Raw genomic sequence first — 53375 nt, forward strand, 5'->3', positions numbered from 1 at the left:
GAGCTCGATTCCATGCCTACGGAGATCGACGTCATCGAACGTCAGGTCATGCAGGGCGAGATGGAGCGTCAGGCTTTGAAGAAGGAAAAAGACGCCGCCTCCAAAGCCCGCCTCGAAAAACTCGACAAGGAGATCGCCGATCTCAAAGAAACCTCCTCCGCCCTCAAAGCCCAGTGGATGAAGGAGAAGGAATCCGTCGATGCCGGCCGAAAGGTGAAGGAAGAAATCGACCGCCTGCGCACCGAGCAGGAGCAGGCCCAGCGCCGTGGCGACTTCGGCCGTGCCGGTGAGATTCAATACGGCCTCATCCCCGATCTCGAAAAGAAGCTCAGCGCCGCCCCCGTCGAAGCCTCCCAGCCTCGCTCCGCCCACTCGTTGCTGCGCGAGGAAGTCACCGAGGACGACATCGCCCGCGTTGTCGCCAACTGGACCGGCATCCCCGTCTCACGCCTTCAGGAGGGCGAGCGCTCCAAGCTCGTCAAAATGGAGGAGCGCCTCAGCCAGCGCGTCATCGGCCAGAAAGACGCCATCACCGCCGTCAGCAATGCCGTGCGCCGTGCGCGTGCCGGCATTCAGGATGAGAACCGCCCCATCGGCAGCTTCCTCTTCCTCGGCCCCACCGGCGTCGGCAAGACTGAGCTCTGCAAGGCCCTCGCCGAATTCCTCTTCGACGACGACAGCGCCATGACCCGCATCGACATGAGCGAATACATGGAGAAGCACAGCGTCAGCCGCCTCATCGGCGCGCCTCCCGGCTACGTCGGCTATGAAGAAGGCGGCCAGCTCAGCGAAACCGTCCGCCGCCGCCCCTACAGCGTCGTGCTCTTCGACGAAGTCGAAAAAGCCCACCCCGATGTCTTCAATGTGCTGCTGCAGGTCCTCGATGACGGCCGCATCACCGACGGCCAGGGCCGCACGGTCGATTTCAAAAACACGGTCCTCATCATGACCAGCAACATCGGCAGCAACGCCATCCAGGACGTCAGCAATCCTGAGCAGCGCGATGCCCTTGTGCGCGACAGCTTGAAGCAGTTCTTCCGCCCCGAGTTCCTCAACCGCATCGACGAGATCGTCATCTTCGACCGCCTCGACGCCGGGCAGCTTGATAAGATCGTCAAGATCCAGCTCCAGCGCGTCATCGACCGCCTGGCGAAACAAAACATCCACCTCACCGTCACCGACGAAACCACCCGCTATCTCGCCGACGCTGGCTTCGACCCCGTCTTCGGCGCCCGCCCCCTCAAACGCGCCATCCAAAAACACCTTCTCGATCCGCTTTCACTGGCGGTTCTTGAAGGTGGCTTCAAGGAAGGCGACCACATCACCGCCGAGATGAAGAGCGGCAAGGTGCAGTTTGTGAAGAATTAAGGAGGCAACCACTCCGTCTCGGCGGGGAGAGATGAAACGCGATGCAACTCCGATGAAGTTTCAAAGCGTTTCAGCGCGAATCCCCTCTCCCCGCCCGAATCTTCTTAGCTGCGGGATTACTTCGGGGAGAGGCAGGGTGAGGGGAGCACGACAAAGCCCGCATGAGCTGCCGCGCCTCATCTCATTCCCCGAGGCCCTGACAATGCCAGCGATTCATCAGCCTTGTCGTTTGCAGCAGACACGCTCCGCAACCGCCCCGAAGACGATTCCGATCACATATGCCAGCAGGTCCGGGGCATTAAAGGTTGAACCAAGAATCAGCCGCCCAAGCAGGCTGCTTCGAACTTCGTCGATCCAGGGAGCATGATACAATTGGGAAAATTCAATTCCCCACGCGAAGCCAAGCGCGACCAGCATGATCCGCCATGTGGATGCACGGGGAAAGCACAGCCCGACTGCCAGAAAAACGGCCAGCGCCCACAGCGCATCACCTCCGTATTTGGATAGAAAAGGAGAGAGAGGCAGATAATGGGATCTCCATAACAAGCCTGCGCCAAGAACCAGCACGAGCGCCACCGTTTGTAACAGCCGGTTACGGTGCATGTTTCTATAACGCCCTTTTCTGTCTCACCCTCTTCGGCTTCTCCGGCACCAGCGTCATCTGCGGCGTCACCTTGATGCCCATGCGCTTGTAGTAGTCCAGCATCTTCTCCGTCGCCACTCGGCTCGCTTCGAGCACGATCTTCGACATCTCCGACATTTCACACGGCGGAGCTTCCTGAACCGATTGGGCGGCGAGCATGGCTTTGAGTTCTTCGAGCGAATGAATGGCGCTGTCCGCCATCTGACGATGCGGTGGTGAGGCATTGTCCCACCGCACCCACTCATCGGCAAGCGGCACATAATCCTCCGAGAAATGCTTCCGGCTCCTCTCAAACCGCCGACGCACATCCTCCTCCGGCACATGATGCCCGCCGATCTTCACCCGCAGCGCCACGCGCTCAACCGCCTGATCGGCAGAGCCAATGAGGATGTAATGCAGCAAAAAACGATAGCCCTGCGCCTTCGCTTCCCGGATCATCGCCACATACGTTTTGCCGCTCAGCGTCGATTCAATCGCAAAGCTCGCCTTCGCCGCGATCAATCCTCGGGCCTCCTCAATCAGCAGCCGTCCCGCCTTGAAAGCCGTGAGGCTCGGATCCAGCGGCGAGAGCCCGCGCGCGATCTCATCTGCGTTCAGAAAACGCATGATGCCAAGACGCGGCAACAGCTCACGAGCCAGCGTGGTTTTGCCCGCGCCATTGCAACCACCAAGAATGCACAACGTCGGTGTCATGACGGTTGCGCATTCTCTTCCACAAAATCCCCCGGGCACAGCCGCTTCACTCCCTTCGTCAGCGGATTCTGATCCTTGCGCCCGTGCACATACAGCGCCGTCCATTCGGCCAGCCGCCTTCCTAAAATCCGACACGCCTCCTGCGTCTCCTCCTCACGCGGCTCCTTCGAGGCCACCGCCCCATAATGCAGCGTCATCTTCCGGCCCGAGTAGTCCGTCACACCAAAGACCAGAAACCCAAAATTCATGAGCACCGTCAGGATCGACTGGCAGGCCATTTCCATGCCGCCGCCCCAGCCGCCTGCACTGCTGAAGGCGCAGGCGATCTTGCCATCCACCTCCAACCACTTGTCCGCCATCGTCTCGTCCCAGAAGCGCTTCATCTTCCACGACAGAATCCCCATGTTCGTCGGGCTCCCCACCGCGAGCCCATCGCACCACACCACATCCTCCGCAGTGGCCTCATCCACATGCCGCAGGCGCACTTCCGTATCGGGCACTTGCTTCGCCCCTTCCTCCACCAGCGCGGCCATCTTCGCGACATTGCCGCTGCGGGAATCATAGAGAACAAGAATTTGGTTCATGATGGGAGTTGGATGCCTGCACCCCGCAAGTGTCAAAGAGTTCCCCCTGCGCAATGGCTCAAATCTTCAAGAATACGTTCTCTCCGATCGGAAGAAAAACGGTCACCCAAGCTGATAATGCCATTGGCCATCCATAGCAGCCCCCATCCCCCCAGCGGAATGATGATGGTCCAGACCATCACGATGGAGAACAGAATGATGCAACCGCACCAAGCAGCCATGAACGCCTGCACAAATCGGTTATGTGACATGCACCCAATGATCCGACTGCCACCCTCGGCGTCTTCAATCCGTCCACGAAACAAGGGTTCAAAGCTGTCGCTCACGAATGCTGAGCCCCAGCGAATTCGAAGGGTGAATCCAATCACACTGCCGCGTGAAGCACCGGTATTCCATGAGACAACCTTGTTTAGAGAATCCCGGAGGCAGCACAGAAGCTGCTCTGGAGAAAGTCTGGACTCAATAATTGTCTCAGGTCCATCCTGAAAAAAACTCCCGATCTTCGGAGGCAGCTTCTGCCAAAGCCATTGTTTGAATTTCATGCTGATTCGTGATTCAACAGCCCCGCGCCAGCTTCCGCAAGTATTCCAACTGCCTCTCCGGCGGCGTCCTATCCGCATGGCATGGCAGCACTCCATCAAGCGGCAGCTCCAGCGCACGATAAATACTCCGCCGGGCCTCCGCATTATCCTGATTCAAATACGCCGGAGCGATCTGCGGCCCCAAGCCAAAGCTGGCAAACAGATCGCCGCTAAAAAGCAGCCGATGCCTGGCGGAATAATAGCCGCAGTGTCCATGCGTATGCCCAGGCAGCGCCACCACACGAAGACCGCCCCACACCGGAATTTCATCCCCCTCATTCAGCAAACGCTCAGGTTTAAACGAAGGCTGTCTCAGAAGCCGACGGCCCAACCATTCAGCCACACCCGCGACACGCCCAAGCCCGCTGTAACACGCACGATTCTCATAGTGCTCCTGATCACCCTCCGGTCCGGCAATCCACGCTCCGTGGTGTGCAGCAAGTGCAGGCGCATTCCTCACATGGTCCAGATGCCCGTGCGTGAGCAGAATACCGCGAATCGGCAGCGCATCCCAACCCCGCTTCACCAGCGCCGCATGCAATGCCCGCTGCCCGCCAATAAAGCCGGTGTCGATGAGATACAGCCCCTCACCATCCCGCAGGACGAAAAACTGCACGATGAACGTGCGGACGATGAGCAGATCAGGCGGCATGCAGATTCATACAGGCTAGACAGCAGCTTTTCATGAAGCAACCCGCGAGTTCCTGCGTTTGATGGGGACTCATGAAGTCGCTTTTCATCCTCACCTTGCTTCTCCTCGGCACCTTCGCCCACGCAGCGGACAAGCCGAACATCATCTTCATCCTCGCCGATGACATGGGCTACGGCGACGCCGGTTGCTTCGGGCAGAAAACCCTCACCACGCCCAACCTCGACAAGATGGCCGCCGAGGGCATGAAGTTCACCCGCATGTACGCCGGCTGCACTGTTTGCGCCCCATCCCGCTGCGTGCTGATGACCGGTCTGCACACTGGCCACTGCCGTGTGCGTGGCAATGGCGTCGGCTCCGTCCCCGATGGAGACCTCACACTCCCAAAGGTCCTCAAATCCGCCGGCTACCACACCGCGTGCATCGGCAAATACGGCCTCGGCAAGCCCATCCCCCTCGACGACCCGCAGCGCAAAGGCTTCGATGAATTCTTCGGCTACGTCGGCACCAGCCACGCTCACAATTTCTTCACCAAGGCCCTCGTGCGAAACGGCAAGATCGTGGAGCTTCCCAACACCGTCATCCCCGGCTCCGCCAAGGATGCCAAAGACTACTCAGACAGCGACCTCGTCGGCACCGGCGTCGCACCTTTGGATGGTCGCAAAGCCTGGGTCCCTCAGCTCCTCGCAGACGACGTCCAGCGCTACCTCGGCGAGCGCGCCAAAGAAAAAGATCCCTTCTTCCTCTACTACGCCTTCAACATTCCCCACGCCAACAACGAGGCCGGCAAGACCTCTCCGCTAGGCCACGGCATGGAATCCCCCGACTACGGCGAATTCAAAGACAAGAACTGGCCCGATGCCGAAAAGGGCTTCGCCCAGTTCATGCGCTTCCTCGACAACGAAGTCGGCAAAGTCCTCTCCCGCCTCAAAGAACTCGGCCTCGCTGAAAACACCCTCGTCATGTTTTCCAGCGACAACGGCCCCCATCAGGAAGGCGGCCACCAGAGCGACTTCTTCAACAGCAACGGCGACTTCAAAGGCATCAAGCGCGACATGACCGATGGCGGCATCCGCGAACCCTTCATCGCCTGGTGGCCCGGCAAGATCAAAGCAGGCACCAGCAGCGAGCACGTTAGCGCCTTCCAGGACATGCTGCCCACCCTCGCTGAAATCAGCGGCACAAAAGTCACCAGTGAAACCGACGGCATCTCCTTCGCGCCCACCCTCCTCGGCAAACCGGGCCAGCAGAAGCACTCCCACCTCTTCTGGGCATTCGACGAACAAGGCGGCAAGCTCGCCGTGCTCAAATGGCCTTGGAAACTGATCCACCTCAACACCGGCGCTGCACCCAAAGGCCCAAAAGCCAAAGGCAAACCCAAGCCTCTCGAAAAACTCCTCTACAACCTCGACACCGACATCGGCGAAGAAAAAAATCTCGCCTCCGAAAATCCCGAGATCGTTGCCGAGCTGGAAAAGCTCATGCAGTCCTCATGGCGTGCTCCAGATTGAGCCTGCTCTCGGGGAGAAATACCCTCTCCTTCGACCTCGCTTCAGCTCGTGCCCCCGCTCATGAAGGCCAACGGCCTTCCGTCTTTCTGCCCAGGGATGCCAGCTTGTCCTCCGAAGCTCGCAGAGCGAAGGAGGAAGCTCTAGCGAGTGCTTCCCTGGGTATGGCAGAAACACGAAGGCAAGCGAACCCATGACTTTCTACATGCGCCGCATGCACCAGAAGCGTCTGCCCCGACACTCCGCTGCGGGCACAGGGCTGTCTTTCACATGCACGCCATGCATTTCCGCCTATGAAACAGGCTTCTTCAAGGCCCCGCCCACCATCCCCACCCCGCCCGCCACAAACAGCAGCGGAAACCAGATGGAATACAGCGCCGCACGCGAGCCATGCTGCAGCACCGCCTCATCCGGCGCTGCCGGGTTCACAAAGCAGGTCTGACTCGATCCCGTCGGATACTGCTGCTGCCTCTGCACCGCGTCATCGAAATGCAGCGTCGGCGCGGCCTCCACCTGGCGAATGCGCATGCTGCTGTGCTTGACACCCTTCACCTCATATTCATAGCGCACCTCCACCCGGTGTGCAGGATCTGAGTGCGGCGTCGGCCGCTCACTCACCACACGTGAGGACAGGATGCGGCATGGAATCTGCGACCACCGCCGCGTGATCTGCGCCTTCTCATACGACAGCCACATCCGCCACGCAAAGAACGATCCTGCCACGATGAGGAACACTCCCATCGTGCAAAGCCACAAGCGGCCTGATTGAGATGCAAATTGATTCTGAGACATGCGTTCGGGAAGCAGGCTTTGACTACGCTTCACGCATGTTCCATACAGAGATGTATTCATCTCGCAAATAATCCACATGTCTGAACCCGCTCCCATTTCGATACGTCCGCCACGCTGGCTGCTGAAGCCCGCCGTGGAGGGTGCTGCCGAGCTGGCGGCAGACATGGGTCTGTCTCCGCTCATGGCGCAGCTTCTCGTTCAGCGCGGCCTCACCTCCGTGGAATTGGCACGCGATTTCCTCGTGCCAAAACTCGCCACCCTCGGCGATCCCACCGTTCTGCCCGAAATGAGTCTCGCCGTGGAGCGCATCCTGCGTGCCGTCGATGAACAGCAGAGCGTCGTCCTTTACGGCGACTACGATGTGGATGGCGTCACGTCGATGGCGCTCATGCATCTCATCTTGAAGGCCTATGGCCTGGAAACGCACCTCTTCTTGCCCACACGCATGGAGGAAGGTTACGGCCTGAGCCTGGATGGCATCGCCAAATGCTACGAGCAGTTTGGCAAGCCGGATCTGTTCATCGCGCTCGACTGCGGCACCACCTCCTTAAAAGAAGTCGCAAAGCTGCGCGCGGACGGCGTGGATTGCGTCATCATCGACCACCACGAGCTTTCCCCGCAGGGCCGCCCCGAATGCCTCGCCCTGGTGAATCCCAAGCTCGGCAAGGACTACCACTACTTCTGCACCGCCGGACTCGTGTTCAAAGTCTCGCACGCCCTGCTCAAGGCGCGCATGATCGCAAGCTACGATCTGAAGGAGACGCTCGATCTCGTGGCGCTCGGTACCGTGGCAGATCTCGTGCCGCTCATTGATGAAAACCGCCTGCTGGTCCGGCGCGGTCTCGAAGCCCTGGCACAAACCACACGCCATGGCTTGAAAGCCCTCAAGCAGATCGCCGGTGTGGAGGGCCTCGTCCAGACCCATCACGTCGGCTTCCGCCTCGGCCCCCGCTTGAATGCAGCGGGCCGGCTCGACACCGCCGCCACCGCCCTGCAGCTCCTCCTTGCCACAGACGCCACCACTGGCGCCGCACTGGCCGAGCTCCTCGAAGCACACAACAAGGATCGTCAAAACGTGGAGCAGCAGGTCCACCTCGAAGCCGAGGCGATGCTCGCCAACATCGGCGAAATCGACAAGGTTTCCGCCATCGTGCTGGCCTCGCGCAAGTGGCATCCGGGAGTGATCGGCATTGTCGCCTCCCGCATCTCACGCCTGTGCCACCGCCCCACGATTCTCGTGTCCATCAATGAAGATGGCATCGGCAAAGGCAGCGGACGCAGCATTCCAGGATTTTCGCTCGTGGAAGCCATCGACATCTGCCGTGATCACCTGCTCGGCGGCGGCGGCCACGCGATGGCCGCCGGCATCTCCGTCCATGAAGACAAGATCGACTCCTTCCGTGAGGCGTTTCAGGTGGCCGCACGCGACGCCCTGAGCAAGGAAGCCATGACCGCCGTGCTGGAACTCGATGCCGAGGTCAAGCTGCGCGACCTCTCGCTGAGCTTCTTCGAAAGCTACAAGCTCCTCGAACCCTTCGGCCAGAAAAACCCCGAGCCGCTGTTTCTCTGCCGCAATGTAAAGCCCAAGCTGCCGGGCCGCACGATGAAAGAAAAGCATCTGCGCATCATCCTCACTCAGGAAGGCGCCTCCATGGAGGCACGCTGGTTCAATGCCCCCATCGGCCATCTCCCACCCGCCCCGTGGGACGTCGCCATGCGCATCCAGCGCGGCTGGTTCCGTGGCACGGAGCAGTGGCAGCTCACGCTTGAGGCCGTGCGCACCGCCGAATCCGTTCAGCGTGGATGAAACCGGTAGTGCCCGGTGATCGGAAACTCAAACAGACGGCTCTCATGCTTGGGTCCCTGGCCGATGTTATGCACGATCCAGGGCGACGCACTGCCATCCGCCGCCGGCACCACGATGGCGATGTGCGGCAGCCTGCCCGCCACCGTGCAGGTGATGAGATCCCCCGGCAGGTAATCCTCCGCCTTCTGCGTCACCGGCAGCGCCGCGCCACGCCGTTTGAAAAAAGTCTGCAAATTCGGCACACGCCGGTGATCGATGTTTTTATCCGTTGAGCTCAGCCCCCAGTCCTTCGGATAGGCGGCAAAGGCGCGCCGCATGTCCTCATGCACCAGCTTTTGCAGGTCGATCCCCAGCGCGCGGTAGCTGCGGATGACTTCATCCGTGCACACCCCCGTATCAGCAGGCACATCGCCATTGGGATAAGCCAGCACCACATAGGCGGGATCATAGCGCACCGTGTGCTGCACACGCTCCAGCGCCGCCTTCACCAGCCGCTCCGCAAAGCTCGGTGCGCTCGTCTGCCCCCTGCATGCCAGGGCACAGGCGAAAAACAAGAAGCTGCGGCGCAAAAGCTCAGTCATGCGACACTTCGACACCGCCGATGAAAGTCCGTTGAACTTCCAGCCGACGATTCAGCACCAGCACATCCGCCCGCTTCCCCTTCTCCAGACTCCCGCAGGTTTTGGCCATGCCCGTGCGCTCAGCAGGAGTCAGGCTCGCCATGCGCACCGCATCCGGCAGCGTGGCAGAGGTGCTCTTCTTCATGTGCCGCACCATGTGGTCCAGCCCCATCACCGAGCTGGCCAGCCCCTCCCCCGGTACAAATCCCACCCGGCCATCGCTCTCAAAGAACGCACCATCATCCTCCGATCCAAACCGGTAGCGCCCCGGCGGCATGTCCATCGCACGGTTGCAGTCAGTCACCAGGCACAGCCGCTGCGCACCTTTCATGCGAAAGGCGAAATCCAGCAGCTCCGGCGAAAGGTGCATGCCGTCAGCAATGACCTCCGTGCTCATGTCCGCCGTGGCCAGGACAAACTGCTCCATGCTCGCCTGCATCGGCGTGCCAAATCGAGTGCGCAGGGAGGCCACCGAACTCATCGCACACCAAAAATGATCCACATGCCGCATCCCCGCCTTGAAGGCGCCCGCCATCTCCGCCCAGTTCGCATTCGAATGCCCGCAGGTGATCAGGCATCTCTTCTTGCGCGCCATTCGGTAAAACGCCTCCGCCCCCGGCAGTTCCGCCGCACATGTGGCGATCCGCACCAGATCATCCCGAAACCACCGCGCATACTCCTCCGCATCGGGCGCACGCCGTCCCTCACGCGAGTGGCACCCCACCTTGTCCGGCGCAAAATACGGGCCATACAAATGCACCCCCGCAATGCGTGAGCCATGCCCCGGCTCCCAGCTTCGCTGCACCTCACGGCACGCTCCTAGCATCGCCATGATCTGCACCGGCGCACCCGTCGTGGTCGTGGGAAAGATCGAGGTGGTGCCATGCCGCGCATGCGCCTTCAGGGCCGTGCGCACCGCAGGCACCGTACCGTCCATGAAGTCAGCCCCAGCCCCGCCGTGCACATGAATGTCGATGAACCCCGGACTGATGTAGCCGCCTTTAGCATTGATCACCACAGCCCCCTTCGGCGTAGCGATTCCCCTGCCCACGGCCTTGATCCTGCCGCCTTCACACAGCACATCCCCACCTTGAATCAACTGGTCCGGCAGGATGAGCGTGCCATTTTGAATGAGCAGCGGTGGGGCAGGCGGCGTTTTCATAGCAGCGTGAGCGGATTGACGCGTGTCTTCAGCGGAAACGTCACCCGCTGACCATTCAGCCGGTGCGACTCAAAGATGGCGCTCACCATCTCGATCGTCTCCCGCCCCTGCTGCGCATCGATCAGCGGTGCCCGATTTTCCCGAATGGCGGCGATCAAATCCAGCCCGGCCGTTTCATGGCTGGCAACCTGCGCCCCAAGATTGGCGATGGGCTCCGGCTTGTTAACTCCAGCCGTGGTGATCGGCTGCCATTGCCGCGCCTCCTTGATGGCCGGATTGAACGGACTGCCGAGACAAATGTGAGCCACCGGCTCCTTGTCGATGCGGAAATCGATGATGCCCTTCGTCCCAATGATCTGCAGCCCGAAACCCGCCTCCTTGACGCCCGCATTCTGCACCGAGTCAAAGAACATGGGCACACCATTCGCCAGCTCAAACCTCGCATGCACCTCGTTGCCCGCCAGCGCACCGATGCCTTCATCCCCCTCCTTCACATCCGCCTTCGTGATCGGCTTGCCATCCTGTAGTACCTCTGCGCTGCACGCCTTCGGTGCTCCGCCAAAGTAGGTGCCGAGGTTGAAAAGATGCGTGCCCAGCACCCACAGATCCAGCGAGCCACCCCGCGTGTCCTCCTTGCCCCGCCCCCGCATTTCCAGCACACGGCCAATCACCCCCTCCTGGATTAGTTTCGCAATCACCGGCAGCACCGGGTGGTACCGGTTCCGATGCGCGATGGCGATCTTCGTCCCCGCCTTCTCCGCAGCGGCGATGATTTCATCCGCTTCCGCCAGGCTGCGGCAAAAAGGTTTCTCAATGTAGATGCCACGCGCCCCCGCCTGAATCGCCGCCAGCAGCATGTCGCGGTGCTGGTCGATGTGACGCGGGCCGATGGCGACGATGTCCGGCTTCACCTCGGCCAGCATGGCGTGGTAGTCGGCATAGCCCTTTTCGACGGCCAGCTTCTTCAGTTCAGCCTTGAGCCCCTTTTCGTCTGCATCCGCCACCGCCACGATTTCGACGGCGGGGATTTTGAGCCACAGGGTGTCGAGGCCGTGGCCATAGTTGCCACGCCCGGTGTGACCGATGACGGCAACACGGAGTTTGGAATCAGCCGCAGCAGCAAAGCTGGAAGCAGCGAAAACAGCGGGCAGAGAGGCGAGAAGATGGCGGCGGTTCATGCGAAATCATGAACGTTACCAGCATCTCCAAACACGCAATCAGATCCATTTGGAAGCATTTCAACCCCCGGCGGGTCATACTTTGCGATTCTGAAGCCACCTTTTGAGTTTGTTTGTGGCAAATTGTGTCTATTCATCCCACCGCGTCCGCTCCCCAACCGCGCAGAGGACATTCCCACCCCCATGTCAGAGACCCAAGTGCATGCCGCTGGCGACTCCGTGCCGGAGTTGAAGCAGCGTATTCGCGAGCTGGCAGGCATGCTGCATGCCTGCCGCCTGCGCCTGCCCGATGCCCCCGCAGAAGCCGTGCGCGAAATGGCGGAAAGCGAGGAGCGCTTTGCCCTGGCGGTGCGTGGCACCAATGACGGCATCTGGGACTGGGACATCCGCACCGGCAAAGTGTTTTTCTCCCCGCCGTGGAAAAGCATGATCGGCTATGAGGACGACGAGCTCGAAAACGTCTTCACCACCTTCGAAACTCATCTGCATCCCGAAGATCACGACCGCGTGATGGCCACCTTGAATGATTACCTGGCAGGCCGCATTCCGCGTTACTCCGTGGAGTTCCGCTTCCGCCACAAGGACGGCAGCTGGCGCTGGATCCTCGCGCGTGGCCGCGCCTTGCGTGATGAAAACGGCACCGCCTACCGCATGGCCGGATCACACACGGATGTGACCGAGCGCAAGCATGCCGAGGAGGAGCTGCGTCAGGCACGTCGGGCCGCCGAGTCCGCCAGCAGTGCCAAAAGCGCCTTTCTGGCGAACATGAGCCATGAAATCCGCACCCCCATGAATGGGGTCATTGGCATGAGCGAACTGCTCCTCGGCACGGACCTCAGCGAAACCCAGCGCGAATACCTGGAAATGCTCAAGCTTTCCGCCGACTCCCTGCTGGAACTGCTCAACGACATCCTCGACTTCTCCAAAATCGAGGCCGGCCGAATGGAGCTGGACGCCCACGAGTTTGATCTGAACGAGGTCGTCACCGAAATCTCGCAGGCCATGGGCATCCGCGCGTTTCAAAAGCGGCTGGTGTTCCTGCATCATATCAGCCCGGAGGTCCCCCTGCGTCTGATTGGCGATGACGGCCGCCTGCGGCAGATCCTGGTCAATCTGATCGGCAATGCCATCAAGTTCACCCACAAGGGCGGCGTCACCATCGAGGTCAGCCTGGAATCTGAAACTGCCGACATGGTCACGCTGCATTTCAAGATCAACGACACCGGCATCGGCATCGCCGCAGACATGCGCGAAAGCATCTTTGAGGCCTTCACCCAGGCGGAGCAGTCCACCTCACGGCGCTACGGCGGCACCGGCCTCGGGCTCGCCATCTGTCATGATCTCGTCGCCCTCATGCACGGCCGCATCTGGGTGGAAAGCCAGCCCGGCACCGGCAGCACCTTCCACTTCACCGCCGCCTTTGGCCGTACCAGCGGCATTTCGATCAAGCCCAAGTCCCCACGCTTCAAACCTGTGGTCACAGCCCAGTCCTCCATGAAGGTGCTCATCGTCGAAGACGGCCACGTCAGCCAGCTCGTCGGGGCTCGCATGCTGGAGAAACGCGGCCACGTCGTCACCCTCGCTTCCAACGGCAGGGAGGCCATTGAACGCTCTGGCAAGGAGGCCTTCGATGCCATTTTGATGGATGTCCACATGCCCGGCATCAATGGCTACGAAGCCACCGCCAAAATCCGTCAGTCCGAGCAGGCCACCGGCAGGCATGTCCCCATCATCGCCATGACGGCCAATGCCATGAAAGGCGACCGTGAAAAATGCCTTGCCGCAGGCATGGATGATTACATCGCCAAACCCCTGCGTTCCGCTGAGTTGTTCCAGGTAGTGGAGCAGTTCGCGCCGCGCTCCGCCGCCCCGGCAGCCCCAGCATCTGCGCCACCCGCGCCCCGCCCGCAGATCGAGACGCCCACCTTCGACCTCGCGGAGTTCCGTGAGTCCACTGGCGATGAAAAACTCATGCGCAAACTCGTCGCCATCTTCTCGGAAGATGCGCAAAAATACCTGCGCAAAGCCGAAAAGGCGCTCACAGCTGGCAAAGCCGAGAAAGCCTATGAAGCCGCGCACTCGCTCAAGGGCATGCTTGGCGTTTATGCCGCCAAAAAGGCGCTCACCCTCTCCTCCGAACTCTGTGAATACGCTCACGCGGGCGATTTGAAGGGCGCTCAGCTCATGCTGGATCAGTTGAAAAAGGAATGCGCTCTACTCGGCGATGCCCTGCTCTCCGCTTTCGAGCCCGGCATCTGATCAACGATACTCCGTCATCCCATCGTAGCCATGCACCAGATGGATCGGATGCCCGACTTCCTTTAATATCTGGCGCGTCAGATTCAGTTTCGCCTGCAGCGCAGCATCATCGTGGTCCGGATCATGATGCACCACGATCCACTTTTTAGCCCCCACCAGTTTGGTCAGCGCACAGGCCGTGGCCAGATTGGAATGCCCCCAGCCGATCCGTTTCGGATAGTCCGCCGGCAGGTACTGCGCCTCATGCACCAGCAGGTCCACTCCGTCGAGGAAGGCCAGCATCGGCTCATAGGGTACCACCAGATTTGAATCACGCGTCAGCAGCACCGGAGAGCCCGTGTAGCCTTGGAGAAATTCATTGTCGGGAACAAACGCCACGCTCCAGCCATCATGCGTCACTTTAAAGCCCACCGTCGCCCCGGGATGCTGCGTGAATTCACGCGTCACCGTCACGTCACCGATTTTCACCGGTGCATCATCGAGAAACACAAAGTTGATTTTTGCCCGCAGATCTTCGCGCTGAATCGGGAAATAATCACGGTCCATCTGGCCGCACAGCAGCGACTCGATGTTTTTGCCAAAACCACGCTCGCCGTAAACAGTGATTTCAAAGCCCGGCACATAGATGGGCGTGAAAAACGGGAACCCTTGAATGTGATCCCAGTGCGTGTGCGTAATGAACAGGTGGATGTGACACGGCCCTCCAGCCAGGAACGACTGCCCCGCATCCCGCAGTCCGGAGCCCGCATCAAACAGGATGCGCTCCTTCCCGGTGTTGTATTCAAAGCACGTGGTGTTGCCCCCATGCTGCGCATAGCGCGCTCCGCACACAGGGATCGAACCCCGCGTGCCCCAGAGCTTCACATGCGGCCGCTTGGTGTCCAGCACCGGTGCATACTGCTCCGCAGACACAGGCAGGTGATCACGGTGCGTGATCCCCTTCGTCGTCGCGGCCTCATGAAAGTACTGCCTCAGTTTCTCCAGCAGCAGTTCGGGATCGAACGGCTTGATGAGCACGTCCACCGGCCCGGTCTGCTGGATGTGTTTGAGTTCGGTCGAGTAGTCCTTCGCCGTGCAGACAATCACCGGCAGGTGCTGCGTGGATTGCTGCGCCCGCAGATGCCGCAGCACCTCCAGCCCGTTCATTTTCGGCATGATCAGGTCCAGCACCAGCAGGTCCGGCTTGAATGCCTCCATCTGCTCCAGGCACTCCTCCCCGTCCTCCGCCACGCACACCTCATAGCCATGCGTTTCCAAGGCATGAGACAGCCGCATGGAAAGCGCACGCACATCTTCTGCGAGCAGGATTTTTTTGGGTGGGGTTGGGATCGCCATGTCTTGCCTCTATCTCTCAAATACGCACAGGAACAATGGTCGGGCTGGCGGGATTCGAACCCACGACCTCTTCGTCCCGAACGAAGCGCGCTACCAGACTGCGCTACAGCCCGAATCATTGGCCACCAACGATTTAGAACAGATTCGAAAAGCTCTAAATATTCGGTTGGATACTGGTTTTGTATACTCCGTATTCCCAGAGGATGAGCAAGCGTGCATAGCAGCCCGGAAAATTTGAGAAGGTTGGAGAATGCCTCAGCCGGTATTCATCGAACGGGGTTTATTATGCTGTCGTCCGCCGTGAGGGCAAGTTGATTCGTCGGTCTCTGGAGGTCAACGACCCCAAGCTCGCCAAGAGGAAGCTGGACGACTTTAAAAAAGCTTGAGCCAGATCGACTCCAGCCTAGTCATGATCACAGCGGCTGAATGGCTGAGGGAATTCGAAGCGAAACCAAAGACCATTTCCAGATAATCGCCACGGAGTTGAAGTTGATTTCACGCCGGGCCAATCAATGGAGGGTATGGAAAGAGCAAGGAACGATGAAGAGAACCACGGTGGAGCGCGTATTTTCATGGTCGTCATCCACCGCATGTCTCTCTGTTCTCACCAAAAAATCGAACACCTTGCCAGACCGTTGCGATGCATTGCTGGAATGCGGTCGTTTCTGGCATTCCTTCTCGGGGTTTGGATGGTCGCAGGAGCACTGCCTGGGCAGGATTCCAGTGATGGGACGAAGCCAGTCCAGCCCAAGGCTTCTCCTGCCCCGGCCTCAAAGCCTCATCCGCCGTCTGTGGCAGCAGTTGCCGCCGCCCGGGAACAGGCAAAGCTGCTCCAGGAAGTTTACACCACCACGCTGGAGGTGATGCACCAGCACTACTTCCGCAGGGATGGCTCGGTGCTTCCCGCCCGTGCACTGGAAGATGTGTTTGCGGGCATGGCCAGACTGTCTGGAAGCAACGCCAACTGGATTGCCGTCAACACGAAGGCGATGAACATCGACCATGAGCCCACCACTTCGTTTGAGAAAAAAGCGGCCGCCGAACTTGGTGCCGGCAAGGAGGTTTACGAAGTGGTCACCGAACGAATGTACCGGCGGGCTACGGCGATTCCACTGCACGCCAACTGTGTCGGCTGTCATACCAAAATGTTTTCCGATCCTCCCAAAACACCACGTTTTGCAGGACTGGTGATCAGCATCTCCCTGGCCACGATAGACAGACCAGCCCCCGTCCTCAATGATGCGCCACCGGCTAGGTAGGCGTTGGTGAGTGAATGACGAAGCTCCTCACCTCTTCACGGTCGCAGTTCCTTGAATCCGGCCTGACGAGTCCCGGAAAGTGATCGTGCTTCCGGAAATAGAACTGGTTAAATGAAGCGGTTTCCACGAATTTAAATTTGAGATGGGCGCCTCAGGCGTTGGGTCAATCGTCCGCCATTGAGCGAAGCTAGAAGCAGTTCCAATTGCCCAAATTTGTTGCCTCCGAAGGTGAGATCAATTCGGATCCCATGAGAAAATCGGGAAATTTTCACCAAACTCCGTCCCGAACGAAGCGCTCTAACAGGCTGGGCCACAGCTCGCTTTTGTCATTGCTGACTCTTGCGGCATCACCTTCGGCATTGCCGCCATCCAGTGGGCGGGAACAGACTGGCAGCCTCACAAGAAGGACACGCAAGCTGGAAAACATCCCCTCTTCCCACGCACGGACGGACTGCGCCATGAGGAAAATCGAATTCAAAAACGGGCGCTCGGCGGAGTCCGGATAGGCAATGCACTCAGGGAATGCTTAAAATAAGATGATGCGAAAAGGCTTTGCAGCGGCCACAGCCGCGCTATCTTAAGGACTGAACGGCTCACGTACTCTGCACCGAAACAACATGTTTTGATGCAATCCATGCGAGTGTCCGACCTCAACCCAACCAACCTAATACCAAACTAATCAGACTATGAAATTGAACGCATTGCTGAAAACGCTGGGGTTCTTGGCACTGGCCGCCACTCCCGTTGTGGCCGGAACCTCCGCTCCTGCTAAAAACCCTAAAAACCCCATCGCTCCCGCTCCGGTGAACGATGATCTGGGCATCAACGCCTCCATCGGCTATGACTCCAACTACGTGTGGCGTGGCATCAACTACGGCCAGCATTGGGTCCGTGCCGGCCTCAACGGCGAGCTTCTCCTTGTGGGCGGCGCTTCCGAAGACGGCGCTGGCAGCACCTCCCTCCTCTGGGACGTGAACTACGGCTCCCTCGCAGGTGACCAGGACAGCTTCTCCCCCAACATTGGCACTGCCACCGGCGGCGCCATCAAGAACACCAACTCCTTCCAGCGCCTTCAGCTGGGTGCAGCCATCTCGCATGACTTCGGTCCTGCCGCGGTGAGCTTCGGCTACAGCTACATCCACAACATGGGTTCCCTCGCCAATGGCAGTGGTATGAACGGCGTTTTCGGCCAGGGCTTCGGCATGAACGACATCCAGCAGCTCACTTTGGGCGTCAACACCAACCTCGGCCCGATCAATCTGGCTTCGAGCGCGAACTATGACCTCGTCAACGGTGGCTGGTACTTCGACCTCACCGCCAAGTCCACCATCGCTGTGACCGATGCCATCAGCATCGTCCCACACGCTGGTCTTGGCTATGGTCTGCACTACAACGCTGGCTTCACCCAGGCTTCCCGCAACCTCATCGGTGGCGGCGGCATCGTCACCAACAGCGCTGCTCAATACGGCGTCAGTGGCTGGACCGCACTCAACGTTGGCATTGATTTCCCAATCAAGCTCAACAGCCGTGCGACCCTCACCCCTTACGTTGCAGCCAACCTGCCAATGGGCCCGATCAAGAATCTGGCTCGCTCCACCACGAGCTACAACGCAGCCATCCCTGTCGGTGGTCCTGCCACTCCGTTCCACAGCATTGTGTACTACGGCGTGACCCTCAGCGTCCGCTTCTAATTCAAGTCGTTCTCTGAACGATTCAACCCTTCAAGGTTTTCAAACCTCCCGGCGCAAGCCGGGAGGTTTTTTTGTGTTAAGTGAGTGCTGCTGAGCAGCCCTATATGCGAAATCCGAGCCTAGCGGAGTTAAGAATCGCAGTGAATTACCGCCTCCAGCACAGCCCCCTTCACCTGAGGGCATGATAGCTGCATGCAGCTTCCAGCCTCCCGCCATCTGGCATCTCCTCAGGTTAATCTCAGGCAGGAAAAAAATTCGCTCCAACCGATGGCACCAGGGATAGATGGTGAGCCTTTAGGTCATCCGACAGCTCAGAGCTCCATGCCACCTCCTCTTTGAGCATGTAATGCCCTGATGTTCATGCCGCGCAACCTCAGCTGGCGAAGGGGGCCGCGCCCCACCACATACCTTCGACCCAGTCAAGCATGCTCACTGATTTTCGCCCCCCCCGCGAGGCCGTCCATACGCCTGCTAATACCGGCAGGAAATTTTGGGCGCTCTCAGCCCGCTCTGTCTTTGGCACCTCTGCCACACAACTTTTAAGGCGGTCTTGTGGAACCATGCCTGCGGCGTTTTTTTATTTTCTGCCGAAGCAGAGGGTGCATCTCCAAAATAAGCTTTTTTTGCCGACGCTCTCTTGAGCGCCATTAAAAACCAAGGGCTTGTTGATGAAAATAAACAAAAAGTGACCGCCCCGATAACATGGCACGGCACATGCTACCTCATGTTACAGCTGCTTGCCCCCGGCTGGTCAGCGCCTCAACACCAACAATAACTAAACTCGACCCATACATGAAGCCCAAAAGCATGACATCATTCATTGCCAAGTCGGTGACCGTTCTTGCTGCCTGTGCAGCGCTGAACGCATCTGCCGGCACCTCAGCCCCTGTTAAAAACCCCGTCCCTGTGGAAGAAAAAACAGGAGCTCTCTTCGAATCGATCGGAGCCACTTTCGACGCCGGTTACGACAGCCGCTACTACTTCCGCGGTCTTTGGTTCGCTGACAACATCATGTGGACGGCGCTCAACATCAGCGTGCCGATCACTGACAAGCTGACCTGGGGCATCGGTGGTGCCTACATCAACACCGCTGGCACCCCCTTCCCGAACAACGGAAGCACCGGCGCTGTCGGCCAGTATTCCAAGCAGGGCTTCCAATACACCGAAGTCGATGCCATCACCAATCTGTCCTATGACGCGGGTTGGGCCAAGTTCGGAATGCAGTACCAGTACTACTTCTATCCAGATAACTACGGTGGCGCTTTCAACGGCACCCCCAATGCACTGGCCGACCCAGAATTCGCGCTCAAAGGTGCGGGTGAACTTGGCTGGACCGTTGCAGTGCCGATCAAAGGCTTCAACATCTATGCAGGCTACTACTATGACTTCCGAATCAATGGTCAGTACATCGCCCTCGGTGCTGATTACACCTTCGCAGTCACCGATTGGCTGAGCATCGTGCCTTCCGTCAACACCGGCTTCGGCATCGACTACTACACCGGCAACGGTTCCGGCTCGATCGCAGGCGGCGGCGTGGTTGGCAACAAAGGTCAGAGCATGCAGAATGCTCCGACCTCTGGCTTCACCCACGTTCTCTACACGCTCGCCGTCCCAGTCAAGCTGACCAAGTCGGTTACCTGGACGAGCTATGTCGCATTGAACCACGGCGAAAAGCTTCGCACGCAGCTCAACGCCACCCAGAACGAGCTCTACTGGGGCACTAAGCTTAGCTTCGCGTTCTAATTCGTCGGGGGCTCGAAGCCCCGAACACCCTTGTCAGATTATTAGGTTGGGGCTCCCGGTCAGTTCGTTCACTGACCGGGAGCTTTTTTTTGGCGCGGAACGTCTTCCTGCCTAGCATCCGTGCTGCATGACTGAACATCCGCTCAACTGGAACTCGAACAACCTCACCCATGGCTGGCAACGCGGCGTCAACGCCTTCTTCTGGGGCCTGGGTTTTAAACCGGAAGATTTCGACAAGGCTCAGATCGGCATCGGCACGCCCCTGCTGGACGGCAACATCTGCAACGTCCACGCGCACGAGTTGGCCCAGCTCATCGCCCAGGGCTGCAAAGAGGCAGGCCTCATCGGCTTCCCCTTCGGCGTCTCGCCAGTGAGTGACAACATCACGCAGGGAAATGTCGGCGGCGCCGCCTCCCTCTGCTCACGCAATCTCATGGCGAATGGCGCGGAGATGATCTGCACCTCGCACTGCTACGATGCGCTGATCGGCCTGCATCATTGTGACAAAAACGGGCCGGCCTTCGCCATGGCCCTGGCGCGCACCAATTACCCCGGCCTCATCGTCAATGGCGGCAGCATCATGCCCGGCTGCCACAAGGGGCACTCCACCTCCATCCTCGACGTCTATGACGCCGCTGCGAAGGAAAAACAGGGCACCATGAGCTATGAGGAGTCTGAGCAGATCATCCGTACCGCCTGCCCTGGTGCAGGTGGTTGCGGCATCGCCGCCTCCTTTAACACCTGGGGCATCGCGCTCGAAGCCATGGGGCTCAGCCTGCCGGACACGTCCTCCATGCCCGCCATTGAAGCCGGCAAACGTGAGGAATGCCTGCGCGTCGGCAAAGCCGTGCGCCGCCTGCTGGAAATGAACCTGCGCCCCCGGGACATCATCACCAAGGCGTCCATCACCAACGCCATGACTGCCATCTGCGCCATCGGTGGCTCCACCAATGGTGTGCTGCACATCCTCGCTGTCGCACGTGAAGCAGGAGTCGATTTCACCTTGCGTGACGTGCAGGCCATTGCCCGCCGCACGCCTGTCCTGTGCAATTTTGCGCCACGTGGCCGGGGCACCATGGTGGATCTCCATCGCCTCGGCGGCACCACCATGCTGCTGAAGCACCTGATGAAAACCGGGCTGCTGGATGGCTCCTGCATCACAGTCACCGGTCAAACGCTGGCGGAGAACCTCGCCAATGCCGCTGAGGTGCCCTTCCCCAATGAACTTATCGCGCCCATTGAGGCGCCGTTCAAAGAATTTGCCGACATCCAGATCTGCTTTGGCAACCTCGCCCCTGATGGTGTCGTCTTCAAAGTCTCCTCCTTGGACGAACCCCGCTTCCGTGGCAAAGCCATCTGTTTCACGGATTCCAAAGGCGTCTCCGATGCCGCTGCCGCCGGCCGCATCCAGCCCGGCCATATTGTCGTCATTCGTGGCTGTGGCCCCGTGGCCCTCGGCATGCCGGAGATGCACGTGGCCAGCGCCGCCCTCGCAGTGCCAGAGCTTTACGGCAAAGTCGCCCTGCTCTCAGACACCCGTGTCTCCGGCGTCTCCGGGGGGGCGGTGGGCGTGCACTGCAGCCCTGAAGCGGCCGTTGGCGGCCCGATTTCCTTGGTGGAAGACGGCGATGAAATCGAATTCGACCTGCTCGCCGGCACCATTCACGTCAATGCGGACCTGGATGCCCGCCCACGCGCGAACTTCCCCGTCAGCCATCCTTTCGGCTATCTCGCGGACTTCGCCGCCACGGTGACCCAGGCCCACCAGGGCTGCGTGCCCCGCTGGGTGGCGGAGCGCAAATAAAGCTCATCACCCCGCCATCTTCGCCGCCAGCAGCACAGCCTCCACGAGGCTGCGCCCGTTGGCCTTGCCCTGCCAGGCGATGTCGCACGCAGTGCCGTGATCCACACTCGTGCGCGGCACCGGCAGCCCCAGCGTCGTGTTCACAGCGGTGTCAAACGCCAGCGCCTTCAGCGGAATGAGAGCCTGATCGTGATACAGGCAGATGTAGGCATCCACCGCACGGCGTTTCGGTGCGATGAAGGCGGTGTCCGGTGGCAGGGGTCCTTCGATCGTGTGGCCTTTCGCGCGCGCCGCCTCGATGGCAGGCACGATGATGGATTCCTCCTCACCACGGCCAAACAGGCCATGCTCGCCGGCGTGAGGATTGAGTCCACACACGGCGATGCGAGGTTTTTTTCCGCGCACGCGCTGCACCGCCTCGGCAGTCAGTTCAATCACATCCAAAATTCGCGCAGTCGTCAAAGCAGGCACCACGTCCTGATAACCAATGTGCACCGTCACCAGACTGCAGATCATTTCCTCGGAGAAAAAGGTCATGCAGGAGCGCTCTGCCTGCATCTTCTCGGCAAACATCTCCGTGTGTCCGGGATACTTGATGCCTGCGGCATGCAGCGCCTCCTTGTTCAGCGGTGCCGTGGCCACCGCAGCAACTTGTTTAGCCAGGGCGACCTCAATGCTCTTCTCCACGTAGCGGTAACCCGCCGCACCCGTCCTGGCGCTGACAGTCCCCGGCGTGAAATCCCCCGCATCAAATCCAAACACATCCAGCACTGCCGGCCCGTCGATGCTTCCACACTTCTCCGCCCATTCGATCTCGCTGATGATGCGTTTCGGCGCTGGGAGTCCGGTCTGCCGCGCACAGCGCGAAAGCAGCCGTGCATCGCCAAACACCACAGGGGTGGCATGCTGCCTCACTTCTTCGTTGGCGAGCAGTTGCAGGCAGATTTCAGGACCGACCCCCGCAGGGTCGCCCATCGTGATGGCAATGAGTGGTTTCGACATGAACCTTCACTCTGGCTCAACGCAGCACCTTGTCGAGAAACTTGGCAACGAGGGCCGTGCGTTCCTCATCATAAAACTCCGCGCCCCCATGCAGGCTGCCGGGCAGCAGGATCAAAGTCACCGGCAGGCCCAGAGACTCATAGGCTTTGGCCAGTTCCTGCGACTGCTGCGGCGGCATCTGCGGATCTGCATCACCATGGATCAGCAGCAGCGGCGGATCACTCTTGTCCAGATGCGCCACCGGGCTCGCCAGTTTCGCCAGTGCGGGCTTTTTGTCAGGCGTATCACCCAGCAGCAGCTTCAGCGCAGGAATGCGGAAATCACGCCCCTTCGGAGTGCTCTGGGAGAGAATCGTTTCCAGATTCGAAGCGCCGTAATAACTCACGATGGTCTGCACATCGCTGCTTTGATCCAGATGCTCCCCCACCTTGCCTTCGAGTTCCTGGCTCCCGTTGCTCACTCCCACCAGCGCAGCCAGATGTCCGCCGGCCGAAGAACCGATGATGGCGATCTTGGTGGTGTTGAGGTGAAACACGCCTGCATTGGCCCGCAGAAACCGAATCGCCGCCTTGATGTCATGCACCTGTGCTGGAAACACCGCCTGCGTGGACAACCGGTAGTCCACACTCGCAATGGCGAAGCCCCGGTCATACAGGTCGGCAATCGGCACATCCTCCTTGGAGCCCGCCCGCCACCCACCGCCATGCACATACACGATCAGCGGCGGATTATCCCCCTGCGGACGATGCAGATCCAGCTTCAGCGAAGTCTCGCCCACCCTGGCATATTCAATATCCGCCAGCGTGTCCGCCAGCGCCGCCGAAGTGAGTAAAAATAGGAACCAGACGAGCTTCTTCATGCTTCGATGATCATCTGCTCCACAGGGACTTCCAGTGTGATTTTTGTCCCATAGCTCAGCCCTTCTGTCCACGGCAGCAGCAGTTCCAGCACGTCCGGCTTTTGAAAATGCACGGGCTTCGTGTCCGGATGCGGGTGATAAATCCAACCACGAACCGGTGCAGCACCATCGCGATGAACGGTTACATCAAAGAACGAAAAATCCTCCGCCGGATCTTCGGGGTGCCACTTCAGCGCCCGAAACGTGTGCCGTGGCTGCACCACACGATAACTCAGCGGCGCTATGCTCACATTCAATGTGCCGGGATAAAACGCACTCAGATCAAGCCCCAGCTTCGCAAAGAACGGCAGTTGCATGCGCAGCGTGCCACCTGGAAACTTCGGATTCCCATTCAAGCCCGAGGCCACGCGATGCCCCTGAACGATGGTGGCGGGGATCATGCCAAAATCTGTTTGATCAAATGGCATGGCTCCACGCCTGTCAGTTTGAAATCGAGCCCCGCTTTGCTGAAGGTGAGACGCTCGTGGTCGATGCCCAGACAGTGCAATATCGTCGCCTGCAGGTCGGCCACGTGGGTTTCATCCTCGATGATGTTGAAGCCCATCTCATCCGTCGCACCCACAGTGACGCCCCCTTTGATGCCACCGCCGGCCATCCACATGGTAAAGGCCTGCGGATGATGATCACGCCCAAGACTGCGTCCCAATGACACACTGGCCTCCACCATCGGCGTGCGTCCAAATTCACCGCCCCAGACCACCAGCGTGCTGTCGAGCAGGCCGCGTTGCTTGAGGTCCTTGATCAGCGCCGCACTGGCCTGGTCCGTGATACCGCAGTTCTTCTTCACATTGCCCGCCACATCGCTGTGAGCATCCCAGCCTTCGTTGTAGATGTTGATGAAGCGTACACCTCGCTCGACCATGCGCCGCGCCAGCAGGCAGGCCCGGGCAAATGAAGGCACCTTGGGATCACACCCATACATTTTCAGCGTGGCCTCGTCCTCCTTGGTCAGATCCATCAGTTCCGGTGCGGAGCTTTGCAGGCGGTAGGCCATTTCGTAATTCGCAATGCGCGTGCCCGTTTCGCTGTCGCCATCCAGCTTGAGACGGCGCTGGTTCATCGCGTTGATGAGTTCAATGGTGTCGCGCTGTGTGCCCGCCTCGATGCCCTGCGGCGTGCTCACATTCAGGATGGGATCGCCCGTGTTGCGGAAGCGCGTGCCGGAATACACGCTGGGTAAAAAGCCGCTGCTCCAGCAGGCCGCACCACCGCTGATGCCGCTGCCGGTGCTCATCACCACAAACGACGGCAGATCGCGCGTCTCCGCCCCGAGACCATAGGTGATCCACGAGCCCATGCTGGGTCTGCCCGGCTGGGAGAAGCCGGTATTCATGTAAATCTGCGCCGGTGCGTGGTTGAACTGCGTCGTGCGGCAGGATTTCACGATGGCGATGTCGTCCACCACCGTCGCCAAATGCGGCAGCATCTCGGAGAGCTCCGCACCACACTGCCCATGCTTGGCAAACTTGTAGCGCGGCCCCAACACCGCCGCGTCCGGCCGGATGAACGCATAACGCTGGCCGCCGATGATCGAAGGCGGCAGCGGCTTGCCTTCATACTTCGTCAGCATGGGTTTGTTGTCGAACAGCTCAAGCTGCGACGGCGCACCCGCCATGAACATATGGATGACCGCTTTGGCCTTCGGCGGAAAATGCGTGGGCGCGGTGACATTTGGACTCTGCGTCACTCCATAGGCCGACTCGGCCAGCAGCGATGCCAGCGCGATCTTGCCCGTGCCGATGGCGCAGTCCTGGAAGAAGTGACGGCGGGTGATGTTGGAAGTGTTCATGGATGCGTAATGGCTTCGTCAAGGTTAAGGGCGGCGCGGCTCACATCAGTCCAGAGAGCCTCGCCTTCGATTGTCCGTTCGCGCTGCTTTTGCAGGAAGGTCTTTAGCAGCGCCAGTTCGTCCGGAGCCGCAGGCCGTGTCGCGGCTCGGCGGAAGATGTTTTGCAGACGCTCATCGTCGCTCTCTGATTCTGCCATCACCTGCTTCGCCATCGCCTGCGCGGCTTCCACAAACATCTGGTCGTTGAGCAGCGTGAGGGCCTGCAGCGGGCTGTTTGAAACTTCGCGTTTAGCCAGGCACGATTCACCCGTGGGAGCATCAAAGGTGGTGGCCATCGCAAACGGTGCGGTGCGCTTGGTAAAGGTATACAGGCTGCGGCGATAGTGGTCCTCCCCCTCGCTCACCTTCCACTCCACTTTGCCATACGTGCCTTCAGAGGTGACACTCGCAGGCTGCGGCGGATAGACGCCCGGACCGCCCATCTTCAGTGACAGCACCCCTGCCGCCTTGAGCGCGGAATCACGAATCACTTCCGCATCCAGCCGGAAGCGAGCACCGCGTGCCAGCAGGATGTTCTCCGGATCTTTTTGCACATGCTCAGGGGTGTTGCGGCTGCTCTGTTTATAGGTAGCGCTCGTCACAATCAGCCGGTGCAGTTTCTTCATCGACCAGCCCTGCTTCACAAACTCCACCGCCAGCCAGTCGAGCAACTCGGGGTGCGACGGCGGATCACTCTGATAGCCAAAATCTTCCAGCGATTTCACGATGCCGCGGCCAAAAAACGCCTGCCACTGGCGGTTCACCGTCACACGTGCCGTCAGCGGATTATCCGGCGCAAAGAGCCACGTGGCAAACGTGAGCCGGTTTGCAGGCGCATCCTTGGGAAGTGCAGGCAGGAACGCCGGCACGCCCGGCGTCACCTCCTCCTTCGGCTGCAGATACTCACCCCGATGATAGCGGTGCGTGATGCGCGGGTTGTTCGCAGGACGTTCCTCCATCACCAGCGTGGCCTGGCCGCGTGGCGGTGTTTTGCGAGCGATAAGCAAGGGCTTGGCGGTCTTCTCCATTTCAGGCGCGGTCTCAAGAAAGCTCCGCAGCAACATTTCGTGTTTTGATTTGTCTCCGGTGGCCAGCGCCTCCTCGACTTCCGCCGGCAGCCCCGTTGCTTCAGCATGATCGCTGGTCGTCACCGAAATCCGGAAGTGCCCCAGCGGGCAGGCAAAGTGTTTTTCAAACAGCATCTTCAAATCAAGGCCGTTCGTGAGATCCACCGGCTGTTCAAAATGAAACACCGCCGCATGCTGCACACCATACCCGCCCAGCACCTGCCAGCCGCTGGACATCTCGCCATCCAGTGTAGCGGTCGCATTGTTCTTTTTCTTCGGCTTGGCTGCCGCTTTGGCCTTCGCCTTAGATGCGCCGGCGGCTGAGTCACTGATGCGGTCATCCTCATCATCATTGGTGTCCTCGGCCCGTGCAATCTTGACGCGCTGACCATTTTGCAAAGCCTGAAATTCACTCATGAAGAAACCGCCGAGAGGCCCCTCGTAGTTGGTGAGCCCCGGACCATCGTTCGGGAGGCTTGTATGGGAAGCCACCTCAATGCGCAGCGCACGCACTCCCTTGATCGGTGCCTTGAAGCTCAGATCATAGACATCGCTTTTCGTGATGTCACCGCTGCCGAGGATAAATCCGTCCGCCTGCTGCTCCAGATGCGGCATCGTCGTCGCCATCTTCGTCGGGCGAATCACCTCCCACTTCGAAGCCCGGTGCGATGCACCTTCAACCCATCCCGCGAAGCGACTTTCCATCGCCGCCTTGCCACCGGGAAACTTGCCCGGCAGTTCAGCCTGAAGTTTGGCAATCTTTGCCGCCTGCGCTTTTTGCTGGGCCACCACTTCCGGCGTCGGAATGAAGTAGGTCGGTTCGTTGGCGTTGTTCAGCAGCGCCAGAGTGCGGTAATAGTCCGTATGAAGGATGGGGTCGTACTTGTGCGTGTGGCACTGGCAGCAGTTCATCGTCAGCCCCATCCATGCCGTGCCAGTGACTCCCACGCGGTCCACCATTGCGTAAAAACGGTACTCGTTTGGATCAATGCCACCCTCCTCGTTCAGCATCGTGTTGCGATGAAACCCCGTGGCAATGAGATCCTCCGGCGTCGCGTTCGGCAGCATGTCGCCTGCAAGCTGCTTGATGCTGAACTGATCAAACGGCATGTCCGCATTCAGCGACCGCACCACCCAGTCCCGGTAGGGCCAGATCTGGCGCGGTCTGTCCTTTTCAAATCCGTTCGTGTCCGCGTAGCGGGCGAGGTCCAGCCAGCGCCGTGCCCAGCGCTCGCCATACTGTTTGGAGGCCAGCAGGTGGTCCACCAGCTTGTCATAGGCATCAGGTGCCTTGTCATTCACAAACGCATCCGCCTCCGCAGGTGTCGGCGGCAGGCCGGTGAGATCCAAATAAACACGCCGCACCAACGTGAAGCGATCCGCCTCCGCCGAAGGCTGCAAACCTTCCTTCTGCAGCCGATCCAGAATGAAGGAATCAATCGGATGCACGCCAGCAACAGGCAGCGCTGCCTGCTTAGGCGGCACATACGCCCAATGCGCCTCATACGGCGCGCCTTCCGCAATCCACAGCTTCAGAATGTTCTTCGCACTCTCCGGCAATACAGACTTCGTGTGCGGCGGTGGCATCACCTCATCCTCATCTTTGGAAAAGACGCGCTTGATCACCTCGCTCGCGTCCGGTTTCCCGGGCACAACCGCCAGCTCTCCAGACTTGCCTTTGCCTATGGCCGCATCCCGCAGATCCAGCCGCAGCTTGCCTTTGCGCCCCTGATCATCCATGCCGTGGCATTTGAAACAATGCTGCGCCAGCACCGGACGCACGTCGCGATTGAAATCGACGGCGAATCCGGAGGCTGGCAGGGCAAGGCAGAAAAGGAGGGCGGGGCGTGTCATTGCGGTCGGTTGAGAACGCCACAAAAAGGGGTTTCTGACCACAAGATAGCCGCGAGCAGGATCAGCCAATAGAAAGGCAGGCCAGATCAATACCCGCCGGAGCCGATCTTGCCACCCTCACCTTCCAGCGTGCCCACAGCTTCACGCTTGCGGTAGTCATCCATCATGGCCGCCGTCGCTGTGGCGCCGCAGCGTGATCCGCCGAGGTCGCGCACCTTGATAAGCCCGTCCAGATCGCGCACTCCGCCCGCCGCTTTCACCTGCACCTTGGGGCTGCAGCCGGCACGCATGAGGGCCAGATCATGCTCCGTGGCCCCTTTGTAATTGTAGCTGCCATCGACCTGCTTCACAAAGCCGTAGCCCGTGCTCGTTTTCACCCAGTCCGCCCCGGCACGTTCGCAGATCTCGCAGAGCTTGCGCTTGAAGTCATCGCTGCTGAGCCCAGCCCCGCCGTTGGTCAGATAATCGTTTTCAAAAATCACCTTCACCTTGGCTCCATGCTTGTGCGCTTCATCACAGACCGCCTTCACATCGGCCTCAACGTAGCCCCAGTCGCCGCCCAATGCCTTGCCAAGGTTGACCACCATATCGATCTCATCCGCGCCGTCTTTGCAGGCCAGTTCCGTCTCATAGCGCTTGGATTCCGTGGCGCTGTTCCCGTGGGGGAAGCCAATCACACAACCCACCAGCACACCGGAACCCCGCAGCCATTCCACCGCCTGTTTCACCGCGTAGGGCTTGATGCACACCGACGCCACCTGGTACTGCGCCGCCAGCCTGCACCCGGCTTCCAGTTCCGCATCCGTCATCGTCGGGTGCAGGAGGCTGTGGTCGATCATCTTGGCAAGGTCGGAATAGCTGTATTTCATAGAATGCGATTGGCTTAGCCAATTTCTAAATTGGCTAAGCCTCTTGTCAAAACCCGATTTTTCCGCAAACTCACCGAGTGGCCAAAACAGCCTCCTTCCATGAACAACTGATCGAAAAACTGCGGAAGCTCCTCCGCAGCCGCCAGTTCGTGTCCGGGGCCAAGTTTCTGACTGAGCGCGAGATCGCCGAACGCTTCGACACCAGTCGTCCCACGGCCAACAAGGCGCTCAGCAGCCTCGTTTCCACCGGCCTGCTGGAATTCCGCCAGGGTGCGGGAACCTTCGTGCGCGGGAGCGTGCTGGACTACGATCTGCAGCATCTCGTCAGCTTCACTGAAAAAGCCAAAGCCGCCGGGAAGAAGCCTGGCACGCAAGTTATGGCCCTGCAAAAACTCTCTGCCGCCGATGCTCCCGCAGCCGTGGCTCAAGCCCTGCATGCTTCACCCGATGAACCACTGCTCTTTCTTGAGCGTCTTCGCCTAGCAGATGGACAACCCGTCATCTACGAGCGCAGGCACGTCGTGGCACGTTTTTGCACCGCCATGACCAAAGCCGATGCCAAAGGCTCGCTCTACGGCTACTGGACGACCAAGTGCCATCTGGCCATCTCCGGTGCAGATGAATCCATCCGCGCCGTGAATGCCTCAGCCACCCAGGCCGCTGCGCTCGGCATCCCGCCCAACACCGCCTGCCTGCTGGTCGTCGCCACCGGCTTTCTCGAAGGCGGCGCCCCCCTCTGGCATGAAGAGACGCTCTACCGCAGCGATGCGTACGAATTCCGCAACCAGCTCGGTGGCGTCTCAGGCCCCAAACCCGCGCGGGGCCGCATGCGCTGACGCATCTTACTCCAGGCGGAATTCAGGGCTCGACACCGTCAGCGTGGAACCGTTTTCCTCCTGCACATGCACCGTGATGACATCGAGTGTCTTCACGTCACCTGTGATGGAGACTTCCCCGCTGTAAGTATCTGCACCCGTCTTTTCCAGCGGCGCTGAAGACCACTCATCAAACTCCATGGCGATGGAGTAGTCGGGGTGGCGGTTCACAGACCACCACACTGTGTTTTCCTGCGGCTCGCTATGATCGGGAAAAACAACCTTCACCGCGAGCCGGTGCGCTGCCTTGTCCCACTTGGTGGTGACCTGTGGTGGCGCCACCATGTGACGTGTCCCAAAAAAGTGATGAAGCGCAAAGGCACGGAGATTTTCATCCACTTCAGGCAGCCCCCCGACGGACTTCACAAAACCCGCCTCTTTTGCCCCACCATGCTGGCCCCCGGGCACAATGTACACAGGCACTTGCGGGAAGAGGCGGCCCATCTCGACAAGACCGGGACTCACATTGTCATTGGAACCCTGGTTGTAGAAAATTTCGGTGCCACGCTGCTTCAGCACATCGAGGTAGTTCGTCGTGCGGCAGGCCTCCCAGGCGTCGTTGCAGGCCGTTTTCATCTCAGCATCACTCCACCCGGCATCACGCACCATTTTCACGGTGATGCGTTCGTCCGAGCGTGCTTTCTGACGCACGAGCAGCTTTTCGCGGCCCACAGGGTCGGCCATCTTCGCGATAAACTCCTCGTTCATCTTCGTGATCTCCGGAGACAGCATGCCTTCCACATAGGGCCCCCCGGGGCTTTCGATCACCGGCGCAACAACCGGCATGATGGCCGTCACGCGATCATCCGCAATGCCCGCCGCTGCGGTGGCCACCCCACGCTTTGAGCCCCCGGTGGCCAGCACCTTCTTCGGCTGAAACACCTCCTTTTCAGCAACAGCCGCGGTCAGGGCCCTCATGTCGCTGATGCCCCAGATCCACGCCGGCGTATAGCGCGTGTCCTTCGTCTGGATGAAATGCTCCTCCATCATGAGGTGGAGTTTTCCCACCGGCTCCATCGCATCGATCGGCACCATGCCGATGAAAACCAGTCCGACTCCCTGCTCTTTCAGCAGACGCAGTTTCGCACCGGACGCAGTCGCAGGCTTCAGTTGCAATCCGGTGTTTTCGATGACCACGTTCGTGCAGACACCCGTCGCCGGCGCGAGGAAAGTCACCGGCAGCCGCACCTTCATCCCGGGCCACCATTCGCACACCGTGATCTCCACAATCTTCTGACGAATCGCGGCGTCTTTGGGATTCGCATGCCAGTCTTCGATGACCTTCGTTTCCAGCGTCTTGGTGTCGCGAATGGATGCCATGTCAAACTTCCCAATCGTGATGTCAGCACGGACGGAAACGGCGGAAAACAAAAAGACGGAGAACAGCGCGGCGAATTTCATGCCTCACACAACGCACCTCGGAGCACACTTCTGCCATACTTGATGTGCAAAGGAGCCCTGAAAATAAAACAGCCTTGCGGACAAGCATCCGCAAGGCTGTGTGACAAATCAGATCGATCAATTAAGAAGCCATCGCCGCAGCCACATTGCCCACAAGATCTTTGCCGGGCGTCAGCGTCTTGGAGCCGGGAGTCCACTTGGCAGGGCAGGCTTCGCTCGGGTTCGCCATCAGGTGCACATTCGCCTCCATCTTGCGGACGAGTTCGCCAGCATCACGGCCCACGTTGTAGAAGTTCACCTCGGAGGTGACCAGCTTGCCTTCAGGATTGATGATGAAGGTGCCGCGCAGAGCCAGGCCGGTGGCGCTGTCATAAACGCCGAAGAGACGGCTCACGGCACCGGTGGTGTCTGCAGCCAGCGTGTACTTCACGTTCTTCATCAGGCCTTCCGTGTTGCGCCACACCATGTGGGCAAACTTCGTGTCCGTGGACACCGCGACCACGTGCGCGCCCAGTGCGGCCAGCTTGTCCTGCTGATCGGCGAGATCCGCCAGTTCGGTGGGGCAGACGAAGGTGAAGTCAGCCGGGTAAAACACCAGGACAGTCCACTTGCCAGCTTTCTTGATGTCGGCGAGGGAAACCTTGCCGAAGTCACCATGCGAAGGCTCGTAAGTTTCCATTTCGAAATCGGGAACGTTGGAGCCGACAGAGACGAGAGTTGTTTCCATGAGTATGCGAGTTTTGGGGGTAAAGGCGGTTCAAAAAGCGCCCGGGAGCCCGACTGTTGACGCGCAATCGTTCGCCGGTCAAACGCTAAGGCGGAAGAAGGGGGGCAGAAGCTTCACCGCTGAACAATGGTTGTCACAGTTCGATGCAATCTGACAGGCGTATCGCCGTTAAAAGGTGATGTCTACATTTCCCCGCCGCCATTTCCTCAAGACTGCCGCCCTGGGTGTCCTCGCCGGGCCCAACATTCTGCGTGCCGCTGACACGAAGCAGAAAATCCGCGTGGCCTGCGTCGGCATCGGTCAGATGGGTGGGGGCGCGGTGCAGGCCTCCCGTGATGAAGAGATCGTGGCCTTCTGCGATGTGGACTGGCGCGACCTCGGCGGCCGCAGCGCCTTTGAACAAGCCAAGAAATATCCGAACGTCCCCAAGTTCACCGACTTCCGCGAGATGCTCGACAAGAAAGGCGCAGACATCGATGCCGTCCTCATCTCCACCCCGGACCACACCCATTTCGCCGCAGCCATGGCCGCCATGGAGGCAAAGAAACACGTCTTTGTGCAGAAGCCCCTCGCTCACAACATCTGGCAGGTGCGCACCCTGCAAAAGGCCGCGAAAAAATACGGCGTGCAAACCGTCATGGGAAATCAGGGCCACTGCTGGGAAGGCATTCGCCTCGTCAAAGAGTGGTTCGAAGCCGGTGTGCTCGGCGAAGTGCGCGAAGTCCACTGCTGGACCGAACGCCCTGTGAGCAAGGTCGGCTTTTTGCCGAAGTTCCCGACCCAGACACCTGCTGGCGAACCCGTGCCCAAAGACGTGGACTGGAAGCTGTGGCAGGGACCGGTGGCCGAGGCTGAGTACAACTCGCTGTACCTCCCGCAATTCTGGCGCGGCTGGTGGAACTACGGCTGCGGTGGTCTCGGCGACATCGGCTGCCATTGCCTCGATGCTCCCTTCTGGACCCTGCAGCTCGGCATGCCTGAGAAAGTCGAAGTCGTCGAGCAGCAGCCTGGCGAGTTCAAAGGCTACACCGCCCCCAAATCACACATCATCTTCCACTTCGCCGCACGCGGCACGCTCCCACCCGTGCAGCTTCACTGGTATGAAGGCGGCCTGCTTCCTGATGCCCTGCCAGGCATGACCAAAGGTCTTCCCGACAATGGCATGATCATGAAGGGCAGCAAGGAGACGCTCTTCTCCGAAGGCATGCGCGTGCAGAGCCCGCAGCTCTGGCCCCGCGAACGCATGACGCCCCTCATCGACATCCTCCGCCGCAAGCCCTTGCCGCGCTCCGTCGCTGGGGAACCCATCGGCGAGCTCTTCGCCGCCATCCGCGGCACCATCCCGCACGCAGGCTCCCACTTCGACTACGCCTGCCCGCTGACCGAACTCGTCAACACCGGCGTGATGGCCATCCGCTCCGGCAAAACCATCGAATGGGATGCCGCAAACATGAAGGTCAAAGGCGCACCCGAATTCGATGCGTGGATCAAGGAGCCCGTGCGCGATGGCTGGAGCTACGGCGAAGATCTTTGGAAAGCATAAAACCATGTGCCGCCTCTCCCTCTTTCTCGCCCTGGCCCTCGCCACCCACGCCCAGGAAATCCGCCGCACCCCGCTCACGCTGAAAGACGGCGGCACTCCCGGCTCGCCCGCCGTGTTCGACGGCAAGGGCATGATCATCGACCTCGGCATCGATGTGACCGCACACGACTGGGAAAAGCAGGGCGATGTCTGGACCTCACGCGGCCCCTTTGAAAAACATCCCGCAGTGGAGGATGTCCAGCGCGCCGCCCTCTTCATCGAGGAAGCCCCCATCCGTATCATGCGCGACCGCGCCGCCGAGCAAAAAAGCGGAGAGAAAGGCAAGGTCATTTTTATGGCGCCCGAAGCGCTGCAACCCGGGCAGATGGGCTTCAAAACCGATGGCTCCATCTACTTCCGCTGGCCTGCCGGCAAGACTCCCGGCTCAGCCAAAATCTACCTGCCACCTGTCGGGCTGGCGAGCTGTGTGAACATCGCCTGCTCTTACCTCACGGTGAAAAACATCACCGCCCTGCATGCCGCCAACGACGGCTTCAACATTCACGGGAACCGCATCGGCATCCGTCTCGAAAACGTCAAAGCCTTCTCCAATGGCGACGAAGGCATCAGCGCCCACGAAACCGTGCAGATGGATGTCTTCGATTCAGAGATCGCCTGGAACGGCTCCTCCGCCGGCGGCGTCGCCGATGTGAATGACTGCGTCACCACCTACACCCGCTGCGAAGTTCATCACAACCTCGGCGCCGGTTTCTTCTTCGAGGGAAAATCCCACCGCGTCACCCACTGCCTTATTCATCATCAGTCAAAAGACATTGAGGCCCGCGATAACACCCAGGTGGAGCAATCAGACAACGAGTGGCGGAAACAGTGAAGTGGGCCGCCCCGCTCTCACTCACAGCCTCAGCTTCTTCACCAGCGTCGCTTCCTTCTCAGCATCACTCATCGGCTTCCAGTCGATTTTGCACTTCGGCAGCGCGGCCTTGATCGCCTCCACATCAGCGGCAGAAATATCCACCGTCTCGATCTTCAGCTTGGTCAGTTTCGACAATGCCTGAAGCTGAGGGATGATCTTCGCGCTGAGTCTTGCCTCGGTAAGCTCCATCGACTCCAGCGTCTTGATCTGTGCGACCACCGCCATCGTCGATTCATCAAAACTCACCGGCGAATCCTTGCCCCACTCCGGCAGCCGCTGTCCGATGCGCAGCGCAGTCAGATTTGTCAGCTTCAGCAGATGCGCATTCCCAGCCTGCGTCTGCGCCGTGTGCCAGGTGCGAAATTCCTTGAGCTGCGTGAGCTGTCCAATGGACTCCATCGCCACATCGCCCGCAGTCGATCCCGCAAAAGTGAGCCTCTCCAGCTTCGGCAAGGCCTTGAGGCTCACGAGCCCGCTGCCCGTGAAATCCTTCGAACGAAAAGCCGGATGGAAAAACGCCAGCGACTTGAGCTTCTGAAACGCCGCAAAGTGCTTGTAGCCCGCATCCGTGAGCTGGATGCCATCCGTGCTGAGCTGCTCCAGTTCCACCAGACCCGTCAGCAACGCCATCGTTTCATCCGTGATCGTCTTCCCGCTGATCGTGAGATTTTTGATCGTCGTAACACTTCCCAGCGTGCGGAAATCATCCGCTGTAAACGCATCACACTTCACCTGTACCTGCGTCACCACTCCTCCCGCCTCCGTCACCTTTGCCCCCAGCTTCTGCAGCGCAGCCACATCCGCCGCGCAAAGACCGCCACAAAGCAAACCGAATATCGCCAGGAAGAGTTTCATCCCCCTATCTCAAATCATGAATCATAAATCGTAAATCATCAGTTCATCACCCGATGCTGATCGGCCCCTCATGCACCCCGGCCCTCAGTTTCACAGGTGCCTGCGTATGATTATGAATCACTGCATCCCCTTTGAAGACAACACCCGCGCCGCATTCCACCGGGCCATGCACCAGCAGGCTGCGGCAGTGCAGCAGGCTCGGCGTATGCGGAAAATTGTGCTCCAGTCCGTCCACCAGCTTGCACAGCTTCTGGTCCAGATGCAGGTGCGGCGGCTGCCCATTCCGACTCGGGTGCAGCCTCAGACAAAAATCCTCCGTCAATTCGTAAGCATCCGAGCGCACCGCCAGCAGATCACTCGTGGTCTTCACCGGCGCAAACCGCACCCTTGAAACCTCAATCGCACCCGCCCCGGCAAAGCACTCGATGGCAGCTCCCATCGCCGTCTCCAGTTGCACCACAGCCGGCGAAGTCGCATCGCGTGGATCCACCGTCTTCTTGTTCATGATCGGCGGCAGCGGGATCAGCCCGTCATTCGCCTGCAGCGCAGACTTCAGCGCCTGCAGATCAATCCACAGGTTGTTCGTGTTGAAATAACGATGCTGGTCAATGTTTTGAAAGTGCCCCTCGTCTTCCTTCGGACACTGCGCCGATTCGCGCAGGAGAAAGCGCCCGTCGCTCAATCGTACCGCCAGATGCCCGCCCTTCTTGTCCGACTCCGTACGACGCGTCACCTCCATCGCAAACGGCATGCCGCTCTCCACAAACCACGCGAGAATCGCCGGGTCCAGCGTGGCTCCCAGATTGTCCGAATTCGACACGAACGCATACCTCACCCCATTGCTGAGCAGACGCTCCAGCCAGCCCGATCCAGCCAGGCACGCATAGATGTCCCCATGGCCTGGCGGGCACCATTCCTGATCCGGGCTGCCTGGCGCAGTCGCAGGCTCCAGCGTAGTCGCCAGCACCTTCGGCACCTTGTTCTGCATCAGCTCCCATGTTTCGGTGCCGCCCAGTTGTGGAAAGCGTTTCGCCAGATGCCCCGCCGTATCCGCCGATGTGCTAAAACTGTTCATCAGCATGAACATCGGCACCTCGCCGCCCGTCTGTGAGCGCAGCAGCAAAATCTGCCGCGCGATCAAATCGAGAAACGTGTCCTGCCCGCGCACCGGCAGCAGCGATTTCGCCTTCTCCAGCCCCATGCCCGTGCCGAGCCCCCCGTTCAGCTTGATGATCACCGTCTGCTTGAGCAATGCCGCCGCACGCTCCCCCGCCGGGGTCGTCAGCGCATCCGCACATGGCAGATCCCGCGCAGGCGAAATCGTGTTCTCAGGAATCATCCCCGTCTCACCCGCCAGCAGCGCCGCATAGCTGCCGCGAAACGCACGAATGGCAGACTCACTCAGCCCTTCGGCCTCCATTTTCTGCCGAAATGGGGCAAAGGACGTTTCAATATTTTCAGGAGTACGGGAGGATTGGCTCATGCAACCCCAAGGCTAAAGGATCAGCCTGAGGAGGCAAATGCATATTGATAAGACATCACGCAGCCAGCCCGCTCACAGCACCGGCACCGATGGCAGCCGCACACTCAAGATGTAAGCGATGATGTCCCAGCGCTGCGCCTCCGTCAGTGTCGCCTCAAAGCTCACCATGGGTGTCCCGTTCAATCCCGTGGCCAGCACGCGAAACATGTCTGCCGGCGTATCACCGCATCTTAGATGCGGCTGCCGCAGGTCCGCCGGAGCCGCCTGGATGCCCCAGATGTCCTTCAAAGCGATGGCCGCAGGCCCCTTGCCATCCGCCTTTTCGCCATGGCAGGCCATGCAGTTCGCCGCAAAGAGCTTCTTCCCGGCCTCCTCATGCATCTTGATCACGTCCCCCGCTTTGAACCACTCCGGTTGCGCCGGAAACTTCATCGCAGGCGCATGATTCTCCGCCTTCTTCCAGCGGCGTGAGAACGACTTCAGGTAAACAATCACCGCATCCAGATCCTCCGCCGGCAGATAGGTGAAGGCCCCCATCGCCGTCCCACTCAGCCCATGCGTGATGGTCCGGCGCAGATCCTCGTCCGTCGGCAGCATGCCATACGGTGTGGACCGAAATTTAAACATCCCCTCCCGAAACGACCTCGGCTTCGGTTTCAGCGTCGGGCTCAGCTCCCCGTTTCCATCCCCCCTCTGCCCATGGCACACGATGCAGTTGCGCTCATACACATACTTCCCTTCCATGTAGAGGTTGAAGTCCAGAGGCGCGGCCTGATCTGCCGCTGTCAGCGCGGCTGTCAGGGCCAGGAAAACAAAGGTGCATCGGAAATACATGTTCACACCGTTCTTATCGCTCTTTGAACGCCAGAAACCACGCCGTAATTGCCAAAGCCTGCGCCTGTGCTGCTTCAAAGGCAGCTTGCGTGACGGATCATGCCTGCCATTTTGACCGCTCCAAATCCATCCACTGACCATGCCCAAGAAAGCCTCCGCCGCCAAGTCCGACCTCCACCGCAAACACAGCGCCATCGTTGTCGATGGGGTGGACCGCGCCGCCAGCCGCGCCATGCTGCACGCCGTCGGCTTCAAGCGGGATGACTTCAAGAAATCCCAGATCGGCATCGCCTCCCTCTGGAGCATGGTCACCCCGTGCAACATGCACATCGACCGCCTGGCCAGGGAAGCCGCCAAAGGTGCGGACGCCGCCGGTGGCAAGAGCATCATCTTCAACACCATCACCATCTCGGATGGTATCTCCATGGGCACCGAAGGGATGAAATACTCCCTCGTCTCCCGCGAAGTCATCGCAGACTCCATCGAAACCGTCGTCGGCTGCGAAGGCATGGACGGCTTCGTCGCCATCGGTGGTTGCGACAAGAACATGCCCGGCTGCCTCATGGCCATGGCCCGCCTGAACCGCCCCAGCGTCTTCGTTTACGGCGGCACCATCCTTCCCGGCTGCGTCGGCCCTGAGAAAAAGGACGCAGACATCGTCACCGTCTTCGAAGCCGTCGGCAAGCACGCCAACTGCCTCATCAATGACAAGGATCTGGTGGACATCGAGGAGCACGCGATCCCCGGCGAAGGCTCCTGCGGCGGCATGTACACCGCCAACACCATGGCCAGCGCGATCGAGGCCCTCGGCATGAGCCTTCCGAACTCCGGCGCCCAGTCCGCCGTCGGCAATGAAAAGCTCATCGACTGCTTCGACGCCGGCGCCGCCGTCATGAACATGATCAAGAAGGGCATCACCCCCCGCGACATCATGACGAAGGAGGCCTTCGAAAACGCCATCACCCTCATCATCACCCTCGGCGGCTCCACCAACGCCGTTCTCCACCTCATCGCCATGGCCCACAGCGCCGGCGTGAAGCTCGGCATCGAGGACTTCGTCCGCCTCGGCAAAAAGACCCCCGTGCTGGCAGACCTCAAGCCCAGCGGCAAGTACTTCATGAACGACCTCGTCAAGATCGGCGGCACCGTCCCGCTCATCCGCATCCTGGTCAACGAAGGCCTCATGCACGGCGACTGCCTCACCGTCACCGGCAAGACCATGAAGGAGAACATGAAGAACTCCAAGATCGTCTGGCCCAAGGATCAGAAGATTGTCAGCCCGCTCAGCAATCCCCTCAAGAAGGACAGCCACCTCGTCATCTTCAAAGGCAACCTTTGCCCCGAAGGCGCCGTCGGCAAGATCTCCGGCAAGGAAGGCCTCAAGTTTGAAGGCAAGGCCATCGTCTTCGAGTCCGAAGAGACAGCGCTGCAGGCCATCCTCAATGACAAGGTCAAGAAAGGCCATGTCATCGTCGTCCGCATGGAAGGCCCGAAAGGCGGCCCCGGCATGCGTGAAATGCTCTCCCCCACCTCCGCCATCATGGGCAAGGGCCTCGGCAAGGACGTCGCCTTCATCACCGACGGCCGCTTCAGCGGCGGCAGCCACGGTTTCGTCGTCGGCCACGTCACTCCAGAAGCTTTCGTGGGCGGTCCCATCGCTGTCATCAAGAATGGCGACCCCATCACCATCGACGCCGAAAAACGCGCCATCACCCTCGGCATCCCCGCCAAGGAGCTGAAGGCCCGCCTCGCCAAATGGAAGCAGCCCAAGCCGCGCTACACCCACGGTGTCCTCGCCAAGTACGCCAAGCTCACCAGCAACGCCAGCCAGGGTGCAGTGACGGACCTCGGACTCTAATGGATTAGTGCCACTCGTAGGAGGGGGATCATCTTGATCCCCTTTTGGAACTGGTGGCACACGGAGGGGTCAAGTCGATCCCTCTCTACCAAACAACCTTCGCTTCCTCAATCCGGCACGATGATCTGATCATCAGGCTGAAGCTTGATGTCGCGCGAAGGGTCTGCGCTGATGTCCTTGAGATTGATCTCGGTGGTCACACCATTGCGGATCAGCTTCGTCTTGCTGGGCTTGGCAAAGGGTGAAAAGCCACCGGCGGCGGAAATGGCCTTCAAAATGGTCATGCTGGAAGTGTACGGCACCGTTCCGTTACCCTTGATGCCGCCCACGACATAGATCATCTGGGCTGTGGTGGCACTGTCATTGGTGGTCACCGTCACCGTCGGCCGGGTGTAAATTTCACGTGCGATGTAGGTCTGCTCAATGGTGCGTTGCAGGGTGGAGGGCTTGAGGCCGGCGGCGCGCACCTCTCCAATGTGGAGAAGGTTGATCGTGCCGCTGTCACTGATCGTGTACACCTTGCTGATCTGCGGCACTTCATTGTCAGGGATGCCCCCGATGGAGATCGTGATACGGTTGTTCGGGTGCAGGGCGATTTCACCGTTCTGGGCCTGCGCTGTTGCCAGGGCGCAGACAGCGAAGAGGCAGGAGAGAATGCGTGTTTTCATGCAGTGCGTTTTGAAGTGAAATTAAAAGACATCGTCACCATCCAGTCGTGACACTGACGGGGAGCCGCCCAGTGCGGTGGCGGTCGTTTCAGCTTTGATCTTGCGACGGCGGGTCTTTCCTCCCGATGCGCCGTTGGGCGAATTCGTCGGCGAGTAGTAGGTGTAGTAGCTGGTGTAGTACTGGTATTGCGCATCGCTGCGCAGATCCACGTTGTTGAGGACCACCCCCACCACCTTGCCGCCGACATTTTCCACGCTCTGCTTCACGCGCATGAGCATGTGGCGCGGCAGTTTGCGGTGCTGCACCACGATCATCGTCATGTCCGCCAGATTGGCGAGCACCGACGCATCGCTGACTCCAAGGATCGGCGGTGAGTCGATCAGGACGAGGTCAAAGCGGCTTTTCACTTCGGTGATCAGATCCACCATGCGCTGGGAATTCAGCAATCCCGCGCTGTCCGCCGGCAGCAGGCCGCTGGGAAGGAAGAAGAGATTTTCCACCGGCGTGCGCAGCACCACATCTTCCAGCCGGATGTCGGTGGTGAGGTAATTGGTCAGGCCCGTGGCATGGTTCACATCGAAATGCGTGTGCAGGCTGGGACGGCGCAAATCGGCATCGATCAGCAGCACGTTGTAGCCCCCCTGCGCACAGACATATGCAAGATTCACCATCGTGGTGGATTTCCCCTCCCCTGCTCCGCCGCTGACCACACTGAGGCAGTTGGCGTCAGGCGTTTTGCGGTTGAATTCGATGTTCGTGCGCAGAATGCGGTACGCTTCGGCATCAGGATTGAAACCACTGGAGCGATGCAATACTCCGACATCCTTGGGCACCACCGCCAGGACAGGCACACCGAGATAGCGCTCCACGTCATCGAGGCTTTTCACCGTCGTGTCCATGTATTCCAGGAAGAAGGCGAGGCCCAGACCAAACATGAGCCCCAGCACACCACCCAGCGCGAGATGCAGCGGCACGTTGGGCTTGGCAGGCTTTCCTTCCGGCTCTGCTTCCGAATAAATCGTGGCCGGCGATTTCACGAGCTCGATGCCGGCCTTTTCCTCGAAGAAGCGCGAGCGCATTTTCACCAGCAAATCTTCCAGGTAGGTGACCTCGTCCTTGGCCGTCTTGTACTCGGTGTAAAGAGACGACATGTTCTGCAGTTCCTGCTTGGCGTCCTCGTTGTAAAGCTTGAGGGATTCCCGCTTCTTCCTTGCTGCATCAAGCCGGTTTTGCAGGCCCGCCACATGCGCTTTGGCTTCCCCCTGAATGAGCTTTTGATATTCAGCCATCTGACTGTCCACACTCAGCACCTGCGGATGCAGGCGGCCACGCCCTTCATTCATCAGGCCTTCACGCGCCACCTTGAGGTCCTGCAGCTTCGACGTAATGGCGGTGATGTTTTGATTTTCCAGTTTAAGCCCGGAAGCCTGGTCAATGAGTTGCTCGGGAGTCAGCTTGCTCACCTGGTCGATCTCAGACTGCAGCGTCAGAATTTCCTGATCGGCGATCATGAGAGCCTGCTCACGTGAGATGACCATGGAGTCTTTTTCACTCCGCATCTCACCACCGGGATTCAGCGAGCTGCCGCCGCCAACGATCCAGTCGCCCACGATGCCAGCCTTGCGCCGGGCCTCCTGCGCACGCACCTGCGCCTGGCCGCGAAGAGCCTCCTGCTCCGAAATTTGCTGCTGCAGCACGTCGAGGGCCTTCTGCTTCTTGCCGCTCTCAATGTTGTTGCGCTGCTGCATGTAGCTCTTGGCCACTTCATTGGCGATGGCGGCCGCAAGCTGGGAGTCCTGATCGTAGTAATCAATGGTGACAAAATCTGAGCGCAGCATCGACTGCGTGTCCAGATTAGCGCGCAGTCTCGCCAGTGCCGCCTGACGCGTGGGCAGCTCCCACTTTTTGGTGAGATCGAGTTTTTCGATCACCGGATAAAGCGTGGTGGGCTTGGTGATCGTCTCGAACTGCGTTTTGATGTACTCCTGCGTGAATGCGAGCCCGTCACTCCGGTTGCGGTCGAACACATTGATGTCCTGCGTGATGCGCTCAATGGTCATTTCGACATGCCCGCGATACTTCCGCGGCATGATGTAAGTCAGCACAGCTGCCGCCGCGAAGATCAGGATGAACGAAAGCGAGATCAGCCCAAAGCGATTCTTGACCACCTGCCAGGTGTCCATCGCATGCTTTTGCAGTTCGGTGCCGGACTCGTTCATGACTGCTCGGGTTTGATTATTCGGAGAGGTTAAGAAAGCGGTCTTAAAATGCCGCCAGCGGGAGATTCGCGAAGTCGGAATCTGCCCGCCGGCGGATTGCTGTTTTGGCTGTTGGGACTAAAAGGTGGCCGTGGCTCCGACCGAGACTCGGTTGCGATTGAATTCAACCAGAGCGTTGTTCGACAGCTGCGTGGAGAATGAGTAATTGGCGTTCAGATTGAGGTTATCCATCAGCTGATAGCCAATGCCCGCATTGAGGAACACCGAGTCCTGCGTCTGATCCGGAGTGGTTCCTCCTGAAAGCTCCGAATGCGCATAGCTCGCCCCGCCGTTGACGCTGAAACGCTTGGTGACTTGATGATTCACCTGCACGCCGGTGTTCACCCCATAGCTGCTTCTGTAATTGCCCAGCAGCGCACCGTTGAAACCCAGCATCGCAAACCAGCGCAGTTGTGTCTGCTTGGCCACCGCATAGTTGAGCGCACCCTCGGCGTAGGGCTTCGTTTGTCTCCCACGGCCGTTTTCGTAAAGTTCCGCACCCGCTCGCACTGAGGTGGACATGTTCTCGCTCCAAGCATGGTCGACTTCAGCCAGGGCGAAATGTGAATGGTAGTTTTGGAACCCGCTCTTCGTATAGTCCGTCAGGCGGTAGCGGTACTCTGCCGTCAGACTGGTCCGCTGCGCAATCTTATACGCAAACTGCTGGGCAAGCAGATGCGAATAACGGTCTTGCGAAAGGGCAACCGTTGAGTCTTCATAGGCAATGCCGTCGAACGTGTAGGACGTTGTGGTCGAGAACCGTGGCGTCCAGGCATAGCTGACATTGAAATTGTTGTAGCCGTACAGAAACTGCCCGTTCCACAAGGCGCTGGTGGCACCGTAGCCAAACGCACTGTTGGGATTGGTCCCGTAGGTGACATAGAAGTTGTTGCTGATCTTCAGTCGTTCTGAAAACGCGTGCTCAAAATTGAAGGTCGCCCGGCCATTGTAAAAGGTGCTGCCGTAAACCGGCACCCCGTTTACATATTCAAGGACACTGCCCTCAAGACTGAAGCTGTAAGGCGTGGTCTGGTCCGCATGAGTGTAGGACGCCCCAGCACCTGCCTGCATGTACCAGGAATCAATGTTGCTCAACGAGGATGAAGGCACCTTGTACTTGAGCACATCATAGCCGGTGTTGCCGGTGATAGAGAATGTCAGCGGCTCCTCGTCTCTAAAATCCGCCGAGTAGTTCTGGATCGCCACGAGCCCCTGCGCATGCAGTGCCGCTGGGCTGAGTACAGCGACTGCCAGGATAAGCATTGCCAGTTTGGAGCGCATGAAAGTCAGGAGCTGTTTCGAATATCAGAGTGGAAGGTGCCGCTTTTGAATGACCTCGGAGGATCACGGAATCGAGCTGGAAGGAGACACCGGATTGGTGAAGGTCCGCGGCGGCAGCGGGCCCGAAATAGGCGGCATCAGGAGAAACACTCCGCGAATGCTGGTCGGAATGTAGAAGTCTTCCGTGTCTGGGACGACTGGGTTCTTGTCAACGACGACGGGGTTCTTGGGATTCTTGCCAGACATCAGGATCGGGCGTTCGATTTCAGCCGCCGGTGCAGCAACCGCGAGGCCAGGAACGACGGAACTGGCAGCATCGTTGATCACACCAGCCATTTTGGGAGCCACTGAAACGCCGGTCTGAACGATTTGACCAGCCAGAGTGGCATCAGCCTTGGAGGCAGTGATCGCCGTTTTCACAATGTCAGCCGCACAGCCTTCATTGATCACGAGCGCATCTTCCACAATCATGAGAACCTTGGAGGGATCTTTTTCAACTGCGACCCGAACGTCATTCGAGATTTCAGTGCAATTCGAAGCCGACTGAGCGGAAGCACCCGAGACTGCCAGCATCAACAAGCAAATAGCAACGCCCGCAATGTGAGAAACAGGGACAGATTTCATAGGCGGCAGTTAAAGATAAATTTACAGATGTGGTCGTGTCCTCAGAGCGGGTAGTGGGAATCGAACCCACATGGCCAGCGTGGAAGGCTGGAACTTTACCACTAAGCTATACCCGCAATTGAAGTTATAGTAACACGAAACATCCTACTGCCGCAAGATATTTTTTAGAATTTGGAGTAAAATTTTGAAATTCTAGAATCCTTAATAAATTCGGAATCCTAGCTTTTCGGCATGATCACTCTTCAACCCTACCCACTAGTTAGCACTCAATGAGGGACTGGCAAGTAGGTATTAAAAAGGACCCTTTTCTGACACCGTGTCCGGCAGCAAAATGGCCCTGATAGGAGTTCTATTTTCCCTTATCGGCCTTTTTTTCGCCCGAATAATCTTCGCCATTCAGGCTTCGCGCCACGCTCTCCAGCCAGTCTTCGAGATTTTTTTGCATTTCAGGCACTCGTTCGGGCTGTTCTGCCAGCAGGACCGTGCTCTCATCTGGATCTCTGAGCAAATTGTACAGCTCCCAGGACACCTCATGAGTTTTTTTGTTTTCGATCCGGTGCAGTTTCCACGGCCAGTCCAGCCAGGCGGCATGCCCCGGAAACTCAGTCAGTGACACGGGTTCACCGATTTTAGCTGCATCAGGAAGCAGGCGCGCAGGATCAGCAGGCTCTTCACCTTTTGTTTGTGCAGCCAGCAATTCATCCATCCATGCTTTCGCGGGAGTGCTGATTCCTTTCTTGCCTGAATCCCAGAATCCTATGGGTCGCGAGCGCTTCTGTTCCACCCCCGTCAGCAGCGGCATGATGTCGATGCCATCCAGCGGCGGCTGCTTTTCCATGCTCACACCTGCGATCTCCAGCACCGTCGGATAGATGTCGGAGGTCACACAGGGGGCAGTGATGACTTTGGGTTCATGAAACAGCGCAGGCCATTCCATCAAAGCGGGCACCGCCAGTCCGCCTTCATAGATCTGCCCTTTGAATCCCCGGCGCCCTCCCGTGGACCCGACCTTCGGCAGCGCGCCGTTGTCGCTGCAGTACCACAAGAGGGTGTTCTCACGCAGATCCAGCTCCCGCAATTCCTTCCTGAGTCTGCCAAAGGCACGGTCCATCGCAGTGATCTCTCCATAAAAATGCTGCTGCTTCTCGGGGAGCCCCGCATACGGCGCCCGGTCGGCATCCAGCGCCTGATGCGGATCATGCGGAGAGCCAAACCACACCACCGCGAGAAAGCGCTGCTTCTTTTCTCCGCAGCGCCGGATGAACTTCAGCGCCTCATCCACGGTGATGTCGGAACTGTCCCCCTTGAACTGCTTTGCCTGGCCCTGCACGCTGAGCACCGGATCCAGATCAAAAAAATTGGGCGAGGAAACCCACTCATCGAATCCGCTCGCCCCGGGGCTGACCGGGCTGGCCTTCTGCACGGATCCCAGGTGCCATTTGCCAAAGTGCCCGGTCGCATAGCCTGCGGTTTTCAGCGCCTCAGCAATCGTGATTTCCTGCGGACGCAGCGCATTCCCCCAGGAAAAACAGCCAAACCGGTTGGGGGTACGCCCCGTCATCACACTGCCTCGCGTCGGGGAGCACACCGGTGCGGCGGCATGAAACTGGTCAAACCGGATCCCCTCCTTCGCCAGCGCATCAAAATTCGGCGTCTTGAGATGTGGATGCCCGTTGTAGCCCATGTCTCCCCAGCCTTGATCATCCGCCATCACCAGAACGATGTTCGGCGGTTCATTAGGTGCGGTCAGGCAAATCAGTGGGAACCCCAGAACACCGCACAGGATCAAAAGACATTTCATGCCGCCATGATAGCCACGATCATCCCCGGTCTGGAATCAAAAAATCACAGCCACTTCACTTCATGCGACAGCATGGTGTCGTCATCAAAGGTGAACCGTCCCATGAAACGCCGGCGTTCGATCAATGTCTGCGCCAGCCAGTGAATGTCATCCGCCCACATTTCATCAAAGGGCAGCGCATCCAGCGAGGTCCAAAGCGGCACCGCCTCCGGTGTTTCCACCGCCTCACCCTCATGCTGGGTGGCCACAAACACATCGACGTGCATGCACAGACCATCCACGAACTGAAACCAAAGCTCACCCTGATGCACCGGATTCAGTGCGGTGACTCCGAGCTCCTCCTGTGTTTCACGCACTGCACATTGCAGCGAGGTCTCACCGGGGTCCCTTTTGCCGCCGGGGCCGTTGATCTTGCCGGCACCCAGACCGCGCTTTTTACGAATGAGCAAAACTTCGCGCCTTGCCTCATCAATGATGAACATCAGTGTCGCACGAACGCCCGGCTCCCATGTTTTCCAGTCAGTGATCACCATGGACTCAGCGTTTCTTCCATGGCAGGGCACGCAGCCAGCGTTTTCCACTCTTGATGTCCATGGATTGCGCCAGGATCTCCGTGTCGCCCGCATCAAAGTCCTCCGCACGCGGCAGGCCCGCAGGCAGCTCAAACTCAGGTTCGGGCACCGGCAGCTGTTCGGGCAGAGAGGCCGCCGGCGGTTTTTGATTCAGCGGTGCCACGGCATTGAGCGGCGAAACCAGTCCGCCGGAAATGATCATCTTCATCGCCTCTTCAATCGTGATCGGTGCATCCGTGATCTTGTCCGAATCCACCACCAGCAGAATGCCAGTCATCGGACTCGGTGCCGTGGGCAGCAGGACGCAGGTCATCGCCTTCCCAGTTTGCGGGTCACAATACTGTCCGGTGGCAAAGCCGATCATGCGCATGCCGGGTACTGGATAGTCTATGTAGACGACCCGCTTGAAATTCTGCTTCGTGCCTCCGAGGCTGCGGAAGGCGTCGATCACCTGCTTGAGCGGCCGGTAGATCACCGCCACCAGCGGAATGCGCAGCAGCAGCTTGTCCACTGCGGTGACAATGTGCACGCCGATCACGTTCGTGGCCATGAAGCCAAGCCCCACAATGGCCAGCACCGAAAACAGGAAGCCGATGAAATTGGTGAGACTCTCCAGCTTCGGGTCCGCAATGTTCAAGATCGGCTCGTCACTGAACTCGTTCACGAGGTTCACCACCTGCGCCAGCACCGGCTTGCTCCAGGCGTGCAACAGGTCATAGATCGAAAACAAGATCCAAAACGTGATGATCAGCGGCAGCGCCAGAGCCAGCCCCGCAAGGAACTTGTTCCGCAACCACACGCCCCAGCCTTTCGGCGCAAGCGCCTCGGACATTGGAATCGTACTGGGGGTCTCAAATGCCATTTAAAACAACTTCACTCTGAAGATGAGAACGTATGGCAGGAGCTATGTTCAGCAATAATATCTGCACGAGTGCAGATATTATGCCCCCACCAGCATTCTGGCCGGGTTTTCGATGCAATCCTTGATGCGAATCAAGAACGACACGGCTTCCTTGCCATCGACCACACGATGATCATAGCTGAGCGCGAGGTACATCATCGGGCGAATCACCACCTGGCCATCGACCGCCACCGGGCGCTGCTGGATGCTGTGCATGCCAAGGATCGCACTCTGCGGAGGATTGATGATCGGCGTGCTGAGCAGGGAGCCATAAACACCGCCATTGGAAATGGTGAAAACACCACCGGTCAGATCGCTGACCTGGATCTTGCCTTCCTTGGCCTTGGCCGCATAGCCGAGGATGTCCTTTTCCAGGTCCGCAAAACTCTTCTGATCCGCATCCCGCAGCACCGGCACGATCAGACCGCGCTCGGTTCCCACGGCCACACCGATGTCAAAGAAGTGGTTCTGCACGATTTCGTCTCCTTCGACACGCACATTGACCTGCGGAACCGCCTTGAGGGCCTCGACCACCGCCTTGATGAAGAAGCTCATGAAGCCGAGCTTCACGCCGTTCTTCGCCACAAAGCTGTCCTGCAGCTTCGAACGCAGCGCCATCACATTGCTCATGTCACATTCGTTGAACGTGGTGAGAATGGCGGCCGTGCGCTGCGCACTGACGAGCTGATCCGCAATCTTCTTGCGCAGCGGGCTCATCTTCTTGCGCGTGATACGCCCTTCCGGTGCAGCCTTGGCCACCGGCGCAGGCGCGGGTTCAGGCTTGGGCACCACTTTGAATTCGGTGACGTTCGCGGGCTTTTCCGGCTCGGCCTTGGCCGCAGCAGCGGGAGCTGCTGCTGGCGCTGGCTTCGGTGCTTCAGCCTTCGCCGCAGGGGCGCTCGCATTTTCGTCGATCTGACCCACCACGCCACCCACCTCGACATCTTCACCGGCCTGTTTGCTGATGTGCAGGGCACCACTGCTTTCAGCGGTGACTTCAGCTGCAACCTTGTCGGTCTCGAGCGTGAGCAGGACGTCGCCAGTCTTGACGAGGTCACCTTCTTTGAAGTGCCATTTGGCGATCTGACCACCGGCGACGGATTCGCCGAGTGCGGGTATTTTAATGTCTGAGGGCATGACGGGGTAGTGGTAGAAAATCTGAGTCTGGACGAATCACACGCTGAATGCCGACTCGACCAGGTTTTCCTGTTCGAGGGTGTGGATGGCTTTGGAACCGGCGGCAGGGCTGGAACTGCGCTCCCGGCCGGAGTAGCGCAGCTTGTGGTTGGAGAGCTCTTCGAGACGCGGACGGATGTAATAGAAGGCCCCCATGTTGCGCGGCTCCTCCTGGCACCAGATCCATTTCTTCTGCGCTCGTGGATATTTCGCGACGATCTCCTTCAGCATCTCGTAGTTCAGCGGGTAAAGCTGTTCGATGCGGATGATGGCGGCGTTCTTGATCTTGTGTTCCTCGCGGAAGGCGAGCAGGTCATAATAGACCTTGCCGCTGCACAGAATCAGGCGCGTGATGCGCTCCGGCGCAGCCAGCAGATGCTCGTCGTCCAGCACTTCCTTGAAGGTCGTGCCCTCGGCCATGTCGCTCAGCTTGGACACACACCGCGGATGCCGCAGCAGGCTTTTCGGCGTCATCACGACCAGCGGCTTGCGAGTGCTGCGCTTGATCTGGCGGCGCAGCGCGTGGAAGTACTGCGCGGGAGTGGTGAAGTTGCACACCTGCATGTTGCCACCGGCGCAGAGTTGCAGGAAGCGCTCAAGCCTTGCGCTGGAGTGTTCCGGTCCCTGGCCTTCGTAGCCATGCGGCAGCAGCAGCGTGATGTGGCTCGGGCGCTGCCATTTGCTTTCCGCACTCGCGATGAACTGGTCGATGATGACCTGCGCACCGTTCACGAAGTCGCCAAACTGCGCCTCCCAGCACACCAGCAGATTGCTGGTCAGCAGCGAGTAGCCGTAATCAAATCCAAGCACAGCAGCTTCCGAAAGGAGGCTGTTATACACACAGTAACGGCCCTGTTCCGCAGCCAGATTGTTCAGCGGAATGTGACGCTCCCGGGTCTGGGTGTCATAAAACACACTGTGGCGCTGGCTGAAAGTACCGCGCCGCACATCCTGCCCGCTCAGGCGCACACCGTGGCCTTCCGTAAGCAGGGAGCCAAAGGCCAGCGACTCCGCATAGGCCCAGTCAATGCCTTCGCCCGCCTCAATGGCCTTCCGGCGCGCCGCAAGGAAGCGTTTCGCAATCGTCGGATGCAGGTTGAACTCCTCCGGCACTTCGAGCAGACGCTCGCCGAGGTTTTTCAGTGTCATCAGCTCCACCCCGGTTTTCACCGGGTTGTAGTCATAGGCAGGCTGAGGCATCGCCATGCTGCCTTCGAAAGGATTGCCGCCCTCGGCGTTCTTGTCACGATCCGCCAGGGTCGTGATGCCCTGCTCCAGTTCGTCATCCAGTTCGCGCTGCAGCGCGGCGGAGCCGGCTTCATCCAGCACACCGGTGGCTGCCAGATCCAGGCGGAACAGCGTCGCCGTGGACGGATGCTCGGCAATCGCGCGCGCCATGTTCGGCTGCGTAAATCCAGGCTCGTCGGTTTCGTTGTGCCCGTAGCGGCGGTAGCACACGATGTCGACGATCACGTCACGTCCAAAAGTCTGGCGGAATTCAAACGCGAGTCGCGTCGCATTCATCACTTCCAGCGGGCAGTCCCCGTTCACATGGAAGACGGGCGCTTCGATCATCTTCGCCACGTCCGTACAATAGTCGGAGCTGCGGGCATCTTCCGGCATCGTGGTGAAACCGATCTGGTTGTTCACGATGATGTGTACCGTACCGCCGGTGCGGTAGCCGGGCAGCTGGGAAAGATTCAGCACTTCGGCCACGAGGCCCTGTCCTGCAAAAGCGGCATCACCATGAATGAGCACGGGGATGACCTTTTTGCGGTCCTTGGTGTCGTTCAGCGCACGCTGACGCGCACGCGCCATGCCTTCGACCACGGGATCCACGGCTTCCAGGTGGCTCGGATTCGGCGCGAGCATCACCCCGATGGAATCACCGCTGCTGGTCTGCCTCACGGTCTCAAAGCCCAAGTGGTACTTCACATCCCCATCACCGGAGACCATGTTCGGCACATAGTTCTCGCTGAACTCGTAGAAGAGATATTCCAGCGGCTTGCGCAGGAAATTGGCCAGCACGCTCAGACGTCCACGATGCGCCATCCCCAGAACGATTTCTTTGCCGCCGGCGGCTGGCAGAGCTTCGAGAAGGGTCTCCAAGGCCACCAGCATCGATTCACCGCCTTCGACGGAGAAACGCTTCTGCCCCACGAACCGACGGTGCAGGAAGCGCTCAAACGATTCCGCCTCCAGCAGCCAGCGCAGCGCATTGATCTGATCCTGAGCAGCAGGCTTCGCATCCAGGTCACGGCCTTCAATCCGGTCCAGCAGCCAAGCACGCACTTCAGGGTGGTGAATGTGCATGAACTCAAAGCCCGTCTTGCCGCAATAGTTGCGCTGCAATTCCGCCAGCATCGTTTTCAGCTTCATCGGCTGCCCGTTGCGGAACAGGTGCGTCTGCACATCCTCTTCCAGCTCTTCAGCCGTGAACCCCAGGCCCGCCAGCGTCAGACCGGGAACCTCCGGTCCTTCCTTGTCCAGCGGATCCAGATGCGCGGCGGTGTGGCCCAGCGCACGGAAGCTCTGCAGCGCGTTCGAAACCCGCATGCGGAAATTGAGGGTCTTCTCTGACAGCGGGGCCGCATCACCACCGGCCGTTTCCGAGCCTTTCGTGGGTAGACGGGCCATGCCCAGTTCGAAACCTTCAAAAAACGATGACCAAAGTGGTTCGACTGAACCAGCATCTTTTTTCCAGTCCGCGTATTTGGACTCGAGGAAATCCGCGTTTGCGCGGTACGGCAATGTAGCACTCATGAGGGGGGATGATCAGAATGCTCCCATTCGTTGCGAGTGCAAATGCGGAAAGGAACATTTCCAGCCATTTTTACGGGTAGCCCCCCATCCCCTGCTCAGGCTACCCACCCTGCCCCCTCAGATCAGACGCTCCTCCCCCCAAACAACCGTAAATGATCGTCAACAACCGCAAAACATCGTAAACTCTCTCTGCCCCATGCTCCCGCAGCCGCTCTACAAAGACATCGCCGACACCGTGGCCAAGATGATCCACGACGGCGTCTTGCGGCCCGGCGAGCGCACCCCCTCCCTCCGCGCCATCTGCGATCAGCACAGCGTCAGTATGAGCACCGCCGTCCAGGCATTTGTCGAGCTCGAATCCGCCGGTCTGGTCGAGCCTCGGCACAAATCCGGCTTCTTCGTCAAAGCCCCGCCCCAGGCCCTCTTCGATCTCCCCTCGCCTCCCCGCGTCCCCATGTCCGGCAGCCTCGGCAACCGCCACGCCAGCCTCTTTGACGCCGTCGCCTCCTCCAATCTGCTCGCCCTCGGCGGTGCCGTCCCCAGCCCGGACATCCTTCCCACCATCAAGCTCAACCGCATCCTCGCCGAAAAAGCCCGCCACGCCGGTGCCCGCGGCGTCATGTACGATCTCCCGCCCGGCTCCGAGCTCCTCCGCCGCCAGATCAGCAAACGCATGCTCAAAGGCGGCGCCGCCGTCGCCCCCGCAGACATCATCACCACCTGCGGTGCCACGGAGGGCCTCATGCTCTGTTTCCGCGCCGTCACCAAGCCCGGGGACGTCGTCGCCGTCGAGACCCCCACCTACTTCGGCATCCTCCACGTCCTCGAGACCCTTTCCCTCCGCGCCCTCGAAATCCCTACCGATGCCCAGCACGGCCTGCGGCTCGATGTTTTCGAGCGCGTCTTGAAAACCCAGCCCGTCCACGCCTGCATCGCCCTCCCCGCCTGCAGCAATCCCTTGGGAGCTGCCATGCCAGACGACACCAAGCACCGCCTCGTCGCCCTGCTCAAACAGCACGACATCCCCCTCATCGAAGACGACGTCTTTGGCGAGCTCCCCTTCGGCCCCAAACGCGCCCGCACCTGCAAGTCCTACGACGACTCCGGTCTCGTCCTCTACTGCAGCTCCTTCTCCAAGACCCTCGCCCCCGGCTACCGCGTCGGCTGGGTCGTCCCCGGTCGCTACTACCATGCCGTCCGCATGGCCAAACTCACCCACACCCTCGCCACCGCCACCCTCCCCGAACTCGCCATCGCCGGTTTCCTCGGCGAAGGCGGCTACGACCGCTGGCTCCGCAGTGTCCGCACCGTCTATAAAGAGAACGTCACCCGCATGCGCCGCGCCATCCTGGAGGAATTCCCCGCCGGCACCACCGTCACCTCCCCTCAGGGCGGCTTTCTCCTCTGGGTCACCCTGCCCCCGCAGGTCGATGCCATCGAACTCTACGACCGGGCCTTGGCCAAAGGCATCAGCATCGCCCCCGGCCACCTCTTCTCCCCCGAGCCCCGCTACACCCACTGCATCCGCATCTCCTGCGGCCTGCCCTGGTCCCCCCGCCTCGCCGCCGCCATCCACACCCTCGGCACTCTTGCCAAACGCCAGGCTCAGTAACTCTTCGAACGCAG

Annotated in this window: 43 protein-coding genes and 2 tRNA genes (1 of these 45 only partly in view); 13 read left to right on the forward strand and 32 right to left on the reverse strand. The window is 59.5% G+C overall.

Annotated features, from left to right (window positions below):
- Positions 1–1368, forward strand: the 3' portion of a protein-coding gene (clpB, locus tag ACILSL_RS11825; RefSeq protein WP_395732239.1) for an ATP-dependent chaperone ClpB. It extends 1218 nt beyond the left edge of the window; 1368 of the gene's 2586 nt are visible here — the last part of the coding sequence; its start codon lies off the left edge, out of view; it ends in the stop codon at positions 1366–1368.
- A 216-nt stretch (positions 1369–1584) separates the two neighbouring features.
- On the opposite strand, the gene ACILSL_RS11830 is transcribed toward clpB, so the two are convergent.
- Genes ACILSL_RS11830 through ACILSL_RS11850 form a run of 5 tightly spaced genes read right to left on the reverse strand, consistent with a single transcriptional unit; the run spans position 1585 to position 4521 of the window.
- A complete protein-coding gene (locus tag ACILSL_RS11830; RefSeq protein WP_395732240.1) occupies positions 1585–1971 on the reverse strand; it encodes a DUF2809 domain-containing protein in 387 nt (128 codons plus the stop codon).
- Positions 1972–1975: 4 nt separating this feature from the next.
- The gene (locus ACILSL_RS11835) at positions 1976–2704 is read right to left on the reverse strand and encodes an AAA family ATPase (RefSeq protein WP_395732241.1); all 729 of its coding nucleotides are present in this window, start codon (positions 2702–2704) and stop codon (positions 1976–1978) included.
- Complete coding sequence (locus tag ACILSL_RS11840) at positions 2701–3288, reverse strand: flavodoxin family protein (protein WP_395732242.1); 588 nt, start codon at positions 3286–3288, stop codon at positions 2701–2703. The genes ACILSL_RS11835 and ACILSL_RS11840 overlap by 4 nt, the downstream gene beginning before the upstream one ends.
- A gap of 32 nt (positions 3289–3320) precedes the next feature.
- Positions 3321–3830 (reverse strand): hypothetical protein, encoded by a 510-nt coding sequence (locus tag ACILSL_RS11845; RefSeq protein WP_395732243.1) that lies wholly within the window; start codon positions 3828–3830, stop codon positions 3321–3323.
- 13 nt (positions 3831–3843) lie between these two features.
- Positions 3844–4521, reverse strand: a complete 678-nt coding sequence (locus tag ACILSL_RS11850) for an MBL fold metallo-hydrolase (RefSeq protein WP_395732244.1) — start codon at positions 4519–4521, stop codon at positions 3844–3846.
- A 71-nt stretch (positions 4522–4592) separates the two neighbouring features.
- On the opposite strand from ACILSL_RS11850, the gene ACILSL_RS11855 reads away from it, so the two are divergent.
- Entirely contained in the window at positions 4593–6029 is a 1437-nt protein-coding gene (locus tag ACILSL_RS11855; protein WP_395732245.1) for an arylsulfatase, read from the forward strand.
- A 288-nt stretch (positions 6030–6317) separates the two neighbouring features.
- Here ACILSL_RS11855 and ACILSL_RS11860 read toward each other — a convergent pair whose 3' ends face one another.
- Positions 6318–6767, reverse strand: a complete 450-nt coding sequence (locus tag ACILSL_RS11860) for a DUF3592 domain-containing protein (RefSeq protein ID WP_395732246.1) — start codon at positions 6765–6767, stop codon at positions 6318–6320.
- A 127-nt stretch (positions 6768–6894) separates the two neighbouring features.
- On the opposite strand from ACILSL_RS11860, the gene recJ reads away from it, so the two are divergent.
- Positions 6895–8625, forward strand: coding sequence for a single-stranded-DNA-specific exonuclease RecJ (gene recJ, locus ACILSL_RS11865; RefSeq protein ID WP_395732247.1), 1731 nt, complete (start codon positions 6895–6897; stop codon positions 8623–8625).
- On the opposite strand, the gene ACILSL_RS11870 is transcribed toward recJ, so the two are convergent.
- Genes ACILSL_RS11870 through ACILSL_RS11880 form a run of 3 tightly spaced genes read right to left on the reverse strand, consistent with a single transcriptional unit; the run spans position 8613 to position 11585 of the window.
- On the reverse strand, positions 8613–9206 hold the full coding sequence (locus ACILSL_RS11870; RefSeq protein ID WP_395732248.1) for a DUF1287 domain-containing protein: 594 nt from the start codon (positions 9204–9206) through the stop codon (positions 8613–8615). The two genes, recJ and ACILSL_RS11870, sit on opposite strands and share 13 nt — an antisense overlap.
- Complete coding sequence (locus tag ACILSL_RS11875; protein ID WP_395732249.1) at positions 9199–10407, reverse strand: N-acetylglucosamine-6-phosphate deacetylase; 1209 nt, start codon at positions 10405–10407, stop codon at positions 9199–9201. The genes ACILSL_RS11870 and ACILSL_RS11875 overlap by 8 nt, the downstream gene beginning before the upstream one ends.
- Entirely contained in the window at positions 10404–11585 is a 1182-nt protein-coding gene (locus ACILSL_RS11880) for a Gfo/Idh/MocA family protein (protein ID WP_395732250.1), read from the reverse strand. The genes ACILSL_RS11875 and ACILSL_RS11880 overlap by 4 nt, the downstream gene beginning before the upstream one ends.
- 183 nt (positions 11586–11768) lie before the next feature.
- Between ACILSL_RS11880 and ACILSL_RS11885 the strand changes: the two genes are divergently transcribed.
- Complete coding sequence (locus tag ACILSL_RS11885) at positions 11769–13844, forward strand: ATP-binding protein (protein ID WP_395732251.1); 2076 nt, start codon at positions 11769–11771, stop codon at positions 13842–13844.
- Here the strand turns inward: ACILSL_RS11885 and ACILSL_RS11890 are convergent, their stop codons facing one another.
- Together ACILSL_RS11890 and ACILSL_RS11895 are read right to left on the reverse strand one after the other, a co-directional pair.
- On the reverse strand, positions 13845–15179 hold the full coding sequence (locus ACILSL_RS11890) for a response regulator (protein ID WP_395732252.1): 1335 nt from the start codon (positions 15177–15179) through the stop codon (positions 13845–13847).
- A 36-nt stretch (positions 15180–15215) separates the two neighbouring features.
- Positions 15216–15292: transfer RNA gene (locus ACILSL_RS11895), tRNA-Pro, on the reverse strand.
- A 678-nt stretch (positions 15293–15970) separates the two neighbouring features.
- Between ACILSL_RS11895 and ACILSL_RS11900 the strand changes: the two genes are divergently transcribed.
- The 4 genes from ACILSL_RS11900 to ACILSL_RS11915 all read left to right on the forward strand — a co-directional run bounded on the left by ACILSL_RS11900 (position 15971) and on the right by ACILSL_RS11915 (position 21676).
- Positions 15971–16438 (forward strand): DUF3365 domain-containing protein, encoded by a 468-nt coding sequence (locus tag ACILSL_RS11900; protein WP_395732253.1) that lies wholly within the window; start codon positions 15971–15973, stop codon positions 16436–16438.
- Positions 16439–17124: 686 nt separating this feature from the next.
- The gene (locus ACILSL_RS11905) at positions 17125–18129 is read left to right on the forward strand and encodes a hypothetical protein (RefSeq protein WP_395732254.1); all 1005 of its coding nucleotides are present in this window, start codon (positions 17125–17127) and stop codon (positions 18127–18129) included.
- A gap of 807 nt (positions 18130–18936) precedes the next feature.
- Complete coding sequence (locus tag ACILSL_RS11910) at positions 18937–19872, forward strand: hypothetical protein (RefSeq protein WP_395732255.1); 936 nt, start codon at positions 18937–18939, stop codon at positions 19870–19872.
- Positions 19873–19999: 127 nt separating this feature from the next.
- The gene (locus ACILSL_RS11915; RefSeq protein WP_395732256.1) at positions 20000–21676 is read left to right on the forward strand and encodes a dihydroxy-acid dehydratase; all 1677 of its coding nucleotides are present in this window, start codon (positions 20000–20002) and stop codon (positions 21674–21676) included.
- A 6-nt stretch (positions 21677–21682) separates the two neighbouring features.
- Here ACILSL_RS11915 and pdxA read toward each other — a convergent pair whose 3' ends face one another.
- From pdxA to deoC, 6 genes are all read right to left on the reverse strand, one after another.
- Positions 21683–22678 (reverse strand): 4-hydroxythreonine-4-phosphate dehydrogenase PdxA, encoded by a 996-nt coding sequence (gene pdxA, locus ACILSL_RS11920; protein WP_395732257.1) that lies wholly within the window; start codon positions 22676–22678, stop codon positions 21683–21685.
- Positions 22679–22694: 16 nt separating this feature from the next.
- Positions 22695–23537, reverse strand: coding sequence for an alpha/beta fold hydrolase (locus ACILSL_RS11925; protein WP_395732258.1), 843 nt, complete (start codon positions 23535–23537; stop codon positions 22695–22697).
- Positions 23534–23977: a hypothetical protein gene (locus ACILSL_RS11930; protein ID WP_395732259.1), complete on the reverse strand. Its 444-nt coding sequence runs from the start codon at positions 23975–23977 to the stop codon at positions 23534–23536. Before ACILSL_RS11930 ends, ACILSL_RS11925 begins: the two co-directional genes overlap by 4 nt.
- Entirely contained in the window at positions 23974–25386 is a 1413-nt protein-coding gene (locus ACILSL_RS11935; RefSeq protein ID WP_395732260.1) for a DUF1501 domain-containing protein, read from the reverse strand. Before ACILSL_RS11935 ends, ACILSL_RS11930 begins: the two co-directional genes overlap by 4 nt.
- The gene (locus ACILSL_RS11940) at positions 25383–28346 is read right to left on the reverse strand and encodes a PSD1 and planctomycete cytochrome C domain-containing protein (RefSeq protein ID WP_395732261.1); all 2964 of its coding nucleotides are present in this window, start codon (positions 28344–28346) and stop codon (positions 25383–25385) included. The genes ACILSL_RS11935 and ACILSL_RS11940 overlap by 4 nt, the downstream gene beginning before the upstream one ends.
- An 86-nt stretch (positions 28347–28432) precedes the next feature.
- A complete protein-coding gene (deoC, locus tag ACILSL_RS11945; RefSeq protein ID WP_395732262.1) occupies positions 28433–29215 on the reverse strand; it encodes a deoxyribose-phosphate aldolase in 783 nt (260 codons plus the stop codon).
- A gap of 77 nt (positions 29216–29292) precedes the next feature.
- Between deoC and ACILSL_RS11950 the strand changes: the two genes are divergently transcribed.
- Positions 29293–30051: a GntR family transcriptional regulator gene (locus ACILSL_RS11950; protein WP_395732263.1), complete on the forward strand. Its 759-nt coding sequence runs from the start codon at positions 29293–29295 to the stop codon at positions 30049–30051.
- A gap of 6 nt (positions 30052–30057) precedes the next feature.
- Here the strand turns inward: ACILSL_RS11950 and ACILSL_RS11955 are convergent, their stop codons facing one another.
- Both ACILSL_RS11955 and ACILSL_RS11960 read right to left on the reverse strand, forming a co-directional pair.
- Positions 30058–31491, reverse strand: a complete 1434-nt coding sequence (locus ACILSL_RS11955) for a PhoPQ-activated protein PqaA family protein (RefSeq protein ID WP_395732264.1) — start codon at positions 31489–31491, stop codon at positions 30058–30060.
- A gap of 121 nt (positions 31492–31612) precedes the next feature.
- Positions 31613–32218, reverse strand: coding sequence for a peroxiredoxin (locus ACILSL_RS11960; protein ID WP_395732265.1), 606 nt, complete (start codon positions 32216–32218; stop codon positions 31613–31615).
- A 178-nt stretch (positions 32219–32396) separates the two neighbouring features.
- Here ACILSL_RS11960 and ACILSL_RS11965 point away from each other — a divergent pair, with 178 nt between their 5' ends.
- Together ACILSL_RS11965 and ACILSL_RS11970 are read left to right on the forward strand one after the other, a co-directional pair.
- Positions 32397–33761: a Gfo/Idh/MocA family oxidoreductase gene (locus ACILSL_RS11965; RefSeq protein ID WP_395732266.1), complete on the forward strand. Its 1365-nt coding sequence runs from the start codon at positions 32397–32399 to the stop codon at positions 33759–33761.
- A gap of 4 nt (positions 33762–33765) precedes the next feature.
- On the forward strand, positions 33766–34632 hold the full coding sequence (locus tag ACILSL_RS11970; RefSeq protein WP_395732267.1) for a right-handed parallel beta-helix repeat-containing protein: 867 nt from the start codon (positions 33766–33768) through the stop codon (positions 34630–34632).
- 21 nt (positions 34633–34653) lie between these two features.
- Here the strand turns inward: ACILSL_RS11970 and ACILSL_RS11975 are convergent, their stop codons facing one another.
- The 3 genes from ACILSL_RS11975 to ACILSL_RS11985 all read right to left on the reverse strand — a co-directional run bounded on the left by ACILSL_RS11975 (position 34654) and on the right by ACILSL_RS11985 (position 37846).
- Positions 34654–35529, reverse strand: coding sequence for a hypothetical protein (locus tag ACILSL_RS11975; protein WP_395732268.1), 876 nt, complete (start codon positions 35527–35529; stop codon positions 34654–34656).
- 46 nt (positions 35530–35575) lie between these two features.
- Complete coding sequence (locus ACILSL_RS11980) at positions 35576–37012, reverse strand: UTP--glucose-1-phosphate uridylyltransferase (RefSeq protein WP_395732269.1); 1437 nt, start codon at positions 37010–37012, stop codon at positions 35576–35578.
- A 72-nt stretch (positions 37013–37084) separates the two neighbouring features.
- Positions 37085–37846 carry a c-type cytochrome gene (locus tag ACILSL_RS11985; RefSeq protein ID WP_395732270.1) on the reverse strand — a complete coding sequence of 254 codons (762 nt, stop codon included), beginning with the start codon at positions 37844–37846 and terminating at the stop codon, positions 37085–37087.
- Positions 37847–37985: 139 nt separating this feature from the next.
- Here ACILSL_RS11985 and ilvD point away from each other — a divergent pair, with 139 nt between their 5' ends.
- The gene (gene ilvD, locus ACILSL_RS11990; protein ID WP_395732271.1) at positions 37986–39704 is read left to right on the forward strand and encodes a dihydroxy-acid dehydratase; all 1719 of its coding nucleotides are present in this window, start codon (positions 37986–37988) and stop codon (positions 39702–39704) included.
- Positions 39705–39811: 107 nt separating this feature from the next.
- Here ilvD and ACILSL_RS11995 read toward each other — a convergent pair whose 3' ends face one another.
- The 10 genes from ACILSL_RS11995 to ACILSL_RS12040 all read right to left on the reverse strand — a co-directional run bounded on the left by ACILSL_RS11995 (position 39812) and on the right by ACILSL_RS12040 (position 51749).
- A complete protein-coding gene (locus ACILSL_RS11995; protein ID WP_395732272.1) occupies positions 39812–40372 on the reverse strand; it encodes a polysaccharide biosynthesis/export family protein in 561 nt (186 codons plus the stop codon).
- Between the two features lie 21 nt (positions 40373–40393).
- Positions 40394–42592, reverse strand: coding sequence for a GumC family protein (locus tag ACILSL_RS12000; protein ID WP_395732273.1), 2199 nt, complete (start codon positions 42590–42592; stop codon positions 40394–40396).
- A gap of 117 nt (positions 42593–42709) precedes the next feature.
- Entirely contained in the window at positions 42710–43912 is a 1203-nt protein-coding gene (locus ACILSL_RS12005) for an outer membrane beta-barrel protein (RefSeq protein WP_395732274.1), read from the reverse strand.
- Between the two features lie 63 nt (positions 43913–43975).
- A complete protein-coding gene (locus ACILSL_RS12010; RefSeq protein ID WP_395732275.1) occupies positions 43976–44536 on the reverse strand; it encodes a hypothetical protein in 561 nt (186 codons plus the stop codon).
- Positions 44537–44581: 45 nt separating this feature from the next.
- Positions 44582–44652, reverse strand: a tRNA-Gly gene (locus tag ACILSL_RS12015).
- Between the two features lie 233 nt (positions 44653–44885).
- Positions 44886–46337, reverse strand: a complete 1452-nt coding sequence (locus tag ACILSL_RS12020) for a sulfatase-like hydrolase/transferase (protein WP_395732276.1) — start codon at positions 46335–46337, stop codon at positions 44886–44888.
- A 44-nt stretch (positions 46338–46381) separates the two neighbouring features.
- Entirely contained in the window at positions 46382–46870 is a 489-nt protein-coding gene (locus tag ACILSL_RS12025) for an 8-oxo-dGTP diphosphatase (protein WP_395732277.1), read from the reverse strand.
- A 4-nt stretch (positions 46871–46874) separates the two neighbouring features.
- The gene (locus ACILSL_RS12030; protein WP_395732278.1) at positions 46875–47741 is read right to left on the reverse strand and encodes a DUF502 domain-containing protein; all 867 of its coding nucleotides are present in this window, start codon (positions 47739–47741) and stop codon (positions 46875–46877) included.
- Positions 47742–47849: 108 nt separating this feature from the next.
- The gene (gene sucB, locus ACILSL_RS12035; protein WP_395732279.1) at positions 47850–48947 is read right to left on the reverse strand and encodes a dihydrolipoyllysine-residue succinyltransferase; all 1098 of its coding nucleotides are present in this window, start codon (positions 48945–48947) and stop codon (positions 47850–47852) included.
- Positions 48948–48983: 36 nt separating this feature from the next.
- Entirely contained in the window at positions 48984–51749 is a 2766-nt protein-coding gene (locus ACILSL_RS12040) for a 2-oxoglutarate dehydrogenase E1 component (protein WP_395732280.1), read from the reverse strand.
- Between the two features lie 196 nt (positions 51750–51945).
- Here ACILSL_RS12040 and ACILSL_RS12045 point away from each other — a divergent pair, with 196 nt between their 5' ends.
- On the forward strand, positions 51946–53361 hold the full coding sequence (locus tag ACILSL_RS12045) for a PLP-dependent aminotransferase family protein (RefSeq protein WP_395732281.1): 1416 nt from the start codon (positions 51946–51948) through the stop codon (positions 53359–53361).
- The last annotated feature ends 14 nt before the right edge of the window (positions 53362–53375 follow it).

The sequence above is a fragment of the Prosthecobacter sp. genome (assembly GCF_044222345.1).
In the GTDB taxonomy this organism is placed as follows: Bacteria; Verrucomicrobiota; Verrucomicrobiia; order Verrucomicrobiales; family Verrucomicrobiaceae; genus Prosthecobacter.

Excerpts from the sequence above, each read along its gene's own strand:
- ACILSL_RS11830 (WP_395732240.1), bottom strand. The coding sequence starts at position 1,971 with ATGCACCGTAACCGGCTGTTACAAACGGTGGCGCTCGTGCTGGTTCTT.
- ACILSL_RS11835 (WP_395732241.1), bottom strand. The coding sequence starts at position 2,704 with ATGACACCGACGTTGTGCATTCTTGGTGGTTGCAATGGCGCGGGCAAA.
- ACILSL_RS11840 (WP_395732242.1), bottom strand. The coding sequence starts at position 3,288 with ATGAACCAAATTCTTGTTCTCTATGATTCCCGCAGCGGCAATGTCGCG.
- ACILSL_RS11845 (WP_395732243.1), bottom strand. The coding sequence starts at position 3,830 with ATGAAATTCAAACAATGGCTTTGGCAGAAGCTGCCTCCGAAGATCGGG.
- ACILSL_RS11850 (WP_395732244.1), bottom strand. The coding sequence starts at position 4,521 with ATGCCGCCTGATCTGCTCATCGTCCGCACGTTCATCGTGCAGTTTTTC.
- ACILSL_RS11855 (WP_395732245.1), top strand. The coding sequence starts at position 4,593 with ATGAAGTCGCTTTTCATCCTCACCTTGCTTCTCCTCGGCACCTTCGCC.
- ACILSL_RS11860 (WP_395732246.1), bottom strand. The coding sequence starts at position 6,767 with ATGGGAGTGTTCCTCATCGTGGCAGGATCGTTCTTTGCGTGGCGGATG.
- recJ (WP_395732247.1), top strand. The coding sequence starts at position 6,895 with ATGTCTGAACCCGCTCCCATTTCGATACGTCCGCCACGCTGGCTGCTG.
- ACILSL_RS11870 (WP_395732248.1), bottom strand. The coding sequence starts at position 9,206 with ATGACTGAGCTTTTGCGCCGCAGCTTCTTGTTTTTCGCCTGTGCCCTG.
- ACILSL_RS11875 (WP_395732249.1), bottom strand. The coding sequence starts at position 10,407 with ATGAAAACGCCGCCTGCCCCACCGCTGCTCATTCAAAATGGCACGCTC.
- ACILSL_RS11880 (WP_395732250.1), bottom strand. The coding sequence starts at position 11,585 with ATGAACCGCCGCCATCTTCTCGCCTCTCTGCCCGCTGTTTTCGCTGCT.
- ACILSL_RS11885 (WP_395732251.1), top strand. The coding sequence starts at position 11,769 with ATGTCAGAGACCCAAGTGCATGCCGCTGGCGACTCCGTGCCGGAGTTG.
- ACILSL_RS11890 (WP_395732252.1), bottom strand. The coding sequence starts at position 15,179 with ATGGCGATCCCAACCCCACCCAAAAAAATCCTGCTCGCAGAAGATGTG.
- ACILSL_RS11905 (WP_395732254.1), top strand. The coding sequence starts at position 17,125 with ATGAAATTGAACGCATTGCTGAAAACGCTGGGGTTCTTGGCACTGGCC.
- ACILSL_RS11910 (WP_395732255.1), top strand. The coding sequence starts at position 18,937 with ATGACATCATTCATTGCCAAGTCGGTGACCGTTCTTGCTGCCTGTGCA.
- ACILSL_RS11915 (WP_395732256.1), top strand. The coding sequence starts at position 20,000 with ATGACTGAACATCCGCTCAACTGGAACTCGAACAACCTCACCCATGGC.
- pdxA (WP_395732257.1), bottom strand. The coding sequence starts at position 22,678 with ATGTCGAAACCACTCATTGCCATCACGATGGGCGACCCTGCGGGGGTC.
- ACILSL_RS11925 (WP_395732258.1), bottom strand. The coding sequence starts at position 23,537 with ATGAAGAAGCTCGTCTGGTTCCTATTTTTACTCACTTCGGCGGCGCTG.
- ACILSL_RS11930 (WP_395732259.1), bottom strand. The coding sequence starts at position 23,977 with ATGATCCCCGCCACCATCGTTCAGGGGCATCGCGTGGCCTCGGGCTTG.
- ACILSL_RS11935 (WP_395732260.1), bottom strand. The coding sequence starts at position 25,386 with ATGAACACTTCCAACATCACCCGCCGTCACTTCTTCCAGGACTGCGCC.
- ACILSL_RS11940 (WP_395732261.1), bottom strand. The coding sequence starts at position 28,346 with ATGACACGCCCCGCCCTCCTTTTCTGCCTTGCCCTGCCAGCCTCCGGA.
- deoC (WP_395732262.1), bottom strand. The coding sequence starts at position 29,215 with ATGAAATACAGCTATTCCGACCTTGCCAAGATGATCGACCACAGCCTC.
- ACILSL_RS11955 (WP_395732264.1), bottom strand. The coding sequence starts at position 31,491 with ATGAAATTCGCCGCGCTGTTCTCCGTCTTTTTGTTTTCCGCCGTTTCC.
- ACILSL_RS11960 (WP_395732265.1), bottom strand. The coding sequence starts at position 32,218 with ATGGAAACAACTCTCGTCTCTGTCGGCTCCAACGTTCCCGATTTCGAA.
- ACILSL_RS11965 (WP_395732266.1), top strand. The coding sequence starts at position 32,397 with ATGTCTACATTTCCCCGCCGCCATTTCCTCAAGACTGCCGCCCTGGGT.
- ACILSL_RS11970 (WP_395732267.1), top strand. The coding sequence starts at position 33,766 with ATGTGCCGCCTCTCCCTCTTTCTCGCCCTGGCCCTCGCCACCCACGCC.
- ACILSL_RS11975 (WP_395732268.1), bottom strand. The coding sequence starts at position 35,529 with ATGAAACTCTTCCTGGCGATATTCGGTTTGCTTTGTGGCGGTCTTTGC.
- ACILSL_RS11980 (WP_395732269.1), bottom strand. The coding sequence starts at position 37,012 with ATGAGCCAATCCTCCCGTACTCCTGAAAATATTGAAACGTCCTTTGCC.
- ACILSL_RS11985 (WP_395732270.1), bottom strand. The coding sequence starts at position 37,846 with ATGTATTTCCGATGCACCTTTGTTTTCCTGGCCCTGACAGCCGCGCTG.
- ilvD (WP_395732271.1), top strand. The coding sequence starts at position 37,986 with ATGCCCAAGAAAGCCTCCGCCGCCAAGTCCGACCTCCACCGCAAACAC.
- ACILSL_RS11995 (WP_395732272.1), bottom strand. The coding sequence starts at position 40,372 with ATGAAAACACGCATTCTCTCCTGCCTCTTCGCTGTCTGCGCCCTGGCA.
- ACILSL_RS12000 (WP_395732273.1), bottom strand. The coding sequence starts at position 42,592 with ATGAACGAGTCCGGCACCGAACTGCAAAAGCATGCGATGGACACCTGG.
- ACILSL_RS12005 (WP_395732274.1), bottom strand. The coding sequence starts at position 43,912 with ATGCGCTCCAAACTGGCAATGCTTATCCTGGCAGTCGCTGTACTCAGC.
- ACILSL_RS12010 (WP_395732275.1), bottom strand. The coding sequence starts at position 44,536 with ATGAAATCTGTCCCTGTTTCTCACATTGCGGGCGTTGCTATTTGCTTG.
- ACILSL_RS12020 (WP_395732276.1), bottom strand. The coding sequence starts at position 46,337 with ATGAAATGTCTTTTGATCCTGTGCGGTGTTCTGGGGTTCCCACTGATT.
- ACILSL_RS12025 (WP_395732277.1), bottom strand. The coding sequence starts at position 46,870 with ATGGTGATCACTGACTGGAAAACATGGGAGCCGGGCGTTCGTGCGACA.
- ACILSL_RS12030 (WP_395732278.1), bottom strand. The coding sequence starts at position 47,741 with ATGTCCGAGGCGCTTGCGCCGAAAGGCTGGGGCGTGTGGTTGCGGAAC.
- sucB (WP_395732279.1), bottom strand. The coding sequence starts at position 48,947 with ATGCCCTCAGACATTAAAATACCCGCACTCGGCGAATCCGTCGCCGGT.
- ACILSL_RS12040 (WP_395732280.1), bottom strand. The coding sequence starts at position 51,749 with ATGAGTGCTACATTGCCGTACCGCGCAAACGCGGATTTCCTCGAGTCC.
- ACILSL_RS12045 (WP_395732281.1), top strand. The coding sequence starts at position 51,946 with ATGCTCCCGCAGCCGCTCTACAAAGACATCGCCGACACCGTGGCCAAG.